57 protein-coding genes (2 of these 57 cut by a window edge) are annotated in these 56,098 nt (G+C 72.1%); 15 read left to right on the forward strand and 42 right to left on the reverse strand.

All coding sequences use genetic code 11. The features are described 5' to 3' along the window. Positions 1–323 carry the end of an HpcH/HpaI aldolase/citrate lyase family protein gene (locus tag ACZ6A9_RS05655; RefSeq protein ID WP_468978944.1) on the forward strand. It extends 508 nt beyond the left edge of the window, so the window shows 323 of its 831 coding nt (coding positions 509–831); its start codon lies beyond the left edge, outside the window; it ends in the stop codon at positions 321–323. A 64-nt stretch (positions 324–387) separates the two neighbouring features. On the opposite strand, the gene lgt is transcribed toward ACZ6A9_RS05655, so the two are convergent. The 11 genes from lgt to hisI all read right to left on the reverse strand — a co-directional run bounded on the left by lgt (position 388) and on the right by hisI (position 9,203). Next, positions 388–1,377, reverse strand: coding sequence for a prolipoprotein diacylglyceryl transferase (lgt, locus tag ACZ6A9_RS05660; protein WP_468978949.1), 990 nt, complete (start codon positions 1,375–1,377; stop codon positions 388–390). A gap of 96 nt (positions 1,378–1,473) precedes the next feature. Beyond that, positions 1,474–2,253, reverse strand: a complete 780-nt coding sequence (locus ACZ6A9_RS05665; protein ID WP_468978952.1) for a DsbA family protein — start codon at positions 2,251–2,253, stop codon at positions 1,474–1,476. Between the two features lie 98 nt (positions 2,254–2,351). Then, on the reverse strand, positions 2,352–3,167 hold the full coding sequence (trpA, locus tag ACZ6A9_RS05670; RefSeq protein WP_468978955.1) for a tryptophan synthase subunit alpha: 816 nt from the start codon (positions 3,165–3,167) through the stop codon (positions 2,352–2,354). Then, a complete protein-coding gene (gene trpB, locus ACZ6A9_RS05675) occupies positions 3,164–4,447 on the reverse strand; it encodes a tryptophan synthase subunit beta (protein ID WP_468978958.1) in 1,284 nt (427 codons plus the stop codon). Before trpB ends, trpA begins: the two co-directional genes overlap by 4 nt. A gap of 66 nt (positions 4,448–4,513) precedes the next feature. Continuing rightward, positions 4,514–4,723, reverse strand: coding sequence for a tryptophan biosynthesis modulator TrpM (trpM, locus tag ACZ6A9_RS05680; RefSeq protein WP_468978964.1), 210 nt, complete (start codon positions 4,721–4,723; stop codon positions 4,514–4,516). A gap of 21 nt (positions 4,724–4,744) precedes the next feature. After that, positions 4,745–5,554, reverse strand: coding sequence for an indole-3-glycerol phosphate synthase TrpC (gene trpC / locus ACZ6A9_RS05685; RefSeq protein ID WP_468978969.1), 810 nt, complete (start codon positions 5,552–5,554; stop codon positions 4,745–4,747). Between the two features lie 119 nt (positions 5,555–5,673). Next, positions 5,674–6,114, reverse strand: a complete 441-nt coding sequence (locus tag ACZ6A9_RS05690) for a DUF2752 domain-containing protein (RefSeq protein WP_468980637.1) — start codon at positions 6,112–6,114, stop codon at positions 5,674–5,676. 82 nt (positions 6,115–6,196) lie between these two features. Further along, a complete protein-coding gene (locus ACZ6A9_RS05695; protein ID WP_468978972.1) occupies positions 6,197–6,448 on the reverse strand; it encodes an HGxxPAAW family protein in 252 nt (83 codons plus the stop codon). Positions 6,449–6,568: 120 nt separating this feature from the next. Then, positions 6,569–7,216, reverse strand: coding sequence for a TIGR02234 family membrane protein (locus ACZ6A9_RS05700; RefSeq protein WP_468978978.1), 648 nt, complete (start codon positions 7,214–7,216; stop codon positions 6,569–6,571). 50 nt (positions 7,217–7,266) lie between these two features. Next, positions 7,267–8,760 (reverse strand): anthranilate synthase component I, encoded by a 1,494-nt coding sequence (locus tag ACZ6A9_RS05705; RefSeq protein WP_468978982.1) that lies wholly within the window; start codon positions 8,758–8,760, stop codon positions 7,267–7,269. A gap of 11 nt (positions 8,761–8,771) precedes the next feature. After that, positions 8,772–9,203, reverse strand: a complete 432-nt coding sequence (gene hisI, locus ACZ6A9_RS05710) for a phosphoribosyl-AMP cyclohydrolase (protein WP_468978985.1) — start codon at positions 9,201–9,203, stop codon at positions 8,772–8,774. A gap of 116 nt (positions 9,204–9,319) precedes the next feature. Here hisI and ACZ6A9_RS05715 point away from each other — a divergent pair, with 116 nt between their 5' ends. After that, positions 9,320–9,955 (forward strand): TIGR03085 family metal-binding protein, encoded by a 636-nt coding sequence (locus ACZ6A9_RS05715; protein WP_468978989.1) that lies wholly within the window; start codon positions 9,320–9,322, stop codon positions 9,953–9,955. Between the two features lie 23 nt (positions 9,956–9,978). After that, positions 9,979–10,377, forward strand: coding sequence for a VOC family protein (locus tag ACZ6A9_RS05720; protein ID WP_468978992.1), 399 nt, complete (start codon positions 9,979–9,981; stop codon positions 10,375–10,377). A gap of 3 nt (positions 10,378–10,380) precedes the next feature. On the opposite strand, the gene hisF is transcribed toward ACZ6A9_RS05720, so the two are convergent. From hisF to hisD, 8 genes are read right to left on the reverse strand one after another with little or no spacing between them, the layout of a single operon-like run. Further along, positions 10,381–11,136, reverse strand: coding sequence for an imidazole glycerol phosphate synthase subunit HisF (gene hisF / locus ACZ6A9_RS05725; protein WP_468978997.1), 756 nt, complete (start codon positions 11,134–11,136; stop codon positions 10,381–10,383). Further along, positions 11,133–11,537: a Rid family hydrolase gene (locus ACZ6A9_RS05730; protein WP_468979002.1), complete on the reverse strand. Its 405-nt coding sequence runs from the start codon at positions 11,535–11,537 to the stop codon at positions 11,133–11,135. The genes hisF and ACZ6A9_RS05730 overlap by 4 nt, the downstream gene beginning before the upstream one ends. A gap of 16 nt (positions 11,538–11,553) precedes the next feature. Next, the gene (priA, locus tag ACZ6A9_RS05735) at positions 11,554–12,276 is read right to left on the reverse strand and encodes a bifunctional 1-(5-phosphoribosyl)-5-((5-phosphoribosylamino)methylideneamino)imidazole-4-carboxamide isomerase/phosphoribosylanthranilate isomerase PriA (protein ID WP_468979005.1); all 723 of its coding nucleotides are present in this window, start codon (positions 12,274–12,276) and stop codon (positions 11,554–11,556) included. Positions 12,277–12,280: 4 nt separating this feature from the next. Beyond that, positions 12,281–12,922, reverse strand: coding sequence for an imidazole glycerol phosphate synthase subunit HisH (gene hisH / locus ACZ6A9_RS05740; RefSeq protein WP_468979010.1), 642 nt, complete (start codon positions 12,920–12,922; stop codon positions 12,281–12,283). Between the two features lie 4 nt (positions 12,923–12,926). Further along, the gene (locus ACZ6A9_RS05745) at positions 12,927–13,085 is read right to left on the reverse strand and encodes a hypothetical protein (RefSeq protein WP_189555338.1); all 159 of its coding nucleotides are present in this window, start codon (positions 13,083–13,085) and stop codon (positions 12,927–12,929) included. A gap of 3 nt (positions 13,086–13,088) precedes the next feature. Next, positions 13,089–13,682 (reverse strand): imidazoleglycerol-phosphate dehydratase HisB, encoded by a 594-nt coding sequence (gene hisB / locus ACZ6A9_RS05750; protein WP_103540374.1) that lies wholly within the window; start codon positions 13,680–13,682, stop codon positions 13,089–13,091. Then, positions 13,679–14,788: a histidinol-phosphate transaminase gene (locus tag ACZ6A9_RS05755; RefSeq protein ID WP_468979016.1), complete on the reverse strand. Its 1,110-nt coding sequence runs from the start codon at positions 14,786–14,788 to the stop codon at positions 13,679–13,681. The genes hisB and ACZ6A9_RS05755 overlap by 4 nt, the downstream gene beginning before the upstream one ends. Then, complete coding sequence (hisD, locus tag ACZ6A9_RS05760) at positions 14,785–16,110, reverse strand: histidinol dehydrogenase (RefSeq protein ID WP_468979019.1); 1,326 nt, start codon at positions 16,108–16,110, stop codon at positions 14,785–14,787. Before hisD ends, ACZ6A9_RS05755 begins: the two co-directional genes overlap by 4 nt. Before the next feature lie 193 nt (positions 16,111–16,303). On the opposite strand from hisD, the gene ACZ6A9_RS05765 reads away from it, so the two are divergent. The 4 genes from ACZ6A9_RS05765 to ybaK all read left to right on the forward strand — a co-directional run bounded on the left by ACZ6A9_RS05765 (position 16,304) and on the right by ybaK (position 20,409). Then, positions 16,304–17,881, forward strand: coding sequence for an oxidoreductase (locus ACZ6A9_RS05765; protein ID WP_468979021.1), 1,578 nt, complete (start codon positions 16,304–16,306; stop codon positions 17,879–17,881). 170 nt (positions 17,882–18,051) lie between these two features. Further along, on the forward strand, positions 18,052–19,128 hold the full coding sequence (locus tag ACZ6A9_RS05770) for a hypothetical protein (protein ID WP_468979024.1): 1,077 nt from the start codon (positions 18,052–18,054) through the stop codon (positions 19,126–19,128). An 11-nt stretch (positions 19,129–19,139) separates the two neighbouring features. Next, on the forward strand, positions 19,140–19,880 hold the full coding sequence (locus tag ACZ6A9_RS05775) for an LON peptidase substrate-binding domain-containing protein (RefSeq protein ID WP_468979026.1): 741 nt from the start codon (positions 19,140–19,142) through the stop codon (positions 19,878–19,880). Positions 19,881–19,908: 28 nt separating this feature from the next. Beyond that, a complete protein-coding gene (ybaK, locus tag ACZ6A9_RS05780) occupies positions 19,909–20,409 on the forward strand; it encodes a Cys-tRNA(Pro) deacylase (RefSeq protein ID WP_468979029.1) in 501 nt (166 codons plus the stop codon). 424 nt (positions 20,410–20,833) lie between these two features. Here ybaK and ACZ6A9_RS05785 read toward each other — a convergent pair whose 3' ends face one another. The 3 genes from ACZ6A9_RS05785 to ACZ6A9_RS05795 form a co-directional block, all read right to left on the reverse strand. Beyond that, positions 20,834–21,532 carry an AAA family ATPase gene (locus tag ACZ6A9_RS05785; protein WP_468979033.1) on the reverse strand — a complete coding sequence of 233 codons (699 nt, stop codon included), beginning with the start codon at positions 21,530–21,532 and terminating at the stop codon, positions 20,834–20,836. A gap of 34 nt (positions 21,533–21,566) precedes the next feature. Further along, positions 21,567–22,388: an ABC transporter permease gene (locus ACZ6A9_RS05790; RefSeq protein ID WP_468979037.1), complete on the reverse strand. Its 822-nt coding sequence runs from the start codon at positions 22,386–22,388 to the stop codon at positions 21,567–21,569. A gap of 86 nt (positions 22,389–22,474) precedes the next feature. After that, positions 22,475–23,449, reverse strand: coding sequence for an ABC transporter ATP-binding protein (locus ACZ6A9_RS05795; protein ID WP_468980639.1), 975 nt, complete (start codon positions 23,447–23,449; stop codon positions 22,475–22,477). A gap of 231 nt (positions 23,450–23,680) precedes the next feature. On the opposite strand from ACZ6A9_RS05795, the gene ACZ6A9_RS05800 reads away from it, so the two are divergent. Continuing rightward, positions 23,681–24,091, forward strand: a complete 411-nt coding sequence (locus ACZ6A9_RS05800) for a VOC family protein (protein ID WP_468979040.1) — start codon at positions 23,681–23,683, stop codon at positions 24,089–24,091. Between the two features lie 14 nt (positions 24,092–24,105). On the opposite strand, the gene ACZ6A9_RS05805 is transcribed toward ACZ6A9_RS05800, so the two are convergent. After that, a complete protein-coding gene (locus ACZ6A9_RS05805) occupies positions 24,106–25,302 on the reverse strand; it encodes an NYN domain-containing protein (RefSeq protein ID WP_468979044.1) in 1,197 nt (398 codons plus the stop codon). Positions 25,303–25,524: 222 nt separating this feature from the next. Here ACZ6A9_RS05805 and ACZ6A9_RS05810 point away from each other — a divergent pair, with 222 nt between their 5' ends. After that, a complete protein-coding gene (locus tag ACZ6A9_RS05810; RefSeq protein ID WP_228968317.1) occupies positions 25,525–25,692 on the forward strand; it encodes a hypothetical protein in 168 nt (55 codons plus the stop codon). Positions 25,693–25,803: 111 nt separating this feature from the next. On the opposite strand, the gene dnaE is transcribed toward ACZ6A9_RS05810, so the two are convergent. Beyond that, on the reverse strand, positions 25,804–29,343 hold the full coding sequence (gene dnaE / locus ACZ6A9_RS05815; RefSeq protein WP_468979053.1) for a DNA polymerase III subunit alpha: 3,540 nt from the start codon (positions 29,341–29,343) through the stop codon (positions 25,804–25,806). 248 nt (positions 29,344–29,591) lie between these two features. Here dnaE and ACZ6A9_RS05820 point away from each other — a divergent pair, with 248 nt between their 5' ends. The 4 genes from ACZ6A9_RS05820 (at position 29,592) to ACZ6A9_RS05835 (ending at position 34,360) form a co-directional block, all read left to right on the forward strand. Then, positions 29,592–30,917, forward strand: coding sequence for a DUF2252 domain-containing protein (locus tag ACZ6A9_RS05820; protein WP_468979058.1), 1,326 nt, complete (start codon positions 29,592–29,594; stop codon positions 30,915–30,917). A gap of 68 nt (positions 30,918–30,985) precedes the next feature. Further along, positions 30,986–31,696, forward strand: a complete 711-nt coding sequence (locus ACZ6A9_RS05825; protein ID WP_468979063.1) for a hypothetical protein — start codon at positions 30,986–30,988, stop codon at positions 31,694–31,696. A gap of 79 nt (positions 31,697–31,775) precedes the next feature. Continuing rightward, positions 31,776–32,588, forward strand: coding sequence for a DsbA family protein (locus ACZ6A9_RS05830; protein ID WP_468979064.1), 813 nt, complete (start codon positions 31,776–31,778; stop codon positions 32,586–32,588). Positions 32,589–32,677: 89 nt separating this feature from the next. After that, entirely contained in the window at positions 32,678–34,360 is a 1,683-nt protein-coding gene (locus ACZ6A9_RS05835) for an alkaline phosphatase D family protein (protein ID WP_468979068.1), read from the forward strand. 17 nt (positions 34,361–34,377) lie between these two features. On the opposite strand, the gene ACZ6A9_RS05840 is transcribed toward ACZ6A9_RS05835, so the two are convergent. Beyond that, entirely contained in the window at positions 34,378–34,953 is a 576-nt protein-coding gene (locus tag ACZ6A9_RS05840; protein WP_228968311.1) for a dienelactone hydrolase family protein, read from the reverse strand. 107 nt (positions 34,954–35,060) lie between these two features. Between ACZ6A9_RS05840 and ACZ6A9_RS05845 the strand changes: the two genes are divergently transcribed. Then, complete coding sequence (locus tag ACZ6A9_RS05845) at positions 35,061–36,170, forward strand: mechanosensitive ion channel family protein (RefSeq protein ID WP_468979072.1); 1,110 nt, start codon at positions 35,061–35,063, stop codon at positions 36,168–36,170. 7 nt (positions 36,171–36,177) lie between these two features. Here ACZ6A9_RS05845 and ACZ6A9_RS05850 read toward each other — a convergent pair whose 3' ends face one another. From ACZ6A9_RS05850 to ACZ6A9_RS05875, 6 genes are all read right to left on the reverse strand, one after another. Continuing rightward, positions 36,178–36,918: an SDR family NAD(P)-dependent oxidoreductase gene (locus tag ACZ6A9_RS05850; RefSeq protein WP_468979075.1), complete on the reverse strand. Its 741-nt coding sequence runs from the start codon at positions 36,916–36,918 to the stop codon at positions 36,178–36,180. A 36-nt stretch (positions 36,919–36,954) separates the two neighbouring features. Continuing rightward, the gene (locus ACZ6A9_RS05855; protein WP_468980644.1) at positions 36,955–38,547 is read right to left on the reverse strand and encodes a Na+/H+ antiporter; all 1,593 of its coding nucleotides are present in this window, start codon (positions 38,545–38,547) and stop codon (positions 36,955–36,957) included. A gap of 82 nt (positions 38,548–38,629) precedes the next feature. Then, on the reverse strand, positions 38,630–39,097 hold the full coding sequence (locus ACZ6A9_RS05860; RefSeq protein ID WP_468979078.1) for a GNAT family N-acetyltransferase: 468 nt from the start codon (positions 39,095–39,097) through the stop codon (positions 38,630–38,632). After that, positions 39,094–40,038 carry an RluA family pseudouridine synthase gene (locus ACZ6A9_RS05865; protein ID WP_468979082.1) on the reverse strand — a complete coding sequence of 315 codons (945 nt, stop codon included), beginning with the start codon at positions 40,036–40,038 and terminating at the stop codon, positions 39,094–39,096. The genes ACZ6A9_RS05860 and ACZ6A9_RS05865 overlap by 4 nt, the downstream gene beginning before the upstream one ends. 99 nt (positions 40,039–40,137) lie before the next feature. After that, entirely contained in the window at positions 40,138–40,800 is a 663-nt protein-coding gene (gene lspA / locus ACZ6A9_RS05870; protein WP_468979085.1) for a signal peptidase II, read from the reverse strand. A gap of 65 nt (positions 40,801–40,865) precedes the next feature. Next, positions 40,866–41,714, reverse strand: a complete 849-nt coding sequence (locus ACZ6A9_RS05875) for a TraR/DksA family transcriptional regulator (RefSeq protein ID WP_468979088.1) — start codon at positions 41,712–41,714, stop codon at positions 40,866–40,868. Between the two features lie 582 nt (positions 41,715–42,296). On the opposite strand from ACZ6A9_RS05875, the gene ileS reads away from it, so the two are divergent. Further along, entirely contained in the window at positions 42,297–45,440 is a 3,144-nt protein-coding gene (gene ileS, locus ACZ6A9_RS05880) for an isoleucine--tRNA ligase (protein WP_468979091.1), read from the forward strand. Positions 45,441–45,661: 221 nt separating this feature from the next. Here ileS and ACZ6A9_RS05885 read toward each other — a convergent pair whose 3' ends face one another. From ACZ6A9_RS05885 to mraY, 11 genes are all read right to left on the reverse strand, one after another. After that, positions 45,662–46,834, reverse strand: a complete 1,173-nt coding sequence (locus tag ACZ6A9_RS05885; RefSeq protein ID WP_468979094.1) for a DivIVA domain-containing protein — start codon at positions 46,832–46,834, stop codon at positions 45,662–45,664. Between the two features lie 52 nt (positions 46,835–46,886). Continuing rightward, the gene (locus ACZ6A9_RS05890; RefSeq protein ID WP_004932337.1) at positions 46,887–47,177 is read right to left on the reverse strand and encodes a YggT family protein; all 291 of its coding nucleotides are present in this window, start codon (positions 47,175–47,177) and stop codon (positions 46,887–46,889) included. A gap of 49 nt (positions 47,178–47,226) precedes the next feature. Further along, on the reverse strand, positions 47,227–47,868 hold the full coding sequence (locus tag ACZ6A9_RS05895) for a cell division protein SepF (RefSeq protein WP_468979097.1): 642 nt from the start codon (positions 47,866–47,868) through the stop codon (positions 47,227–47,229). 128 nt (positions 47,869–47,996) lie between these two features. Continuing rightward, positions 47,997–48,716 (reverse strand): YggS family pyridoxal phosphate-dependent enzyme, encoded by a 720-nt coding sequence (locus ACZ6A9_RS05900; RefSeq protein ID WP_468979099.1) that lies wholly within the window; start codon positions 48,714–48,716, stop codon positions 47,997–47,999. Between the two features lie 6 nt (positions 48,717–48,722). After that, complete coding sequence (gene pgeF / locus ACZ6A9_RS05905) at positions 48,723–49,451, reverse strand: peptidoglycan editing factor PgeF (RefSeq protein WP_468979102.1); 729 nt, start codon at positions 49,449–49,451, stop codon at positions 48,723–48,725. Next, positions 49,448–50,641: a cell division protein FtsZ gene (gene ftsZ, locus ACZ6A9_RS05910; RefSeq protein WP_468979106.1), complete on the reverse strand. Its 1,194-nt coding sequence runs from the start codon at positions 50,639–50,641 to the stop codon at positions 49,448–49,450. Before ftsZ ends, pgeF begins: the two co-directional genes overlap by 4 nt. Positions 50,642–50,920: 279 nt before the next feature. Beyond that, a complete protein-coding gene (locus tag ACZ6A9_RS05915) occupies positions 50,921–51,715 on the reverse strand; it encodes a cell division protein FtsQ/DivIB (RefSeq protein ID WP_468979110.1) in 795 nt (264 codons plus the stop codon). Positions 51,716–51,741: 26 nt separating this feature from the next. After that, complete coding sequence (murG, locus tag ACZ6A9_RS05920; RefSeq protein WP_468979113.1) at positions 51,742–52,836, reverse strand: undecaprenyldiphospho-muramoylpentapeptide beta-N-acetylglucosaminyltransferase; 1,095 nt, start codon at positions 52,834–52,836, stop codon at positions 51,742–51,744. 6 nt (positions 52,837–52,842) lie between these two features. Beyond that, complete coding sequence (ftsW, locus tag ACZ6A9_RS05925) at positions 52,843–54,195, reverse strand: putative lipid II flippase FtsW (RefSeq protein ID WP_468979117.1); 1,353 nt, start codon at positions 54,193–54,195, stop codon at positions 52,843–52,845. An 87-nt stretch (positions 54,196–54,282) separates the two neighbouring features. After that, entirely contained in the window at positions 54,283–55,725 is a 1,443-nt protein-coding gene (gene murD, locus ACZ6A9_RS05930; RefSeq protein ID WP_468979122.1) for a UDP-N-acetylmuramoyl-L-alanine--D-glutamate ligase, read from the reverse strand. Beyond that, positions 55,707–56,098, reverse strand: partial view of a phospho-N-acetylmuramoyl-pentapeptide-transferase gene (gene mraY, locus ACZ6A9_RS05935; RefSeq protein ID WP_190095678.1) — the final stretch only. The gene runs 682 nt beyond the window's last position; 392 of the gene's 1,074 nt are visible here — the last part of the coding sequence; its start codon lies off the right edge, out of view; it ends in the stop codon at positions 55,707–55,709. The genes murD and mraY overlap by 19 nt, the downstream gene beginning before the upstream one ends.

Genomic DNA, 56,098 nt, shown 5'->3' on the forward strand with positions numbered 1-56,098 from the left:
TGGTCGTCGCCGCACGGGCGGCGGGCCTGCCCCCGCCCACCCAGTCCGTCCACCCGGACACCCGCGACCCGGACGGTCTCCTGGCCTCCTGCCTCCGGGGCCGCGCCCTGGGCTTCCTGGGCCGCGCCGCCATCCACCCCCGCCAGCTCCCGACCATCAGACAGGCCTACCTCCCCACGGCCGAGGAGATCGGACAAGCCGAAACCGTGCTCGAGGCGGCAGCCATGACCGGGGGCGCCCAGGCCCTCCCCGACGGCACCTTCATCGACGCCGCCGTGGTAGCGGCAGCCCACCGCACCCTGACCCTGGCCCACACCTCCTGACCTACCACACGCGCCGAGGGCGCCCGGAAAACCCGGGCGCCCTCGGTGCGGTACAACCAGGCGGTCAGCTCTTCTTCACCGGCCCGGCCGCCCCGTCCTTCGACTCCTCGGAGTCCCCCGAGCCCTCAGCATCCTTCGCGGACTCGGACTCGGACTCTGAGCCCTTCGCGGACTCGGAGTCGGCGTCGGCCCCGTCGGAACCCCCGGACTCACCGGCCTTCTCACCGCCGGAGGCACCGGCACCCGGCTCCACGACGTCCTCCCGCCCCGGCCGCTTCCGCGCCGACAGCACGATGTACAGCACCGCCAGCAGGAACACCAGGATCGACGTCCAGTTGTTCAGCCGCAGCCCCAGGATCTCGTGCGCCTCGTCGACCCGCATGTACTCGATCCAGAACCGCCCCGCGCAGTACGCGGCGACGTACAGCGCGAACGCCCGCCCGTGCCCGAGCTTGAAGCGCCGGTCGGCCCAGATCACGAGCAGCGCCACACCGATGCACCACAGCGACTCGTACAGGAACGTCGGGTGGTACGTACCCGGGACGCGTCCGTCGGAGGAGGAGGTGATCTCCACCGCCCAGGGCAGGTCGGTGGCCCGCCCGTACAGCTCCTGGTTGAACCAGTTGCCCCAGCGGCCGATCGCCTGTGCGAAGGCGATGCCCGGCGCCACGGCGTCGGCGTAGGCGGGCAGCGCGATGCCCCGGCGGCGGCAGCCGATCCAGGCGCCCAGCGCACCGAAGGCGATCGCGCCCCAGATGCCGAGGCCGCCCTCCCAGATCTTGAAGGCGTCCACCCAGTCACGGCCCTCGCTGAAGTACAGCTGGTAGTCCGTGATCACGTGGTAGAGCCGGCCGCCGATCAGGCCGAAGGGCACCGCCCAGACAGCGATGTCGGCAACCGTGCCGGCCCGCCCGCCCCGGGCGACCCAGCGCCTGTTGCCGAGCCAGACGGCAACGAAGACGCCGATGATGATGCAGAACGCGTAGCCGCGCAGCGGAACGGGGCCGAGGTACAGCACCCCGCTCGACGGGCTGGGAATGTAGGCAAGTTCCATGGCAAGGTCGACGCTACCGTGCCGGACCGGCCACGCGGCGGGCGGCCCGGCAACGGCTCCATAACAGGAACCCTGTCGTTCCCCGGGGGATCGGCCCTAGCCCTTGTTGGCCTCCTCCACCATCTGCTTCAGCCGCTCCGGGGTCATCGAGTTGTCCTGGTAGATGTTCTTCCCGTCGAGGAGCACGGTGGGGGTGCCGCTGAAGCCGCCCTTCTGGAACGCCTCGTTGGACTTCGCGACCCAGCTGTTGTGCGTGCCGTCTTCGACGCACGCGCGGAAGGCGGGGGTGTCGAGGCCGTCGACCTTGCCGGCCAGGTCGATCAGCTCCTCCTTGTCGGCGAAGGTGTCGTCACGCTCCAGCGGCTGGTTCCGGAACAGCACGTCGTGGTACGCGGTGAACTTCCCGGCGTCCTGGGCGCAGGCCGCGGCATTGGCAGAGTCACGGGAGCCGGTGCCGCCCAGGGCGCCGTCGATCAGCGTGACCAGGTGGTACTCCACCTTCAGCCGGCCGGCGTCGGTCAGCTCGTGGATGGTGGGGCTGTAGACCTCCTCGAAGGACTTGCAGGCCGGGCAGCGGAAGTCCTCCCACACCGTGAGCGTCGCCTTGGCGTCCGGATCGCCGACCGGGATGACGGTGCCGTCCTCGCCGAGGGCGCCCGAGGGGGCCACGACCGGGCCCGACGCTTCGCTCTCGCTGTCGTCCCCCCCGGAGTTGGCGGCGATGACGCCGATCACCGCCGCGAGCCCCAGGACGCAGACCACGCTCGCGCCCACGATCAGGGCACGGCGCCGCTTCTCCGCCGCCTTCTGCTTCTCGCGCTCGACCGCCAGCCGCTCCCGGGCGGTGCGCTTTCCCTCACGGTTCTTCTCGCTCACACCCCGCAGAACGAACCGGGGAGGCGCTCAGCGCCTCCCCGGTCCCAGGTCCACCCGTACGAGGGACCCGTATGACTACCTGCGTGGTCCGAGCCCGGTCACGCCTGTCCGCGTACGCCCCGGGCGAGTTCGCCGGCGAGCGCGCGGACGGCCTCGACGCCGGCCGCGTCGTCGGGGGCGTCCAGCATCCGCTTGACGAAGGCCGAGCCCACGATCACCCCGTCGGCGAAGCGGGCGACCTCGGCCGCCTGGGCGGGGTTGGAGACGCCCAGGCCGACGCAGACCGGGATGTCGGTGGTGGCGCGGGTGCGCCGCACCAGTTCCTCGGCCTGCGCGCCGACCGACGCGCGGGTGCCGGTGACACCCATCAGGGAAGCGGCGTAGACGAAGCCGCTGCCGGCCGCGGTGATCTCGGCGAGCCGCTCGTCCCTGCTGCTGGGCGCGACCACGAAGACCGTGGCGAGCCCGTGCTTCTCCGCGTGCTCCCGCCACAGCCCCGACTCCTGCACGGGCAGGTCGGGCAGGATGCAGCCGGCGCCGCCCGCCTCGGCGAGCTCGGCGGTGAACCGCTCGACGCCGTAGCGGTCGATGGGGTTCCAGTAGGTCATGACGAGGATCGGCTTGCCGGTGGCGGCGTGCGCCTCGCGGACCGTGCGCAGCACGTCCGCGATCCGCACGCCGCCGCGCAGGGCGATGTCGTCGGCGGTCTGGATGACCGGGCCGTCCAGGACGGGGTCGCTGTGCGGCAGGCCCACCTCGACGATGTCGGCACCGCCCTCCAGGGCGGCCTTGACCGCCTCGATGCCGCCGTCCACGGTGGGGAACCCGGCCGGGAGGTAGGCGATGAGGGCGGAGCGGCCCTCGGCCTTCGCCGCGGCGAGGGTGTCGTTCAGCAGTCGCACGGTGCCGCTCACTTGGCGTCCCCCTCGATCTCGGCGGTGCCGGCCTCGTCGGCGGCGACCTCGGCGTCGGTGTCGTACAGCCCGAAGTAGCGGGCGGCGGTGTCCATGTCCTTGTCGCCGCGGCCGGACAGGTTGACGACGATCAGCCCGTCCGGGCCCAGTTCCCTGCCGACCTCCAGGGCGCCGGCGAGGGCGTGGGCGGACTCGATGGCCGGGATGATGCCCTCGGTGCGCGACAGCAGGCGCAGGGCCTGCATGGCGGCGTCGTCGGTCACCGCGCGGTACTCGCCGCGGCCGCTGTCCTTGAGGTAGGAGTGCTCGGGTCCGATGCCCGGGTAGTCGAGGCCGGCGGAGATGGAGTACGGCTCGGTGATCTGGCCCTCGTCGTCCTGGAGGACGTAGGAGCGGGAGCCGTGCAGGATGCCGGGCTCGCCGGCGCTGAGGGTGGCCGCGTGCTCGCCGGTCTCGATGCCGTGCCCGGCCGGCTCGCAGCCGATGAGGCGCACGCCGGCGTCCGGGATGAAGGCGTGGAAGAGACCGATGGCGTTGGAGCCGCCGCCGACGCAGGCGATGGCGGCGTCGGGCAGCCGTGCGGCGCGCTCCAGGATCTGGCGGCGTGCCTCCACGCCGATGACGCGGTGGAAGTCGCGGACCATCGCGGGGAAGGGGTGCGGTCCCGCGACGGTGCCGAACAGGTAGTGGGTGCGGTCGACGTTGGCGACCCAGTCGCGGAACGCCTCGTTGATGGCGTCCTTCAGGGTGCGGCTGCCGGACTTCACGGCGATGACCTCGGCGCCGAGCATGCGCATCCGGGCCACGTTCAGCGCCTGGCGCCGGGTGTCGATCTCGCCCATGTAGATGGTGCAGTCGAGGCCGAAGAGGGCGCAGGCGGTGGCGGTGGCCACGCCGTGCTGGCCGGCGCCGGTCTCGGCGATGACGCGGGTCTTGCCCATGCGCCGGGTGAGCAGGGCCTGGCCGAGCACGTTGTTGATCTTGTGCGAGCCGGTGTGGTTCAGGTCCTCGCGCTTGAGGAAGATCCGGGCGCCGCCCGCCTCCGCGGCGAACCGGGGGACCTCGGTGAGCGCGCTCGGGCGGCCGGTGTAGTGGGCGAGCAGGTCGTCGAGTTCACGGGCGAACTCGGGGTCGGCCTTGGCCTTGTCGTACTCGACGGCCACCTCGTCGACCGCCGCGACGAGGGCCTCGGGGATGAACTTGCCGCCGAAGGCGCCGAAGTAGCCCTCGGCGCTCGGAACCTGGCCTTCCGGGTCAGGGATGAAGAAGGTGCTGGGCATGCGTGGACCTCACGGTGAGTGTGTGTCGGGCACTGTTCGCCGTGGGGGCGGGGTTGTCGGTCGGCCTCAGGCCGTAGGTGGCTGGTCGCGCTCACACGACGGAGCCGGGTGTTCCGGTACAGCCCCGCGCCCCTGTGGGGCGCGCTGCCATCGCCGCCCGTTCACCTGTCCCGGTTCGTCACCGATGACGTAGCGGACCCTGCGGCCGTGCACCCTGCGGGCGGGGGCACGGCAGCCACGGGGCCGGCAGCCACGAGCGAGGCGGGAGAGCGTCATCGGGGTCAGCCTACCGGCGGTTCAGCCGCGGCCGTGGCGGAGGGCCGGGTGCTCGCCCGCCGCCACCAGGTCGGAGACGGCCGTCCGGGGGTCCTTGCCGGTGACCAGGGACTCGCCGACCAGGACGGCGTCGGCGCCCGCGTTGGCGTAGGCGATGAGGTCGTGCGGGCCGCGGACGCCGGACTCGGCGACCCTGACCAGGTGGGCGGGGATCTCGGGGGCGACCCGTTCGAAGGTGCCGCGGTCGACCTCGAGGGTCTTGAGGTTGCGCGCGTTGACACCGATGACCTTGGCGCCGGCGTCGACGGCGCGCTCCACCTCGTCCTCGTCGTGGACCTCGACGAGCGGGGTGAGCCCGATGGACTCGGCGCGCTCGATCAGCGACTCCAGGGCCGCCTGGTCGAGGGCCGCCACGATCAGCAGCGCCAGGTCGGCGCCGTAGGCGCGGGCCTCCCAGAGCTGGTACGAGGTGACGATGAAGTCCTTGCGGAGCACGGGGATGTCCACGCGCGCCCGGACGGCCTCCAGGTCGGCCAGGGAGCCGCCGAAGCGGCGCTCCTCGGTGAGCACGGAGATGACGGCGGCGCCGCCCGCCTCGTAGTCGGCGGCCAGTCCCGCCGGGTCGGCGATCGCGGCCAGCGCGCCCTTGGACGGGCTGGAGCGCTTGACCTCGCAGATCACCTTGACGCCGTCGCCGCGCAGGGCCGCCACGCCGTCCTTGGCCGCCGGGGCCTTCGCCGCGCGCTCCTTGAGCTCGTCGAGGCTGACGCGCGCCTGCCGCTCCGCGAGGTCGGCACGGACTCCGTCGATGATCTCGTCGAGCACACTCACGCGAGCGGCCCCCTTCCTTGCGGTCGGTCTTCGATGGACACTGCGATGGTATCCGGAGCAGGGCGTATGCCTCGCATCCGGCCGCCCCGCGGTCCACTAGCTGGACATTCGCCCGCTGGTCAAGGATGCAGCCAGCCGCCGAAGGGCAGGTTCCGGACAATCGTGAAGACCAGCAGCAACGCTCCCAGGGACCACAGGAGCACCGGGGGCGGGTCGATCCTCAGGGGCGGGCCGCCGCGCACGGCGCGGACCACCCAGACGGTCCACAGCACGGCGAAGCACGCGTAGGCGAGCACCGCGAGGGCGTTGGCCTGCAGCGCGGCCGGCAGGTCGCCGTGGGCGACGGCGTGCGCGCTGCGCAGTCCGCCGCAGCCGGGGCAGTACAGGCCGGTGAGGTGCAGCAGCGGGCAGACGGGATAGTGGCCGGGCTCGTTGGGGTCGACGGCGGCGACGTAGACGAAGGCTCCGGCGACCGCGGCGAGGATCGCGGCGGGGACGGCCGGCCGGGCCGCCCGGCCGCCGCGGGGTGTGCTGGGGCTGGGGGCGTTCACGTGGTGCATTGTGCCCCGCATGCGGGTCAGGGGCGGTTCGGGCTCCGCCGTGCGGGCCGCGCCGCCCCTGCCCCCGGGTGCCGGGCGGTGCTCAGCCGCGGGCGCCGGCCGGGGCCTCTTCGCCGGTGGTCCGGTGCACGGGGTGGACGCTCTTCGGCTGGCCCATGCCCATCGAGCGCATGATGGCGCCGACGACACCGCCGAGGAGGACGACACCCATGCTCGCCCAGAAGCCCACGGGCTGGTCCATCACCATGAACGCGCCCGCGGCGCAGAAACCGATGAAGGCGATGATGACACCGGTCCAGGCGGCCGGGGTGTGACCGTGGTTGCTGCCCGCCATTGCATGCTCCTCGTTGCTGTGTACGTGTCTGAGCAGGGCGCTCAGCATCATTGTCCCGCACCCGGCCGTCCCGGGTGATCGGGGGTACCGGACGGGTGAGGGACCGCCCGCGGGGGCGCGTCAGGCCCCCGTCGGGTCCTCACCGCGGTCGAGCGCCTTCCAGAGGTCCTCCGGACGGTCCGGATCGACCCGCGCCGCCTGCTTCCGGCGCGGCCGCGCCGCCGCCCCGTCCCGCTCGTAGCGCCCGGACATCGCCGGCCACAGCCGTCCGTACCGCAGCGCCAGCAGCCCCGCCACCAGCAGCAGCGCGCCGCCCACCGCGGCGACGTACGGCCACGCCGTGTGGCTGAGGGCCTGAACCGTCGCCGACGTGTCCCCGGACGCCTTGGCCGCCTGCTCGTCCAGCGCCGCGCGGTCGGACGCCCCGAGCAGCGCCGCCGCGATCGTGCCCGCCCCGGAGAGGGCGAGCAGCGCGGCGACCGCGAGGCGGCCGGCCCGGCGGACGGCGAACACGGCGACGAGCGCGGCCAGTCCCACGACGGCCAGGGCGGCCGGGACGCCGGTGACGTCACTGCCCCGGGCGGTCAGGGGAAAGGGGCCGCCGGCCACCGTGACGGTGCCCTCCGACCACTGCTGCCGGGAGGCGAGCAGCGCCACGGCCGCGCCCAGGGCGCCGGACAGCAGGGCGACGGCGAGGGTGAGGCGGCCGGTCCTGGCGGAGCCGGCGGCCTCGGAACGTGGGGTGGGTACGGCAGTCACGCCCTCCACTATCGCCTGAACCCCGGGCGAACCGACAGCCGGGGTTCGTCCCGCGCGCCTCAGGACCGCCCCAGCCGGTTCGCCGTGTGCACCGCGCGCAGCACCGCCGCCGCCTTGTTGCGGCACTCGGTGTCCTCGGCGACCGGATCGGAGTCGGCGACGATTCCGGCCCCGGCCTGGACGTAGGCGGTGCCGTCCCGCAGCAGGGCGGTGCGGATGGCGATGGCCGTGTCGGAGTCCCCGGCGAAGTCGAGGTAGCCGACGCAGCCGCCGTACAGTCCGCGCCGGGACGGTTCGAGTGCGTCGATGATCTGCATGGCGCGGGGCTTGGGCGCGCCGGAGAGCGTGCCGGCCGGGAAGCAGGCGGTGAGCACGTCGAAGGCGGTGCGGTCGCCGGTGACCCGGCCGGTGACCGTGGAGACGATGTGCATGACGTGCGAGTAGCGCTCGATGGACATGAAGTCGACGACCTCGACGGAGCCCGGCTCGCAGACCCGTCCGAGGTCGTTGCGGCCCAGGTCGACGAGCATGAGGTGCTCGGCGCGCTCCTTGGGGTCGGCGAGGAGTTCGTCGGCGAGGGCCTGGTCCTCCTGCGGGGTGGTGCCGCGGTGCCGGGTGCCGGCGATGGGGTGGACCATGGCCTGCCCGTCCTCGACCTTCACCAGGGCCTCGGGGGACGAACCGGCGACGTCGAAGCCGTCGAAGCGGAACAGGTACATGTACGGGGACGGGTTGGTGGCGCGCAGTACCCGGTAGACGTCGAGGGCAGTCGCCGTGCACGGCGTCTCGAACCGCTGGGAGGGGACGACCTGGAAGGCCTCCCCGGCGCGGATGCGTTCCTTGACGTCCTCCACGGCCGCCCGGAAGTCGGGTCCGCCCCACCGCGCGGTGTACTCGGGCAGTTCGGACGGGGGCAGGACGGCCGGGGGCTGCGCCACCGGGCGGGTGAGGTCTGCCTCCATGGCGTCGAGGCGGGCCACGGCGTCGGCGTACGCCTCGTCGACGCCGGTCTCCAGGTCGTTGTGGTTGATCGCGTTGGCGATCAGCCAGACGGAGCCCTCCCAGTGGTCCATGACGGCGAGGTCGCTGGTGAGCAGCATGGTCAGCTCGGGGAGCCGGAGGTCGTCCCGCTCGCCGGGGCCGATCCTCTCCAGGCGGCGCACGATGTCGTAGCCCAGGTAGCCGACCATGCCGCCGGTGAAGGGCGGCAGACCGAGGTCGTGGGTGAGGTCGCGCGGGGTGTGCAGGGCCTGGAGGGTGGCGCGCAGGGCGCCGAGCGGGTCGCCGTCGACGGGCACGCCGACGGGCGGGGTGCCTTCCCAGTGGGCCTGTCCGTCGCGTTCGGTGAGGGTGGCGGCGCTGCGGACGCCGACGAACGAGTAGCGGGACCACGACCTGCCGTTCTCCGCGGACTCCAGCAGGAAGGTGCCGGGGCGTTCACCGGCGAGCTTGCGGTAGAGCGCGACCGGGGTGTCGCCGTCGGCGAGGAGCTTGCGGGTGACCGGGACGACCCGGCGGTCGGTGGCGAGCTTGCGGAACGTCTCGAGGTCCATGCCGGCCGACCCTACTGACCGGCGGCGGGGGCGTCCGCCACCAGCACGTCGGCGTCGAAGCAGGTGCGCGCCCCGGTGTGGCAGGCGGCGCCGACCTGGTCGACCTTGACCAGCACGGTGTCGGCGTCGCAGTCCAGCGCGACCGTTTTCACCCACTGGAAGTGGCCGGAGGTGTCGCCCTTGACCCAGTACTCCTGGCGGCTGCGCGACCAGTAGGTGCAGCGGCCGGTGGTGAGCGTGCGGTGCAGTGCCTCGTCGTCCATCCAGCCCAGCATCAGCACCTCTCCGGTGTCGTACTGCTGGGCGATGGCGGGCAGGAGGCCGTCGGGGCTGCGCTTGAGCCGCGCGGCGATCTCCGGGTCGAGGCGGCTGGAGGGAGCACTGTGGCGCGCGGCGCCTCCGTGAGGGGTGGCGGCCGGGCGACGGGCGGGCGTGCTGGTCATGCGGACCATTGTGCCGCGCGGGCCGGGTGCGCCCGCGCGCTCGTCCACCGGTTGGGCACAGGGGGTGGCCGGGTGACGGGTGGGCGGACTTCGCGGCCGGTCGTAGGCTGGCTTGCATGTCGACCCATGCGAAGCGTGAACGACTCCTGCTGGCCGATCTGCTGGAGACCACGGGGCCCGAGGCCCCCACCCTGTGCGAGGGCTGGACGACCCGGGACCTCGCCGCGCATGTCGTGGTGCGCGAGCGCCGCCCCGACGCGGCGGGCGGCATGCTGGTCAAGCAGCTCGCGTCGCGTCTGGAGCGGGTGACGGCGGAGTTCACCGCCAAGCCCTACGAGGAGCTGATCCAGCTCATCCGGACCGGTCCCCCGCGTTTCTCGCCCTTCTCTCTCAAGCAGGTCGACGAGCTGTCGAACATCGTCGAGTTCTACGTCCATACCGAGGACGTCCGCCGGGCCCAGCCCGAGTGGACGCCGCGCGAACTGGATCCCGTGTTCCAGGACGCCCTGTGGTCGCGGCTCGAACGCTCCGCGCGGCTGATGGGGCGCGGGGTTCCGACGGGTCTGGTGCTGCGCCGTCCGGACGGCCAGACTGCGGTGGCCCGTCGCGGCACGCCCGTGGTCACGGTGACCGGGGAGCCGTCCGAGCTGGTGCTGTTCGCCTACGGCCGGCAAAGCGCGGCCAAGGTCGGACTGGACGGCGACGAGGACGCGATCGTGAGGCTGCGGGAGACCAAACAGCTCGGCATCTGATCCGGACCCGAAAGGCGCAGCTCGTGATCAAAGTGGCCATGACCAGTGTGTACGTCGACGACGTGGCGAAGGCCCACGCCTTCTACACCGATGTCCTCGGCTTCGAGACGCGTACCCGCATGGACCTCGGCGACGGGACGCTGTTCGTCACCGTGGGCGCCCGCGAGGGCGCCCAGCGGGACCTGGAGCTCCTGCTGGAGCCGGGTCGGGGTCCCATCGCCGAGCCGTACCGCAGGGCCGTGCGGGAGGCGGGGCTGCCGGCGATCGTGTTCTCGGTGGACGACCTCCGCGCGGAGTACGAGCGGCTGCGCGGGGAGGGCGTCCACTTCGTCCAGGACCCGCGGGAGCAGGGCCCGGTGGTCGCCGCGGTGCTGGACGACACGGTCGGCAACCTGATCCGGCTCGCGCAGCCGGCGGGCTGAGCCTCAGCGCACCGGGTGACCGGCGTCCCGCAGCGTGTCCTTGACCTGGCCGATGCGCAGGTCGCCGAAGTGGAAGACGGAGGCGGCCAGGACGGCGTCGGCGCCCGCCTCGACGGCGGGCGGGAAGTCGCCGAGCTTCCCGGCGCCGCCGGAGGCGATCACCGGCACGGTGACGTGCCCCCGGACGGCGGCGATCATCTCCAGGTCGTAGCCGTCCTTGGTGCCGTCGGCGTCCATGGAGTTCAGCAGGATCTCGCCCGCGCCGAGTTCGGCGGCGCGGTGCGCCCACTCCACGGCGTCGATGCCGGTGCCCCGGCGGCCGCCGTGCGTGGTGACCTCGAAGGACCCGGACTCCGTGCGCCGGGCGTCGACGGACAGCACCAGGACCTGCCGGCCGAAGCGCTCGGCGATCTCGCGGATGAGGTCGGGCCGGGCGATGGCCGCGGTGTTGACGCCGACCTTGTCGGCGCCCGCGCGCAGCAGCCTGTCCACGTCCTCGGTGGTGCGGACACCACCGCCCACCGTCAGCGGGATGAACACCTGCTCGGCGGTGCGGCGCACCACGTCGTAGGTCGTCTCGCGGTTGCCGGACGATGCGGTGATGTCGAGGAACGTCAACTCGTCGGCGCCCTCGGCGTCGTACACCTTGGCCATCTCGACGGGGTCGCCCGCGTCGCGCAGGTTCTGGAAGTTGACACCCTTGACGACCCGGCCGTTGTCCACGTCCAGGCAGGGGATGACTCGGACCGCCAGGGTCATGAATCCACGGCTCCTCTGCATGCTTCGAGTTCCACTGAGACCAGTACGCGCGAGTCGGCGAAGCCCTCGACCACCAGCAGGGTGGTGACCGGGCGCACCGCGTCGAACAGCTCCTTGTGCGCGCGCCCGGCCGCGTCGACGTCCCGCGCGTGGGCGAGGTGGATGCGGGTGCGGATCACGGACCCGGTGCCGAGCCCGAACTCACCGATCGCCTCCAGCGCGTGGGTGAAGGCGGCCTTGGCCTGCTCGTACGGGTCGCCCTCCCCGTACAGCACCTCGCCCCGGAACGCGGTCGTGCCGCCCACCAGGACGCGGTCGCCCGCCGCCACGGCGCGAGCGGAGCCGAGGGTCTCCTCCCAGGGGTCACCGCTCTGCACGCGCCGTACGGCATCGTTCGTCATCGGGCCGTGTCCTTCTTCACGACGTGGCCTCCAGGGCCTCTTCCAGGGTGAACGCCTTGGCGTACAGGGCCTTGCCGACGATGGAGCCCTCGACGCCCAGCGGGACGAGCTCGGCGATGGCCCGCAGGTCGTCCAGGGAGGAGACGCCGCCGGAGGCGACGACCGGGCGGTCGGTGGCGGCGCAGACGTTCCTCAGCAGCTCCAGGTTGGGGCCCTGGAGGGTGCCGTCCTTGGCGATGTCGGTGACGACGTAGCGGGAGCAGCCCTCCTTGTTGAGGCGGTCCAGCGTCTCGTAGAGGTCACCGCCGTCGCGGGTCCAGCCGCGGCCGCGCAGGGTGGTGCCGCGCACGTCGAGGCCGACGGCGATCTTGTCGCCGTGCTCGGCGATGACCTTGGCGACCCACTCGGGGGTCTCCAGGGCGGCGGTACCGAGGTTGACGCGGGTGCAGCCGGTGGCGAGGGCGGCGGCGAGGGTGTCGTCGTCGCGGATGCCGCCGGACAGCTCCACCTTGATGTCCATGGCCCCGGCGACCTCGGCGATCAGCGCGCGGTTGTCGCCGGTGCCGAAGGCGGCGTCGAGGTCGACCAGGTGCAGCCACTCGGCGCCGGAGCGCTGCCAGGCGAGCGCGGCCTCCAGGGGGGAGCCGTAGGACGTTTCGGTCCCGGACTCGCCGTGCACGAGGCGGACGGCCTGGCCGTCGCGGACGTCGACGGCGGGGAGGAGTTCGAGCTTGGCCATGTCTCTACAGGGTTCCGATCCAGTTGGTGAGGAGCTGGGCACCGGCGTCGCCGGACTTCTCGGGGTGGAACTGCGTCGCCCACAGGGCGCCGTTCTCGACGGCGGCGACGAAGGGCTTGCCGTGGGTGGACCAGGTGACCAGCGGGGCGCGCATCGCCGGGTTCGTCGTCTGAAGGGTCCAGTCGTGGACGGCGTAGGAGTGCACGAAGTAGTAGCGGGCGTCCGCGTCGAGGCCGGCGAACAGCTCGGAGCCGGCCGGGGCGTCCACGGTGTTCCAGCCCATGTGGGGCACGACCTCGGCCTGGAGCGGCTCGACGGAGCCGGGCCACTCGTCGAGGCCCTCGCTCTCCACGCCGTGCTCGATGCCGCGGGCGAAGAGGATCTGCATGCCGACGCAGATGCCCATGACCGGGCGGCCGCCGGAGAGCCGGCGGTCGACGATCCAGTCGCCGCGGGCCTCCTTGAGGCCCTTCATGCAGGCGGCGAAGGCGCCGACGCCGGGCACCAGCAGGCCGTCGGCGTTCATGGCCGTGTCGAAGTCACGGGTGATCTCGACGTCGGCTCCCGCGCGGGCGAGGGCACGCTCGGCGGAACGGATGTTGCCGAAGCCGTAGTCGAAGACCACGACCTTCTTGGCGGTGCTCAAGGGCTCACACCTCCAGGTACAGAAGGCCCGTGCCGATGCACAGCACGGCGCCGATCGAGAGCAGCACGACGAGGCTCGTGGGCATCTTCTGCTTGACGAAGGAGATGATCCCGCCGACGAAGAACAGGCCGACGACGATCAGGACGGTGGACAGACCGTTCATGCTCTACAGGGCGCCCTTCGTGGAGGGCAGGATGCCGGCCGCGCGCGGGTCGCGCTCGGACGCGTAGCGCAGGGCGCGGGCGAGGGCCTTGAACTGGCACTCCACGATGTGGTGCGCGTTGCGGCCGTAGGGCACGTGCACGTGCAGGGCGACCTGGGCCTGGGCGACGAAGGACTCCAGGATGTGCCGGGTCATCGTGGTGTCGTACTCGCCGATCATCGGCGCCATCTTCTCGGGCTCGGTGTGCACGAGGTAGGGGCGGCCGGACAGGTCGACGGTGACCTGGGCGAGGGACTCGTCCAGCGGGACCGTGCAGTTGCCGAAGCGGTAGATGCCCACCTTGTCGCCGAGCGCCTGCTTGAAGGCGGCGCCGAGGGCGAGGGCGGTGTCCTCGATGGTGTGGTGGGAGTCGATGTGCAGGTCGCCCTCGGTCTTCACGGTCAGGTCGAACAGACCGTGCCGGCCGATCTGGTCCAGCATGTGGTCGTAGAAGCCGACCCCGGTGGAGATCTCGGTCTTCCCGGTGCCGTCGAGGTCGATCTCGACGAGGACGGACGTTTCCTTGGTGGTGCGTTCCACGCGTCCAACGCGGCTCATGCGCTCTGCTCCTTCTTGATCTCACGTACCGCGTCGAGGAACGCGTCGTTCTCGGCCGGGGTGCCCGCGGTGACCCGCAGCCATCCCGGTACGCCGTTGTCCCGGACCAACACGCCCCGGTCGAGGATCTCGCGCCACGCGGCGTGGGAGTCCTCGAACCTGCCGAACTGGACGAAGTTGGCGTCGGACTCGGTGACGTCGTAGCCGGTCGCGCGCAGTTCGGCGACCAGCCGGTCGCGCTCGGTCTTCAGCTGCTCGACGTAACCCAGCAGCGTGTCGGTGTGTTCCAGGGCGGCCAGCGCGGTCGCCTGGGTGATCGCCGACAGGTGGTACGGCAGCCGCACCAGCTGGACGGCATCGACGACGGCCGGGTGCGCGGCCAGGTAGCCGAGGCGCAGGCCCGCCGCGCCGAACGCCTTCGACATGGTGCGGGAGATCACCAGGTTCGGGCGCGAGTCGAGCAGCGGGAGCAGCGAGCCGCCGTGGCTGAACTCGACGTATGCCTCGTCCACGACCACCATCGACGGCCCCGCCGCCTGGGCGGCCTCGTACAGCGCGACGACGGCGGACGCGGGGACCGCGTTACCGGTGGGGTTGTTGGGGGTGGTGACGAAGACGACGTCGGGCCGGTGCTCGGCGATCGCCTTCTCGGCGGCGGCGAGGTCGATGGTGAAGTCCTCGTTGCGGGGCCCGGAGATCCAGCCGGTGCCGGTGCCGCGCGAGATGAGGCCGTGCATCGAGTACGACGGCTCGAAACCGATCGCGCTGCGGCCCGGCCCGCCGAAGGTCTGCAGCAGCTGCTGGATGACCTCGTTGGAGCCGTTGGCCGCCCAGACGTTCTCGGCGCCCACCGGGTGGCCGGCGGTCCTCGTCAGGTAGGCGGCCAGCGCGGTGCGCAGTTCGACCGCGTCCCGGTCCGGGTAGCGGTTGAGGTGCCGGGCGGCCTCGCGGACCCGCTCGGTGATCCGCTCGACCAGCGGCTCGGGCAGCGGGTAGGGGTTCTCGTTGGTGTTCAGCCGTACGGGGACGTCCAGCTGGGGCGCGCCGTAGGGGGACTTGCCGCGCAGCTCGTCCCGTACGGGGAGGTCGTCGATTCCGAAACTCACTTGTTCTCAGGCACCTTCCAGCCGAACCTCGCCTTGATCGCCGCGCCGTGCGCGGGCAGGTCCTCCGCCTCCGCCAGCGTCACCACGTGGTGCGCGACCTCGGCCAGCGCGTCCTCGGTGTAGTCGACGATGTGGATGCCGCGCAGGAAGGACTGCACGGACAGCCCCGAGGAGTGGCAGGCGCAACCGCCGGTGGGCAGCACGTGGTTGGAGCCGGCGGCGTAGTCGCCGAGGGAGACCGGGGCCCAGGGGCCGACGAAGATCGCGCCCGCGTTGCGCACCCGGTCGGCGACCGCGGCGGCGTCGGCGGTCTGGATCTCCAGGTGCTCGGCGCCGTAGGCGTCGACGACGCGCAGACCCTCCTCGACGCCGTCGACCAGGACGATCGCGGACTGGCGGCCGGACAGGGCCGGGACGATCCGCTCCTCGGTGTGCTTGCTGGCCTCGACCTGCGGCTTCAGTTCCCTCTCCACCGCGTCCGCGAGCTCCGCGGAGTCGGTGACGAGGACGGCGGCGGCCAGCGGGTCGTGCTCGGCCTGGCTGATCAGGTCGGAGGCCACGTGCACCGGGTCGGCCGTGGAGTCCGCGAGGATCGCGATCTCGGTGGGGCCGGCCTCGGCGTCGATGCCGATCTTCCCGGTGAAGTAGCGCTTGGCGGCGGCGACCCAGATGTTGCCGGGGCCCGTCACCAGGTTCGCGGGCGGGCAGGACTCCGTCCCGTGGGCGAACATGGCGACGGCGGTGGCGCCGCCCGCCGCGTAGACCTCGTCGACGCCGAGCAGGGCGCAGGCGGCGAGGATCGTGGGGTGCGGAAGTCCGCCGAAGTCGGCCTGGGCCGGGGAGGCGAGCGCGAGGGACGGGACGCCGGCCTCCTGGGCGGGCACCACGTTCATGATCACGGAGGAGGGGTAGACGGCCCGGCCGCCCGGCGCGTACAGCCCCACGCGGTCGACCGGCACCCACTTCTCCGTGACCGTGCCGCCTGGCACGACCTGGGTGGTGTGCGTGGTGCGGCGCTGCTCGCGGTGGACGAGCCGGGCGCGCCGGATGGACTCCTCCAGGGCCGCGCGCACGGCCGGGTCGAGCTCCTCCAGGGCGCGGGTGAGCGCCTCGGCCGGGACCCGTACCCGGTCCAGCTTCACGCCGTCGAAGCGCTCGGCGTAGTCGATCAGCGCCGCGTCGCCCCGATGATGCACGTCCTCGCAGATGGGCCGCACCTTGTCCAGGGCGGCCGCGACGTCGAAGTCGGCTCGGGGCAGCAGGTCGCGCAGGGCGGCACCCTCGGGGAGGGCGTCACCGCGCAGATCGATTCGTGAGATCACGTGCTCAATTGTCTCAGACCCCGGCCGTGGGCCGTCCGCCCGTTCCAGTGGCTGATACGGACCCCTCACGGTGACGGTCCGCGCACATTTTCGAGATCCCCTTCACTTTCCGTGTTCAGCGGGTCACCGTACCGGGCATCACCGGTTGTACGAAGGGACGAACCGACGGGTAGGTGAGGAGGAGGGGAGGTCCGTGACCCACGGGACGCGACCGGGCGGCGCGGAGCCGCCGGAGGACCTGACCGCCGCGGAGGCCGGCATGTGGCAGGCCTTCCGCAACGGCAGCGTGTACGACCTGAGCAGCGGCGACACGGTGGCCGACGATCCGCACGGCGGGCATCCGTGGGGTCCGGAGCGCACCGTCCGGGCGCGGGTGGTGTGCTGGCTGCTCCTGGACGGCCCGCCCGCGCTGGCGGGCCGGGTGTCGTCGCTGAAGCTCGTCGGGGTGCGGATCAGCGGCGTGCTCGACCTGGCCGGGGGCACGGTGGCGCCCTACTGGGAGCTGCGCGGCTGCCGCTTCGAGCGGGAGGTGCTGCTGCCGGAGAGCCGCTTCACGACCCTGCGGATGGTCGACTGCGCCGTGCCCCGTCTGGAGGCGGCCCGGCTGCACACCGAGGGCGACCTGCACCTGCCGCGCTGCCGGTTCCTGGGCGGCATCCGGCTGACCGACGCGCGGATCGGTACGGATCTGCTGCTCAACCAGGCGGTCGTGCACCGGGACCGCAACGGCCGCTCGATCGCCGCGGACGGGATGAGCGTCGGGCAGGACTTCCAGGCGGAGATGCTGGAGTCGCACGGCGAGCTGAGCCTGCGCAGCGCGACGATCGGCGTGTCGCTGAGCCTGCGGGGCGCGCGGCTGGGCAACTCGCAGACCCGGCTCGCGCTGAACGCGCCGCAGCTCACCGTCGAGCGCACGCTGTACCTGACCCCGGCGGGCGTCGGTGCCCAGGCGCGCAGCGGGATGACGCCGGCCCGCGGGACGAGGATCCAGCGGTTCGAGTGCCGGGGCGGGGTGCGGCTGGACGACGGGCGGTTCGGGGACGCGGTCGACTGCGAGGGGGCCCGGTTCGTCCTCACCGACGAGCAGGAGCTGTCGCTGCGCCGGGTGCAGACGCCGGAGCTGCGCTTCCTCGGCGAGCGGCCGGCGCGCGGCCGGGTGGTGCTGTCGGGGGCGCGGGTGGTGAACCTGGTGGACCGGGCGGACAGCTGGCCGGGCCCCGGCCGGCTGCACATGGGCGGCTTCACCTACGAGAACCTGGTACCGCGCGGTCCGTTCCCGCTGGGGCTGCGGCTGCGCTGGGTGGACGCGGCGAGCGCCGAGTACAACCCGGAGCCGTACGAGCGGCTGGCCGCCGTGCTGCGGGAGGGCGGGGAGGACGAGGACGCCCGGGAGGTGCTGCTCGCCAAGCAGCGCCGGCGCCGCGAGAGCCTGCCGCTCGCGGCCAAGCTGTGGGGGTACGCGCAGGACTGGACCGTCGCCTACGGGTACCGTCCGGGCCGGGCGGCGGTGTGGATGGCGGTGCTGTGGGCGGCCGGTTCGCTGGCCTTCGCGAACTCCCACCACCCGCCGCTGAAGAGCGGTGAGCATCCGGCCTGGAACCCCGCCCTGTTCGCGCTGGACCTGCTGCTGCCGGTGATCGATCTGGGGCAGGTGGGCTTCTGGCAGCTGCGCGGCGGCTGGCAGTGGCTGTCGGCCGCGTTCATCCTGCTCGGATGGATCCTGGCGACCACGGTGGCGGCGGGTGCGACCCGGACGCTGCGGCGCACATAGTCCGCCCGCGCGCGACCCGCGGGGCGGGTGAAGCAGCCGTGGTCCGGTGTTTCCTGAGGGATGGGCTCCCTGAGGGACCGTCTGCTTTTTACCGGGGCTTGACCGGCCCGCGTACAACTTTCCGTGACTTCCGTGTGCGCTCTGGCGCCGCTGTGACCTGCGGTCTTTCAATGGTCGACACCATGGCTCTGCTGCACGCGTTCACCCGTACGTCCCGGGCGCGAGGAAAGTCGACGGGCGCCGCCTCCCCCGTCCCCCTCGTCCTGCCCGGTGACGACGAGGTGCTGCTCGACGCGCCGGACGACGTCCTCGGCCCGGCGCTGGTCGGCGCGGCGGGCGGCAACCACGGGCCCGCCGCGGAGCTGCTCGCGGCCACCCGGCGCACGGGCGCCTGGGACCACCGCGACCGGTACGTACGGGGCCTGGCCGCGTTCGCCCGCGCGCGCCCCGGATGGCTGGACACCTGGCGCGCGCTCGCCCCGCTCGACCCGGACGCCGCCGTCGTGGACGCCCAGCGGGCGGTGGACCGCGCCTGGGACGCACCGGCGCGCGGTGAGCTGCTGCGCGAGGTGAGCCCGCTGATCACGGCCGCCGCCCGGGCGGACCACCGCGACCCGGTGCCCTGGCGGCTGGCCCTGGACCACGCACGGGGCACGCGGGCCGGCCACACCTACGTCGAGGAGCTGTGGGCCGCGGCCGTGCGGCGCGCCCCGCACCACCACGGGTGCCATGTGGCGGCCCTGCGCTATCTGGCGTCCTCCTGGCACGGCTCGCACCGGGAGTGCCTCGACTTCGCCGACCGGGCCGCCCAGGACGCGCCGGAGGCCTCGCTCACGCAGGCGCTGCCGCTGCGGGCGGCCTTCGGCTACCTGACCGACGGCTGCGGTCCCGAGGTGCCGCGCGCACGGCTGGAGGCCGCGGCCGACCGCGCCGTCGCGTTGTCCGCGCGGCTGCCCGCGGGCCAGTCCTGGCCGGCCGAGCTGCGCAACCTGCTGACGTACGTCCTGGTCCGGCTGGAGCGCTGGCCGGACGCCCTGGAGCAGCTGCGGCTGACCGGCCCGTACGCCACGTCGTTCCCCTGGGACCGGGACGCGGAGGACCCGCTGGGCCGGTTCCTGGAGGTGCGCCGGGCCGTGGGCGCCGCGGTCGCGTCCGGTGTCCGGGGGCCCGGTTCCGGCGGGTCCGTCCCGGTCCCCGGCCGTGCGGACCGCGGGCGGGGCGGACGACTCCGCTCCGGCGCCCATTAGGCTTTTGCCCTGTGACCACCGTCCGGCTTCCGCTCTTCCCCCTGAACACGGTGCTGTTCCCGGGGCTCGTGCTCCCGCTCAACGTCTTCGAGGAGCGCTACCGCGCCATGATGCGCGAGCTGCTGAAGACGCCGGAGGACGAGCCACGCCGGTTCGCCGTCGTGGCGATCCGCGACGGCCACGAGGTGGCGCGGACCGCCCCCGGGATGCCCGATCCGACGGCCGAGCCCGAGCGGGGCCCGGCGGCGGGCTTCGGCAGCGATCCGCTGCGCGCCTTCCACAAGGTGGGCTGTGTGGCCGACGCGGCGACGGTCCGGGAGCGGGCCGACGGCACCTTCGAGGTGCTGGCGACCGGGACGACCCGGGTGCGGCTGCTGTCGGTCGACGCCTCGGGGCCGTTCCTGACGGCCGAACTGGAACCGCTGGAGGAGGAACCCGGCGACGAGCCGGGAGCGCTGGCGGAGGGGGTGCTGCGGTCGTTCCGCCAGTACCAGAAGCGCCTCGCGGGGGCACGGGAGCGGTCGCTGGCGACCGGCGCGGACCTGCCGGACGAGCCGGGCGTGGTCTCCTACCTGGTCGCCGCGGCGATGATGCTGGACACGCCGACGCGGCAGCGCCTGCTCCAGGCGCCGGACACCGCGTCGCGGCTGCGGGACGAACTGAAACTCCTTCGCACCGAGACGGCGATCATCCGTAATCTGCCCTCGTTGCCCGCGTCGGAGCTGACGCGCGGCCCGATGAGTCTCAACTGACGTACGACTGTCCGGGGTGACGGCCGCAATGGCGAAGAAGTCCAGGAAGCAGCAGCCGGGGGGAACGCCCGCGACGGTGGCGCTCACGGCGGCCGGGGTGCCGTTCACGGTGCACTCCTACGACCACGATCCGTCCCATCCCTCCTACGGCGAGGAGGCCGCCGAGGCGATGGGCGTCGCACCGGAGCGGGTGTTCAAGACACTGGTGGCGGACGTCGACGGGACGCTGACGGTGGCGGTGGTGCCGGTGGCGGGCCAACTCGACCTGAAGGCGCTCGCGTCGGCGGTCGGCGGCAAGCGGGCGGCGATGGCCGACCCGGCCCTGGCGGAACGCACCACCGGATACGTGCGGGGCGGGATCTCACCGCTGGGCCAGCGCAGGAGGCTGCCGACGGTCCTGGACGCGTCGGCCACGCGGCACGGGACGATCTGCGTCTCGGCCGGGCGGCGCGGCCTGGAGGTCGAACTCTCCCCGGCCGACCTGACCGACCTGACCTCCGCCGTCCTGGCCCCCATCGGACGCGTCTGACGGCTCGGCGCGCGTGCCTGCCCCCGGCCGGGGACGCCCGCGCCTCCCCGGCCGGGGGCAGGCACACGCCGTGCCGAACCCGTCCTCGCGCGGGGCACACCCGGCTTTGGCCACGACCGGTCGCGCGACTCGCCGCGCGCGGGAACAGCCGGACACCGCCCACGCCGCCGCCCCGCCCGACCCGCGGCACGCGCCCTCCGGCAGCACCCGTGCCGCCGGGGCGTAGGGGGAATTCCCCTGCTCGAACGAAGCCGGGAGCGGAGAGGGCCCGCGGGACACCCCCCGCAGATGCGCAGCCTCCGACGAGGGCCCCTGGCGACGCCCTGGGCGGCACTCCCCCGAGCAGTCGCGATGCCCCGCACACCCGGGCGCCGGGCCGCCACAGGGCGACCGCCGCGGCCACGCCCCCGGGCCGGCCCCGGAACTAGGCCCCGGTTCCCGGCACGTGCGGATCCGGCGGGAGGTCCTCCGGGTCCCGCGGTCCGAACAGGCTCGTCAGCCCCAGGTGCAGCACCAGCCCCGCGAACGGCCACGCCAGCAGCGCGCCCTTCGCGCTCAGCTGCAACGGCGCGTCGAAGGTGACGCCCCGCCCCACGCTCCGGGCCTGCGCCATCACGTCCTCCGCCGGCCCCAGCCACACCCCGAGCCGCCAGGCCAGCACCGACCCCAGCAGCCCGCCCGCGGCGAGCGCCACCACCAGGGGCACACCGCCCCGCCGCCGCACCAGGAACACGACGAGCGCGCTCACCGCGCCGAACCCCAGCGCGAGCAGCGTGAACGTCCCGTCCACCCCGATGCCCTGCTCGCCCTCGGAGTCCTTGAGGTAGACGGCCCAGTTGCCGCCGGCCACCTCGCCCACCAGCGGCACGCGCGGTGCCAGCCACCACCACAGCACTCCGAGCAGCAGCCCGCCGAGCGCCACCGCCACCAGGGTCACCGCGGCCTCCCGCAGTTCCTGCTTCATCCCGGGTCCGTCCTGGTCGTCCCACCAGCCGTGCCGGGGATACCCGGACTTCCCGGCGTGCCCGTCCGAGGTCTCCGCGGCCGGGTCGGACGGCGGCTGCCACGGGTCCCGGGCGGAATGCTCGTGCGGGGGCGGTGGAGGTGTCAGGGGAGCGCTCACCCTGCCATCGTGCCAGGCCCGGCCGTGCGGCGCGTCACCGGACGGCTGCCCTGCGGTACGCCCAGGTCGCCACGGCCAGCGAGAGCATCCCGACGGCCCCGCACACGGCGAGGTCACCGAGCACGAGGGCCCAGTCGGGGTGCGGCGCGAACGTCCGCGCGAACGCCTCGACGCCGTACGTCGACGGCAGCAGGTCGCGGGCCAGGCGCACCGCCTCGGGCATCCGCTCCGGCGGCAGCACGCCCAGCAGCAGCGCGGCGGACATGCCGAGCTGGCCGAGGAGCGTGGCCAGTTCCGGCCGGGGCGCCAGCAGGCCGAGCGCCGCTCCGAGCCCGGCCAGCGCGGCGCCCGCGAGGGGGATCACCGCGATCAGGATCCACAGGTGCGCCAGCGGCAGCCCGAACAGCGCGCAGCCGAAGACGGCGGTCACGACGGTGCCCGGCACGGTGAACGAGGCGTACGCGCCGGCCGCGCCCAGCACCACCGCCGCCGGCGGCACCGGCAGGGTCGCGTAGTGGTCGAGTCCGCCGCCGGCCCGCAGCTGGCCGAAGTACTGGGCGAGGAGGTTCAGCGCGACGAACGCGACGACCAGCACCGCCGAGCCGGCGACCACGGCCCGAGCCTCACCGCCGCCGTCCACGACCCCGCGCATCAGGATCATGATGCCGACCGACTGGAAGGTCGCCACGAACAGCAGCGGGATCCGCGCGACCCGGGCCCGGGACAGCTGCGCCCGGTACACGGCCGCCAGCGACGGCCACAGCCGTGCCCGGGGGCCGAGTTCGGCCGTTTCCGGCGCGGCCGCCTCCGCGGTCAGGGCACCGCCCGGCAGGACATCGGCGGGTACGGCACTCACGTCGTGCTGCTCTCCTTCGCTCGGAGCTTCACCCGGATGCGCGCGGGCACCCGCCCCGTTCCGTACGGATGACACGGCCCGTGTGCTCACGCCTTCACCAGACCCTGTCGTACGGCACCGCCGAGCGCGAGGTAGACGTCCTCCAGGCTGGGCGTGGCCAGCGTGAAGTCGTCCAGGGCCGCGAAGGCGGCACCGCCGGTGACGGTGGCGACGACCGTACGGGCCTCCTCCGGCGCCAGCCGCAGGGTCCAGCGGCGGCCGGACGCGACGACGCGGTCGCGCAGCGCGGCGACCTCGGGCACGTGCAGCGGCGCGGCCTCGCGCCACACCAGGTCGACCCGGACCTCTCCGGCGACCTGCTCCTTGAGCCCGGACGGGGTGTCGCAGGCGATGACCCGGCCGCGGTCGAGCACCGCGACCCGGTCGAGGACGGTCTCGGCCTCGATGACGTTGTGGGTGACCAGCAGGACGGTCGCGCCGTGCTCGGCGCGGCGCCGGTCGACGGCCGACCACACCGCGCGCCGGGCCACCGGGTCCATGCCGGTGGTGGGCTCGTCGAGCACCAGCAGCGGCCGCCACCCCACCAGCGCGGCGGCGAAGCAGGCGAGTCTGCGCTGGCCTCCGGAGAGCTTGCGCAGCGGGCGCCCGGCGAGCGGGGCGAGCCCCAGTTCGTCCAGGACGTCGTCCCGTTCCGCCCGCGCCCGGCGTGCGTCGAGGCCGCGCAGCCGGCCGGTGGTCTCGGCGGCGAGGGACACGGTGAGGTCGTCGAGGGCGGTGGACTCCTGGCCCAGGTAGGCGAGGATGCGCGAGGCCCGCTCGGGGTGGCGCACGATGTCGTGGCCGAGGATCCCGACGCTGCCGCGGTCGGGCCGCATCAGTCCGGTCAGCTGGCGCACGAGGGTGGACTTGCCGGCGCCGTTCGGCCCGAGCAGGCCGAAGATCTCACCGCGCCGGATGTCGAGCGCCACGTCGTCGGTGGCCCGGACCTCGGGCGTCGCGGGAACACCGCGCCGGCCGCGCACCGCCGGGTAGGTCTTGGTCAGTCCGCGCACCACGCACACGACATCACCGCCGTGCCGGGAGCCCTGTGCCGCGCGCGTATTCACAAGGGACGAGCCTACGGGGTCGGGAAGCCCGGCCCGTCCTCGGGGCGCCCTTGCGCGGCGCCCGCCGGGAGGGGACGCACCGGACGCACCGGACACGCCGGCCGCGACCCGTGGACTGCGGGGAATCATCCGGTCGCACACCGTGTTCACCGGTCGTCCCGCCCGAACGGTCTTCGAGGAGCCGACATGACCGACGAACCCGCCGTCCGCGAGCTGCGGCTGGTGGTCACCGCCGACGACTACGACGCCGCGCTGCGCTTCTACCGCGACGTCCTGGGACTGCCCGAGCGCGCGGCGTTCTCCTCACCCGGCGGCAGGGTCACCATCCTCGAGGCGGGCCGGGCCACCCTGGAACTGACCGATCCGCACCACGCCGCCTTCATCGACGAGGTCGAGGTCGGGCGCCGGGTGGCCGGTCATGTCCGGGTCGCCTTCCAGGTCGACGACTCCGCCGCCACCACGGCGAAGCTGGCCGCCGCCGGAGCCGAGGTGGTCGCCGAACCGACCCGCACCCCCTGGAACTCCCTGAACGCGCGCCTGGAGGCACCGGGCGCACTCCAGCTGACCCTCTTCACCGAGCTCGGCGACCAGGGCTGACCGGGGCGCGCCGCTCACTCCCCGGCGGGAGCCCGTTCCGTGCCCGTGCGCAGGTCGAGTTCCCGCCAGAAGCCCGCCCGGATGGCGTAGCGGTCGCGCTCGTCGATCTGGTCGTCCTTGTGGGCGAGGAGGCCGAAGCGGGCCGCGTAGCGCAGCAGCTCCCCGTCGACCCGGTGCGGGATGCGGGGGTACATGCCGGACAGTTTCTGGATGTGGCTCTGGTCGCCGAGCCGCTCCACCCAGCGCCGGGCGAAGACCTGCCCCACCTCGAAGGGGTCACCACCGACGGTGGTGATGTCCTCCTCGCGGTCGGCCCAGCGCTGCTCCGCCGTGGTCAGCTGGGCCAGCGTCGGCATGGAGGCGGCCTCGGGCGGCTCGGCGGCGGGCCGGTCGACCCAGCCCTTGTCGGAGGACCACCGCAGTGTCGCGGAGGACGGCTGCTGGGGCTGCTGGGCGCCCGGGCCGCGCAGGGCCGCCAGGTCCTTCGGGGTGGGGACGCCCTTCGCCGTGGACGTCCGCTCCGCGGTGCCGTTGTGCGCGGAGGCCGGGTGCCGCGGCTCCTGCGCGGTGCGTTCGGCGAGCGCGGAGTCCGGCAGCGGGGCGGAGAGGATCGCGGCGATCTCGGGGCGCGGCACGGGCGGCGGCGCGCACACCCCGGCGAGCTCCTTGGCCCGTACGGCCCGGGTGATCCACGCCCGGTCCAGCACCCGGCGTTCGTCGGCCTCGGCGACCAGGTCCTCGGACTGGTTGTAGTCGCCGTCGGCGGCCTGCACCGCCCACAGGTGGACGGCGACGCCGTGTTCCTTCGCGGCCATCATGCCGGGCAGCAGATCGCCGTCGCCGGTGACCAGCACGATGTCGGAACAGGCGCGATTGCGGGCGAGTTCGGTCAGTTCGGCGTGCATCGCCGCGTCGACGCCCTTCTGCGCCCAGCGCCCGTCGCTGCGGGTGAGCGCGCCGAGCCGGACGGTGACCCGGGGCATCACGCGCAGGCGGCGGTGCTCGGGCTGCGGGACGCGGTCGGGGGCGCCGTCGAACCAGTAGATGCGCAGCAGCGGCTGACGCGTGTCGTTCTCGGCGCGGTCGCGCAGTCCCTGGATGAGGGCCGCGTGGTCCACGGTGATGCGGGACCGCGACGGTTCCCCGGCGAGGAGACTGGCGGCGGCCCCCAGCAGATACCCGGCGTCCACCAGGACGATGCAGCGGTCCACGCGGTCCACCCTCTTTCCGGGAGGTTTGCTTCGGGCTTGCTTCGAGTCTGCCCGACCTCGCCGGGGTTAACGGCCCGAACTCGATCTTCGGCGTGGCGTTTCCCCCCTTCCTTCCCCGACCACCCCGGTCACCCACGGTAATTGTCCGACATGCGCGGGTTATCGGGCTGTGTGAATCTGAATCCGGCCCTGGCCCCTAGTCCCCCACAGGAGGCAACCACCATGGCCAAGAACAAGAACCGTGACCGTAAGCAGTCCCAGGCCGAGCCCGCCCGCCGCGCGGCGCAGCCGTCCGCGATGGAGACGCCCGACGAGCAGCGCACCACGCAGGTCGTGCCGGGCGAGGTCGGCCCGGGCAAGGGCCGGCAGAAGCGCTTCGGCCACAACTGACATCCGTGTGACGGGCCGTTGCGGTCCGGGCAGATGACGAGGGGCGCACCCACCTCAGGGTGCGCCCCTCGATCGTTCGGGGGCGGCGGCCCACGGCCGCCGCGACGGGCCCTAACCCGCGAGGCAGGCCGGTCCGAGCAGGACCTTCAGGTCGCCGAACAGGGCCGGGTCGGGCTTGACGCGGTGCCGGTCCAGGCGCAGCACCGTCGTCTTCGTCGGCCCCTGGAGCTTGATCCGCACCTCGCTGTCGCCCTTGTGGTGCGTGAGGATCTCACCGAGCCGGCTGACCATCGGCGGGGTCACGCGGGTGGCCGGGATGGTGAGCACCACGGGTGCGTTGGCACCCGCGTGGGACAGGTCGGGGATCATCAGCTCCATCGCGACCAGGCGCGGCACGTCCTCCCGCTTGTCGAGGCGCCCCTTGACGAACACCACGGCGTCCTCGACGAGCTGGGTCGAGACGAGCTGGTACGTCGCGGGGAAGAACATGCACTCCAGGGAGCCGGCGAGGTCCTCCACGGTGGCGATCGCCCAGGCGTTGCCCTGCTTGGTCATCTTGCGCTGGAGGCCCGAGATGATGCCGCCGATGGTGACCACCGCGCCGTCGCCGAAGTCTCCGCCGGTGAGCTGGGAGATGCCCGCGTCGGCCTTGTCGGACAGCACGTGCTCCAGACCGAACAGCGGGTGGTCGGAGACGTAGAGACCGAGCATCTCCCGCTCCTGCGCGAGCAGGTAGGTCTTGTCCCACTCGTCGTCGGTGAAGGTGACGTCGAGGCCGAAGCCCGGCTCGCTGGTCTCCTCCTCGCCCATGCCGCCGAAGAGGTCGAACTGCCCCTCGGCCTCCTTGCGCTTGACCGCGACCACGTTGTCGATCATCGGCTCGTACTGGGCGGTGAGGCCCTTGCGGGTGTGGCCCATGGAGTCGAAGGCGCCCGCCTTGATCAGCGACTCGGTGGTGCGCTTGTTGCAGACGACCGCCTCGACCTTGTCGAGGTAGTCCGGGAAGGAGGCGTACTTCCCCTTCGCCTTGCGGGACTTGATGATCGACTCGACGACGTTGGTGCCGACGTTGCGCACCGCCGACAGGCCGAAGAGGATCACGTCGTCGCCCTGGGCGGCGAAGTTCGACTCGGACTCGTTGACGTTGGGCGGGAGCACCTTGATGCCCATGCGGCGGCACTCGTTGAGGTAGACCGCCGACTTGTCCTTGTCGTCCTTGACGGAGGTGAGGAGCGCGGCCATGTACTCGGCCGGGTAGTTGGCCTTGAGGTAGCCGGTCCAGTACGACACCAGCCCGTACGCGGCGGAGTGGGCCTTGTTGAAGGCGTAGCCGGCGAAGGGGACCAGCACGTCCCACAGCGCCTGGATCGCCTCGTCGCTGTAGCCGTTCTTGCGGGCGCCCTCCTGGAAGAGGACGAAGTTCTTCGCCAGCTCGTCGGGCTTCTTCTTGCCCATCACGCGGCGGAGGATGTCGGCCTCGCCGAGCGAGTAGCCCGCGATGATCTGGGCGGCCTTCTGCACCTGCTCCTGGTAGACGATCAGGCCGTAGGTGACCGACAGCACCTCCTGGAGCGGCTCCTCCAGTTCCTTGTGGATCGGGGTGATCTCCTGGCGGCCGTTCTTGCGCTCCGCGTAGTTGATGTGCGAGTTCATGCCCATCGGGCCCGGCCGGTAGAGGGCCGAGACGGCGGAGATGTCCTCGAAGTTGTCGGGCTGCATCTGGCGGAGCAGCGAGCGCATCGGGCCGCCGTCGAACTGGAAGACGCCGAGGGTGTCGCCGCGGCAGAGCAGTTCGAAGGTCTTGGGGTCGTCCAGCGGGAGGGAGAGCATCTCCAGGTCGATGCCCTTGTTGGCCTTCACCATCTTGATGGCGTCGTCCATGATCGTGAGGTTGCGCAGGCCCAGGAAGTCCATCTTCAGCAGGCCCAGCGACTCGCACTGGGGGTAGTCCCACTGCGTGATGGTCACGCCGTCGGTGTGCCGCACCCAGATCGGGGCGTGGTCGACGATGGGTTCGCTGGACATGATCACGCCGGCCGCGTGCACGCCCATCTGCCGCACGAGGCCCTCGACGCCCTTGGCGGTGTCGATGACCTTCTTCACGTCCGGCTCGTTCTCGTACATCGCCCGGATCTCGCCGGCCTCGTTGTACCGCGGGTGCGAGGGGTTGGTGATGCCGTCGAGGTCGATGCCCTTGCCGAGGACGTCGGCGGGCATGGCCTTGGTGAGCCGGTCGCCCATGGCGTACGGGTAGCCCAGCACGCGCGCGGAGTCCTTGATGGCGTTCTTCGCCTTGATCTTGCCGTAGGTGCCGATCATGGCGACCTTGTCGGCGCCGTACTTCTCCGTCACGTACCGGATCACCTCGACGCGCCGGCGCTCGTCGAAGTCGATGTCGACGTCGGGCATGGAGACGCGCTCGGGGTTGAGGAACCGCTCGAAGATCAGGCCGTGCGGGATCGGGTCGAGGTCGGTGATGCCCATCGCGTACGCCACGATCGAACCGGCCGCGGAGCCTCGGCCGGGGCCGACGGCGATGCCCTGGTTCTTGGCCCACATGATGAAGTCGGCCACCACGAGGAAGTAGCCCGGGAACCCCATCTGGATGATGACGTCCATCTCGTACTCGGCCTGCTTCTGGCGGTCCTCGGGGATGCCGCCGGGGAAGCGGCGGGCCATGCCCCGGCGGACCTCCTCCTGGAACCAGGTGACCTCGGTGTAGCCCTCCGGGATGTCGAACTTCGGCATCAGGTCGCGCTTGACGAACATGCCCGTGGTGTCGACCATCTCGGCGATCAGCCGGGTGTTGGCGCAGCCCTGCTGCCAGGCGTCCGAGGAGTCGATGGCGTACATCTCGTCGGTGGACTTGAGGTAGTAGCCGGTGCCGTCGAAGCGGAAGCGGTCGGGGTCGGAGAGGTTCTTGCCGGTCTGGATGCACAGCAGCGCGTCGTGGGCGGTCGCCTCGTGCGCGTAGGTGTAGTGCGAGTCGTTGGTGACCAGCGGGGGGATGCCGAGCTTCCTGCCGATCTCCAGCAGTCCGTCGCGGACCCGGTGCTCGATGTCGATGCCGTGGTCCATCAGCTCCAGGAAGTACCGGTCCTTGCCGAAGATGTCCTGGTAGTCGGCGGCGGCCTTGAGTGCCTCGTCGAAGTGGCCGAGGCGCAGCCGGGTCTGGACCTCGCCGGAGGGGCAGCCGGTGGAGGCCACGATGCCCTCGGACCACTGGGAGATGGTCTCCTTGTCCATCCGGGGCCACTTCTGCAGCCAGCCCTCGGCGTAGGCGTCGGAGGAGAGCCGGAAGAGATTGTGCAGGCCGGTGCTGTTCACCGCCCACATCGTCTTGTGGGTGTAACCGCCGGAGCCGGAGACGTCGTCGCGCTTCTGGTGCGGCTGGCCCCACTGGATCTTGCGCTTGTTGCGCCGGGACTCGGGGGCGACGTACGCCTCGATCCCGATGATCGGGGTGACCCCGGCCTTCTGCGCGGAGTGGAAGAAGTCGTACGCCCCGTGCAGGTTGCCGTGGTCGGACATGGCGATGTGCGACATGCCCATCTCGTTGCAGGCGTCGAACATGTCCTTCAGCCGCGCGGCACCGTCCAGCAGCGAGTACTGGGTGTGGACGTGCAGGTGCGTGAACGGCGGCTTCGACACGGTGCGGCCTCCAAAGGTGAACGCTGTGGCGCGGAGCGCCTCGCTGCGGGGGTGACGGGAGGGCTCACGGCGACGGGTGGGCGGACAGTCCGGGGGACAGCGTCGAAGTCTATGCCCCGGCACCGACACCCGGCGCCCGTGGCGAGGTACCTCCGGGCGGGGCACGGGCACTCCCGTGCCCCGCCACACGTTAGGACGGGGGACGGACCAGCCGTCCCGAGACATCCCGCACCTGGAGGCACACAGCGATGTCGGTCCCGCAGCTCAACGACGAGCACCGCGGCGAGGAGATCCTCGCCGTCCTCGACACCGCGTTCGGCGAGCTCCTGGCCGCCGACCCGGCCGCCTTCCGGGTGAAGTTCCGGAAGATGGCCGCCTCGGCCTTCGCCTTCTACCGCGGGACGGCGAGCCTCTTCTACCACGACCTGGACGCGGAGAAGCGCGGCGGTCCCTATCTGGACGAGCGCACCTCCCGGGTGTGGATCCACGGCGATCTGCACGCGGAGAACTTCGGCACGTACATGGACTCCAACGGCCGCCTGGTCTTCAACGTCAACGACTTCGACGAGGCCTACGTCGGCCCCTTCACCTGGGACCTCAAGCGCTTCGCCGCCTCGGTGGCGCTGATCGGCTACGCCAAGGCGCTCAGCGACGGGCAGATCGGCGAGCTGGTCACGGTCTACGCGGCCGCCTACCGGGAGCGGATCCACGCGCTGGCCACCGGCGCGAAGAGCGACGAGGTGCCGCCGTTCACCCTGGACACCGCCCAGGGGCCGCTGCTGGACGCGCTGCGCGACGCCCGCTCGCTGACCCGCTTCGGGCTGCTGGACTCGATGACCGAGATCCGCGACTTCGAGCGCCGCTTCGCGCCCGGCGGCGGCGCGGTCGAGCTGGACGCCGCCACCCGCTACAAGGTGCTCGCCGCCTTCGACGGCTACCTGGAGACGCTGCCGGACGCCTCGCTGGCCCGTCCCGACTCCTACCGTGTGAAGGACGTCGTGGGCCGTCGCGGCATCGGCATCGGCTCGGCGGGACTGCCGTCGTACAACATCCTGCTGGAGGGGCACAGCGACGCCCTGGAGAACGACGTGGTGATCTACATCAAGCAGGCCCAGACCCCGGCGGTCTCCCGGCACATCACCGACCCGGCGATCCGCGACTACTTCCAGCACGAGGGGCACCGCACGGTGATCTCCCAGCGGGCCCTCCAGGCGCACGCCGACCCGTGGCTGGGCTGGACCGAGCTGGACGGCTCGGGGCAGCTGGTCGCCGAGGTCTCGCCGTACGCCGTGGACCTGGACTGGGGCGACATCGACGACCCGGAGGAGATCGCCCTGGTCGTCGCCGACCTCGGCCGGGCCACCGCGGCCATGCACGCGGCGGCAGACGACACCTCCGGCGAGTCCCTGGTGCCGTTCTCCACCGAGCGCGCCATCGACGCCGCGATCGCCGCCGACGAGGACTCCCTGGCCCCGCTCCTGGTGGACTTCGCCCACACCTACGGCGCCCGCGCCCGGGCCGACCACCAGACCTTCCTGGACCTGTTCCGCAACGGCAGGATTCCAGGGCTGTAACCTTCCGCACATTCACAGGGACCCTTTAGGGACCCCTTACCGGAGCACGTGACACACTCGTTCCCGCCATGGACATATCCGGAACCCAGCTCAGAGCCGTACGCGCGGCGCTGTTCACGGCAGTCGTCGTGACGCTCAGTGCCGCGTCGCACGTGCTGCTGTCCGGGGCTCCGCTGCCGTTGAACACGGTGGTCGCCGTCGCCGCCGCCGTGTTCCTCCTGGCGTACGCCCTGGCGGGCCGGGAGCGTTCCTTCGGGCGGATCGCCGCGCTGCTCATCCCGCTGGAGCTGGCCGCCGACACGGTCTTCACCACCGGCCAGCACGTCTGCTACGGCCGCATGGGCGGCCCCGTGGCGGGCCCGCTGCGCTCCGTCGGCTTCGACGTGCTGTGCGGCGACGGCACCAGCGTGGGGGCGCCGCTCGCCCAGGTCACCGGGCCCGCCGCCGAGGGCGGCGACCCGTTGGCGGCGCTGGTCTCCCAGGCCGACCCGGCCACCGCCTGGCTGCTGCTCGGCGCGCACGTCGGGGTCGGCCTGTTCGCCGCCGCCTGGCTGCGCCGGGGCGAGCGGGCGCTGGCCCAGCTGCTGAGCGCGGTCGCGGCGACCGCCTCGACGGCGGTCCGGCCGCTGCTGCTGGCGGTCGCGGCGGTGTCCGTACGCCGGACCCCGGAGATCCTCCGTCCGGCGGCCCCGGCCCAGCGCACCGCCGTCGCCCGGACCCTGCTCCTCGCGCACTCCCTGGGACGCCGCGGACCGCCGTGCTCCGCCGCCTCCGTCTGAGGCGGACCTCCGAGCACCCGCAGTCCCCCCTGTACACATCCCGCACACCCCCGTGTGCGTCCCCCGTGGAGACATCACCATGAGCAAGCGGAACAGCCAGGCAGCGAAGACGGCGGCCCGGGAGCGCCTGCGCCAGGAGCGCGAGCGCCAGGCGAAGAAGGCGAAGGCCAAACGGCAGGCCGTGGTCGCCCTGTCGGTCGTGGGCGTCCTGGCCGCGGCCGGCGGCATAGGTTACGCGGTCGTCCAGGCGAACAAGCCCGACTACTGGGAGGCCGCGGCGGACGACAAGCTCGTCAAGCCCGCCAACTCCAGTGGCGAGAACGGCACGACCGTGGTCATCGGCAAGCCCGAGGCGAAGAAGACGCTGGAGCTGTACGAGGACCCGCGCTGCCCGATCTGCGCCACGTTCGAGCAGTCGGTCGGCGAGACCATCGAGAAGGACGTCGAGGCCGGCAAGTACAAGGTCCGTTTCATCGGCGCCTCGTTCCTCGACCGCAACCTGACCGGTGAGGGCTCCAAGAACGCGCTGAGCGCCCTCGGCGCCGCCCTGAACGTCAGCCCCGAGGCGTTCCTGGCGTACAAGAGCGCGCTCTACTCGGCCGAGTTCCACCCGGAGGAGTCGGAGGACAAGTTCAAGGACGACGCGTACCTGATCAAGATAGCGAACTCCGTGGACGCCCTGAAGGGCAACAAGGAGTTCCAGGCGGCCGTGAAGGACGGCACCTACGACAAGTGGGCGCTGGAGATGTCCGACACGTTCGACGACAGCGAGGTCGAGGGCACGCCGAGCCTGATGATGGACGGCAAGAAGCTCACCGGCTCGGACGGCCAGAACACCCCGATGACCCCCGCGGACTTCACCACGGCCGTCGACAAGGCCCTCAAGGGCTGACCCTGGCCGGCTGACGGCGCACTGAAGAGCGGGCGAACTTCTTTCGGTTCGCCCGCTCTTGCGTGTACCTGTCAGTAGCCTGGTCGGCTGTGACCAGTCGACTCAGATCATCCGACAGCGCCGTCCCCGCCACCCCGGACGCCAACTCCCTCTCCCCGCGCCGCCGTACGGTCGTCAAGGCGGCCGCCGCCACCGCGGTCCTGGCCGGCCCGCTCGCCGCGGCCCTGCCCGCCCGGGCGGTCCAGCAGAGCCCCGCCTTCCTGCACGGTGTCGCCTCCGGCGATCCGCTGCCGGACGGTGTGCTGCTGTGGACCCGGGTGACGCCCGTGCCGGAGGCGATACCCGGCTCGGGGCTCGGCCCCGACACCGAGGTGAGCTGGACCGTGGCCCGGGACAAGGCGTTCACCGACGTCGTCGCGCGGGGCTCGACCCTCGCCACCGCCGCCTCCGACCACACCGTCAAGGCGGACATCCGCGGCCTGCGCCCGGCCACCGACTACTGGTTCCGCTTCTCCGCCGGCACCACCGACTCCCCCGCGGCCCGCACCCGTACCGCCCCGGCCGCCGACGCCGCGGTGACCGGTCTGCGCTTCGGGGTGGTGTCCTGCTCCAACTGGGAGGCCGGCCACTTCTCGGCGTACCGCCACCTCGCGGCCCGCGGCGACCTGGACGCCTGGCTGCACCTCGGCGACTACCTCTACGAGTACGCCGCCGGCGCGTACGGCACCCGCGGCCAGTCCGTCCGCACGCACGCGCCCGCCCACGAGATCGTCACCCTCGCCGACTACCGGCTCCGGCACGGGACGTACAAGACCGACCCGGATCTGCAGGCCCTGCACGCCACGGCGCCGGTCATCGCCATCTGGGACGACCACGAGATCGCCAACGACACCTGGTCGGGCGGCGCCGAGAACCACACCGAGGGCGCGGAGGGCACCTGGGCCACGCGCCAGGCCGCCGCCAAGCAGGCCTACTTCGAGTGGATGCCGGTGCGTCCCGCGCTGGCCGGCACCACCTACCGCCGGCTGCGCTTCGGCAGGCTCGCCGACCTGTCCCTGCTGGATCTGCGCTCCTTCCGCTCCCAGCAGGTCTCGACCGGCGACGGCGACGTCGACGACCCGGACCGCACCCTCACCGGACGCGCCCAGCTGGACTGGCTGAAGGCCGGCCTGACGGCCTCCGACACCACCTGGCGGCTGGTCGGCACCTCGGTGATGATCTCGCCGTTCGCCGTGGGGTCCCTGCCCGCGAGCGTGCTGAAGCCGCTGGCGAAACTGCTGGGCCTGCCGCAGGAGGGGCTCGCGCTCAACACCGACCAGTGGGACGGCTACACCGCGGACCGCCGTGAACTCCTCACCCACCTGCGGGCGAACGCCATCCGCAACACGGTCTTCCTCACCGGCGACATCCACATGGCGTGGGCCAACGACGTGCCCGTGAACGCCGGCACCTATCCGCTGTCGCCCTCGGCCGCCACGGAGTTCGTCGTGACCTCCGTCACCTCCGACAACCTCGACGACATCGTCAAGGTCCCCGAGGGCACCGTCACGGCGCTCGCCGCCCCGCTGATCCGGGCCGCCAACCGGCACGTCCACTGGGTCGACACCGACCGCCACGGATACGGCGTGCTGGACGTCACCGCCGAGCGGGCGCAGATGGACTACTACGTGCTGTCCAGCCGCACACGGGCGGACGCCACGGCCACCTGGGCCCGCTCCTACCGCACCCGCAGCGGTACGCAGAAGGCCGAGCGCGTGTACGACCCCGTCTGACCGGCCCGCCCGCCCGGTCAGTCCTCCAGCGCGTCGAGGAAGCCGAGAGCCACCCGCCAGGTGGCCTCGGCGGCCTCCTCGTCGTAGTCCGGCAACCCCGAGTCGGTGTAGAGGTGGCCCGCCCCCGCGTACCGGTACACCTCGACGTCGGCTCCCGCCCGGCCCATCCGCAGGTACCAGGCGGTGAGCCAGTCGTCGGTCTCGAACGGGTCCGGCTCGGCGACGTGCAACTGCACCGGCAGCTCGTCCACCGCCGCGTTCTCCGCGATGTCCGAAGTGCCGTGCAGGAGGAGCAGTCCGCGGGCCTTGTCGTCGCCGAGGGCCAGCGTCTGGGCCACCGAGGCTCCGAAGGAGAACCCCGCGTACACCAGCCCGCGCTCCGAGTAGGGCGCCGCCGCCAGCACGGCCCGCTTCAGCAGTTCGTCCTTGCCGGTCGCCTCCTTGTACGCCACGCCCTCCTCGACCGAGTCGAACGTACGGCCCTCGAACAGGTCGGGCGTCCACACCTCGTGACCGGCCGCGCGCAGCCGGCCGGCGGCCTCGGCCACCGCGGGCCTCGGTCCGTAGGCCGAGTGAAAGAGCATGATGTTCATGCCGCCCATGGTGCCAGCAGGTGTGACGGGACCGGATCGCGGCAGTACCCGCGAACGTGCGCAAGTCACATGTTCATGCCCGCTCCGAGCCGGTTAGGTTCGGGGACATGGATGACGTGCTCCGCCCACTGATCGTGGTCGGCGGCTCGGTCGTGCTCACGCTGCTGCTCGGCTGGGCCACCGATCTGCTGCTGCGCAAGGCCGACGAACGCCACCACGAGACGCCGCTGTGGGGGCTGCTGCGCCGTGCCCGCGTCCCGTACCAGCTGGTGATCTGTACGGCACTGCTCAGAGGCTCCTACGACGAGGCCCGGCTGCTGCCCGACCACGAGGTCGGCATCGGCAGGATCCTGTCGCTGGTGCTGATCGGGTCGGCCGCCTGGCTGGCGGTCCGGATCGCGCTCGCCGTCGTGGAGACCTCGTACACGCGCTACGCCAGCACCCACCGCGAGCGGGACCCCGCCCGGGTCCGCCGGGTGCGCACCCAGGTGACGCTGATCCAGCGGGTGGTGACGGCGGTCGTCGGAGTGGTGGCCGTGGCGGCGATGCTGCTGACCTTCCCCGCGATGCGCGCGGCCGGCGCCTCACTGCTGGCCTCCGCCGGAATCCTCGGCATCGTCGCCGGTGTCGCCGCCCAGTCCACCCTGGGCAACATGTTCGCCGGACTGCAGATCGCCTTCGGCGACATGGTCCGCATCGGCGACACCGTCACCGTGGACGGCGAGTGGGGCACGGTCGAGGAGATCACCCTGACCTTCCTGACCGTGCGCACCTGGGACGAGCGCCGGATCACCATGCCGGTGTCGTACTTCACGTCCAAGCCGTTCGAGAACTGGTCGCGCGGCACACCGCAGATGACGGGCGTCGTGCTGTGGCACCTCGACCACTCCGCCCCGCTGGACGCGATGCGCGACAAACTCCGCGACATCCTGCGGGAGTGCCCGGCCTGGGACGGCCGCACCTACAACCTGACCGTGACGGACAGCACCCCGAGCACCATGGAGGTGCGGGCCCTGGCGACGGCCAAGGACGCCGACGACATCTGGACGGTGCGGGTCACGGTCCGCGAGCAGATGATCCGCTGGCTGGCCGCCGAACACCCCTACGCCCTGCCCCGGGTCAACGCGGCCGACGCGGTGCTGCCGCCCCACCTCAACGGCCATCGCCCCGGGATACCGGCGGCCCGCAGGGTGCACCAGCACCAGAGGGAGTCCTGAGCGGCCCTCAGTGGCCGCGCTCGGCACCGCCGTTGACCTGGACGATCTGCGAGGTGATGTGTCCGGCGCCCGGGGAGGCGAGCCAGTGCAGGGTCGCCGCGACGTCCCCGGGCGTCCCCGCCCGCTTGTTCGACGTCTCCGCGACCAGCCGGGCCCGCCGCTCCTCGTCCATGCCGTCGCCGAAGAAGGCGGTGTCCTCGACATAGCCCGGCGCGACCACGTTGACGGTGATGCCGTGCGGGCCGAGCCGGCGGGCCAGGTCGTGCGCGTACGGGTGCAGGGACGCCTTGGCCGCCGCGTACGACACCCGCCCGGATCCCCGGTAGGCGGCGATGGAGCTGAGGAACAGCACCCGCCCGCCCGGCTCGGCGAGACGGTCCCTCAGGGCTTCGGTGAGGAGCACGGCGGTCAGCACGTTGAGCCGGAAGTTGACGGTCCATTCGCGGGCGACGGCCTCCAGCGGGTCGTCGCCGCCGACCGGGGGTTCCAGCAGACCGTTGCCGCCGGCGCTGTGGACCAGTACGTCCACCGCGCCGAGCTCCCGGCCGACGAAGCCGGCGACGCCCCGCACGGACTCCGGGTCGGCCAGGTCGGCCGCGTACGTGAGGGCGCCCGGCACGTCCGCGCGCTCCAGCACGTCACCGCGCCGGCCGAGCAGCAGCACCTGGTCCCCGTCGGCGGCGAACGCCCTCGCGGCCGCCAGTCCGATCCCGGTACCGCCCCCACTGATCACCACGTTGCGCGTCATGTCACGACCCTACGGACAACCGGCCGCCGACGGCACTCACCGCAGACTGCGCACGTCCAGATGGCGCAGTACCCGGTCCACCACCTCGGGATCGGCGCCCGCTTCGCCGCGCGCCGTCAGCACCTCGTGCCGGGCGGCACTGAGCATCTCCCCCTCGATCCGCCGCACCCGCCTCAGCCGCAGCGCCCGCTGCCGGTAGGCCTCGCGCCGCTCGTCCTCGGCGATGTCCGGGCTGATCCGCAGCCCGATGTCGAACGACCGGCGCAGCATCTGCTCGGAGAGTTCCTCCGGCAGCTCCTCGACCTGTTCGATCTCCCGCAGCCTGCGCTTGGCGGCCTTCGCCGCCCGGAGGGCCAGGCGCCGCTCGAACTCCCTCTCGTGTTCGGTGTCGCCCCGTACGCCCAGCCGGTTCACCAGCCACGTCAGGCTCAGTCCCTGCACCAGCAGCGTCGCCAGCACCACGCCGAACGCGATGAAGACGATCTCGCCCCGCGCGGGGAATGCCTGGCCGCCCTCGGTCTCCAGCGGAACGGCCAGGGCCAGCGCGACGGAGGCGACCCCGCGCATCCCCGACCACCACATCACCACGGTCTCGCGCCAGCTCACCGGGATGTCCTCACCGACGTCCCGCGACGTGTGCAGCCGCTTCGTCAGCCAGGTGGCCGGCAGCAGCCACGCCAGCCGCACGAGGACAACCACGCCGACGACCGCTCCCGCCCAGGTGAGCAGCTCGCCCCAGTGGCCGGCCGCGGTGTCGACCGCGTTGTGCAGTTCCAGGCCGACCAGCCCGAACGCGACACCGGTGGCCAGGGTGTCCACGATGTCCCAGAAGGTGTGCCCGGCGAGCCGGGCCATGACGTCGTCGGCGTCGGTGGCGTACTCCGCCAGGAACAGCGCGGTGACGAGCACCCCGAGGACTCCCGAGCCGTGCAGTTCCTCGGCCAGGACGTAGGAGGCGAACGGGACGAGCAGGGTCAGGGCCACCTGGAGGGTCGGGTCGCCGAGGGCGCTCATCGCCTTGTTGGTGCCCCAGCCGAGTACGAGCCCGACCGCGATCGCCACCACGGCCGACAGCACCAGGTCGAGACCGGCCCGCCAGGGCGAGAAGGTGCCGCTCACCGCGGCGGCGATCGCCACGTGGTAGAGGACGATGGCGGTGACGTCGTTGAACAGCCCTTCGCCCTCCAGGATCGACACCAGCCGGCGGGGCAGCCCCAGCTTCCCGGCGACGGCGGTCGCCGCGACCGGGTCGGGCGGCGCGACCAGCGCGCCGAGGGCGACGGCGGCGGCCAGCGGCAGCCCCGGCACGATCGCGTGCGCGACGACGGCCACGCACAGGGTGGTGACGAAGACCAGCGCCACGGCCAGCAGCAGGATCGGCCGGACGTTCGCGGCGAACTGGCGCCAGGAGGTGCGGCGCACCGCGGCGTAGAGCAGGGGCGGCAGCAGCAGCGGGAGGATCAGTTCCGGCGGGACGTCGACGTCGGGAACGAACTCCAGCAGCGCCAAGGCGATCCCGAGGACCGTCATCAGCACCGGCGCCGGCAGCCGCAGCCGCTCCCCGACGGGGACGCTCACCACCGCCCCGACCAGCAGGGCGAACAGCAGGGCCAACTGCTCCACGGTCAGCGCTCCCAGGGGGTCGACGATCGGCCGGCGGACTCCAGACTGCCACGCCGACCGCCCTCACCAGGGCGTTCGTCGTCCCGGGCTACAAGGCGCGCCGCATGGCCCGGTGCGGCATTCCGGCGTCCGGGAACTCCGGTCCGTAGGCCTCGTACCCCAGGCGCTCGTAGAAACCCAGGGCGTGGGTCTGCGCGTGCAGGTCGACGGCGGCGAGGCCCTGCTCGCGGGCCGCCTCCTCGATGGCCCGCACCAGTGCCGCGCCGACGCCCAGGCCCCGCGCCCGGCGCGTCACCGCGAGCCGGCCCAGGGAGCCGACGGCCGGGTCGCCGCCGTTCTTCGCCGCTGCGGCGGCGCCGTGCAGCAGTCGTCCGGTGCCGAGCGGGGTGCCGTCCCCGGCGACCGCCAGCACGTGCACCGCGCCGGCGTCGTGGGCGTCGTACTCGATGTCCTCGGGGACGCCCTGCTCGGCGACGAAGACGTCCTTGCGGACCGCGAAGCACGCCTCGCGGTCGGCGGGCTCCCGTGCGACCCGGACGACGTAGGGGGTGCTCACGCGTAGGTCTCCTCGCGGACCTGGTCCAGGGCCTTTTGCAGGTCCTCGGGGTAGTCGCAGGAGAACTCCGCCCACTGTCCGTCACCGGGGTGCTCGAAGCCGAGCCGCACGGCGTGCAGCCACTGGCGGGTCAGGCGCAGCCGCTTGGCGAGCGTGGGGTCGGCGCCGTAGGTCAGGTCGCCGACGCAGGGGTGCCGGTGGGCGGCCATGTGCACGCGGATCTGGTGGGTGCGCCCTGTCTCCAGCTTGACGTCGAGCAGGGACGCGGCGCGGAAGGCCTCGATGAGGTCGTAGTGGGTGACGGACGCCTTGCCGTCGGCGGTCACCGCCCACTTGTAGTCGTGCTGCGGGTGGCGGCCGATGGGGGCGTCGATGGTGCCGCTGGTGGGGTCGGGATGGCCCTGGACGAGCGTGTGGTAGCGCTTGTCGACCGTGCGCTCCTTGAACTGGCGCTTCAGTGACGTGTAGGCGCGCTCGGACTTGGCGACCACCATCAGGCCGGAGGTGCCGACGTCGAGGCGGTGCACGATGCCCTGGCGCTCGGCGGCGCCGGAGGTCGAGATGCGGTAGCCGGCGGCGGCGAGGCCGCCGATCACGGTCGGGCCGGTCCACCCCGGCGAGGGGTGCGCGGCGACTCCGACCGGCTTGACGATCACCACGACGTCGTCGTCGTCGTGCACGATCTCCATGCCCTCGACGGGCTCGGCGACGACCTGCACCGGCGCGGGGGCTCCCGGCATCTCCACCTCGAGCCACGCGCCGCCGCTGACCCGCTCGGACTTGCCGACCACCGATCCGTCGACCGTGACCTTCCCTGCCGCGGCGAGCTCGGCCGCCTTGGTGCGGGAGAAGCCGAACATGCGGGAGATGGCGGCGTCGACGCGCTCGCCCTCCAGGCCGTCGGGCACGGGCAGGGTACGGATCTCGGGAATCGTGCTCACCCGTCGAGTATGCCGGACGGCCCCGGCACTCCCGCACGGGAGGCCGGGGCCTCAGCACTTCGGGAGGCCGGGGCCTCGGTCCTTCGGAAGGCCGGGGGCTCAGTCCTTGTGGACGGTGCCGTCCGGGTCGAGGCCCCGGAACGACAGCAGCACGATCAGGATGCCGCCGCAGACGATCGCCGAGTCCGCCAGGTTGAACACCGCGAAGTGCTTGGGCGCGATGAAGTCGACGACCGCGCCCTCGAAGACGCCCGGCGAGCGGAAGATCCGGTCGGTGAGGTTGCCGAGGGCGCCGCCGAGCAGCAGGCCGAGGGCGAGCGCCCAGGGCAGGCTGTAGAGCTTGCGGGCGAGGCGGATGATCACGACGATCACGGCCGCCGCGATCACCGTGAAGATCACGGTGAAGGCCTCGCCGAAGCCGAAGGCCGCGCCCGCGTTGCGGATCGCCTCGAACCGCAGCCAGTCGCCGACGATCTCGATCGGCTCGTGGTGCTCCAGCTTGGCGACCACGATCATCTTGCTGATCAGGTCGAGGGCGTAGGCGAAGGCGGCGACGGCGAACAGCACGGCGATCCGCCGCTTGCCGCGGGGCCGCTCGGTGTCCGCCGCCGCTGCGTCGGTGCCGGACTGCTCGGCGTCCGCCGCCGTCCCGTCGGCGCCGGGCCGCCCGGTCCCGTCCCGGTCCTGCTCGTCCCGGTCGTGCCCGTCCCGGTCCGCGTCCGGGATGTCCGGCGTACCGATGATGCGCTCCGCCTCTGCCACGTGAGTCCCTCAGCCTAGGTACCTGACTGAGGACGAGGGTACGGCACGCCCCGCACGCCCGCCGATCAGTACCGGCGCTCCTGCTTCTGCTTGCACTCCACGCACAGGGTGGCCCGCGGAAAGGCCTGCATACGGGCCTTTCCGATGGGGTTGCCGCAGTTCTCGCACAGGCCGTAGGTGCCGGCGTCGAGGCGCTGGAGGGCGCGCTCGAACTGGCTGAGCATCTCGCGCGCGTTCGCGGCGAGCGCGAGTTCGTGCTCGCGGGTGATGTTCTTGGTACCGGTGTCGGCGTCGTCGTCACCCGCGCCGTCGCCGGAGTCACGCATCAGACCGGCCAGCGCCTGTTCGGAGGCGGTGATCTCCTCGCGCAGCCTCAGCACCTCGTTCATCAGCTCGGTCCGTGCCTCCTCGACCTCTTGGGTCGTCCAGGGCTCCTCGCCGGGACGCACCGCGAGCTCGCCCGGCTCCACCGCCGCGAACCGGGCCTTGGGCACGGCGGTCTTCTCCGCCGTGGCCGCCGGACCAGGGGTCTTCTTCGCACCCACTGTCGTCACTCCCGTCTGCGCCGCGGCCTCGGCCGCGCCCGCGTCATCGGCCGCGCTGTGCCCGGCCACATCCTGAGTGGACCCACTGGTCCCGGCAGCGCCCTCGCGCTCCCCCGTCCCCGCGGCGGGCGCCTTCCCGGAGACCCGCTTCCCGGCGGGCGCCGCCTTCTTCGGCACCCGGGCCGCCTTCCCGCCCGCCGTCTTCTTCGCCGGCGGCGTCCGGGGCGGCGGCTGCGCCGTCGCCGTCCGCTCGCCGGACGCCTCCGCGGCGGGCGGACGCTTCCGGGCGGTGGTCCTCCCGGCCGGCGGGGTCTTCTCCGGGGCCGGCTCCGCCTGCGCCGCACCCCGCGCGGTCTTCTTCGCCACCATGGCCGCGACCCCTTCACATAGGGTGATCTTGCGCGCGAATCGTGCTGGGACGATAAATCGACCCGGGTCCCGCGGCAACGGGGCGCACCGCCCGATTCCCCCGCCCCGCGCACGCCGCGCGGGGAGCCTGCATGCGTTGTGCCCAGCTCCCCGCCGGGTATGCCACCCGGGAGCACGTCCCGGGAGGTGAGCGGGCATACCTCGCCATTCGGGGCACACCGCCTTTCAGGCCCGGTGGAAATCCGGTCGGCCGCCGTCCGCGCCGCGCCGTACACTGGGCGGAGCGAAAAGCGTGGATGGGGACGAGTAGCGGCGTACGCAGCCCAGAGCGACCCGGGGACGGTGTGAGCCCGGGGGTGAGCGCGACGCGAAGATCACCCCGGAGCCGCCGGAGGAAAGCCGTGACCGCGGCGAGTAGAACCGGCATCGCGACCCCAATGAGGGGGCTCACCGGAGCGTGCGGCGCGCCGGGGAGCCAAGGAGGGTGGTACCGCGGGAGCGCGCCGACGGCGGCGCAGAGGATCACGACAGCTCTCGTCCCTCCGGACGGAAGGCAGCAAGTCCGCCGGAGGAAGCCCGCTGATGACATCGCCGACGTACCGCCAGGTACCCGCCCAGGTCGACCTGCCCGCCCTCGAGCACGCGGTGCTCGACTTCTGGCGCGAGCAGAAGATCTTCGCCAAGAGCCTGGAGCAGTCCGAGGGACGCCCCGAATGGGTGTTCTACGAGGGTCCGCCCACCGCCAACGGCATGCCCGGCGCCCACCACATCGAGGCCCGCGTCTTCAAGGACGTCTTCCCCCGCTTCCGCACCATGCGCGGTTATCACGTGGCCCGCAAGGCCGGCTGGGACTGCCACGGCCTGCCGGTGGAGCTGGCGGTGGAGAAGGAGCTCGGCTTCTCCGGCAAGCAGGACATCGAGGCGTACGGCATCGCCGAGTTCAACGCCCGGTGCCGCGAGTCGGTGACCCGGCACACCGACGCCTTCAGCGAGCTGACGACCCGCATGGGCTACTGGGTCGACCTCGACGACGCCTACCGGACCATGGACCCGGAGTACGTCGACTCCGTCTGGTGGTCGCTGAAGGAGATCTTCGGCAAGGGCCTGCTGGTCCAGGACCACCGGGTCGCCCCCTGGTGCCCGCGCTGCGGCACCGGCCTGTCCGACCACGAGCTGGCGCAGGGCTACGAGACGGTCGTCGACCCGTCCGTCTTCGTCCGCTTCCCCCTCACCTCCGGCCCGCTGGCCGGCGAGGCCGCCCTCCTGGTGTGGACGACCACGCCGTGGACCCTGGTGTCCAACACGGCCGTCGCCGCGCACCCCGAGGTGACCTACGTCGTCGCGACGAACGGTGAGGAGAAGCTGGTCGTCGCCGAGCCACTGCTCGCCAAGGCCCTCGGTGAGGGCTGGCAGGCCACCGGCGAGTCCTTCACCGGCGCCGAGATGGAGCGCTGGACGTACCGGCGCCCCTTCGAGCTGGTGGAGTTCCCGGAGCCGGCGCACTACGTGGTGAACGCCGAGTACGTCACCACCGAGGACGGCACGGGTCTGGTCCACCAGTCCCCCGCCTTCGGTGAGGACGACCTCAAGGTCTGCCGCTCCTACGGCCTGCCCGTGGTCAACCCCGTCCGCCCCGACGGCGCCTTCGAGGAGGACGTGCCCCTCGTCGGCGGCGTCTTCTTCAAGAAGGCCGACGAGAGGCTCACCGCGGACCTCGACGAGCGCGGCCTGCTCTTCAGGCACGTCCCCTACGAGCACAGCTACCCGCACTGCTGGCGCTGCCACACCGCGCTGCTCTACTACGCGCAGCCGTCCTGGTACATCCGCACCACGGCCGTCAAGGACGAACTGCTGCGGGAGAACGAGAACACCAACTGGTTCCCGGACACGGTCAAGCACGGCCGCTACGGCGACTGGCTGAACAACAACATCGACTGGGCGCTCTCCCGCAACCGCTACTGGGGCACCCCGCTGCCGATCTGGCGATGCGAGCAGGACCACCTCACGGTCGTCGGTTCCCGCGCGGAACTCACCGGGCTGACCGGCACCGACCAGTCGGACCTGGACCCGCACCGCCCGTACATCGACGAGGTCACCTTCGCCTGCCCGCAGGACGGCTGCGGTGCGACGGCCACCCGCGTGCCCGAGGTCATCGACGCCTGGTACGACTCGGGTTCGATGCCGTTCGCGCAGTGGGGCTACCCGTACAGGAACAAGGAGCTGTTCGAGGCCCGCTACCCGGCGCAGTTCATCTGCGAGGCCATCGACCAGACCCGCGGCTGGTTCTACACGCTGATGGCCATCGGCACGCTGGTCTTCGACAAGTCCTCCTACGAGAACGTCGTCTGCCTCGGGCACATCCTCGCCGAGGACGGCCGCAAGATGTCCAAGCACCTGGGCAACATCCTGCAGCCGATCCCGCTGATGGACCAGCACGGCGCCGACGCGGTCCGCTGGTTCATGGCGGCCGGCGGTTCCCCGTGGGCGGCCCGCAGGGTGGGCCACGGCACCATCCAGGAGGTCGTCCGCAAGACACTGCTGACGTACTGGAACACGGTCGCCTTCCAGGCCCTGTACGCCCGTACGTCGAACTGGGCGCCGAGCGCGGCCGACCCGGCCCCCGCCGACCGTCCCGTGCTCGACCGCTGGCTGCTGTCCGAACTGCACGCGCTCACCGGCCAGGTCACCGAGGCGCTGGAAGGCTACGACACCCAGCGCGCCGGCAAGCTGCTGTCCGCTTTCGTCGACGACCTGTCCAACTGGTACGTGCGCCGCTCGCGCCGCCGCTTCTGGCAGGGCGACAAGGCCGCGCTGCGCACCCTGCACGAGGTCGTGGAGACGGTCACCAAGCTGATGGCCCCGCTGACCCCGTTCATCACCGAGCGGGTCTGGCAGGACCTCGTCGTCCCGGTCACGCCGGGCGCGCCGGAGTCGGTGCACCTGTCCTCCTGGCCCGAGGCGGACCCGTCGGCGGTCGACCCGGAGCTGTCGCGGCAGATGACGCTGGTGCGCCGTCTCGTGGAGCTGGGCCGGGCCACCCGCGCGGAGTCCGGGGTGAAGACCCGCCAGCCGCTGAAGCGGGCGCTGATCGCCGCGGGCGGCTTCGACCGCCTCGACGCCGAACTGCGCGCACAGATCACCGAGGAGCTGAACGTCGAGTCGCTGGCGTCGCTGTCCGAGGTGGGCGGCTCGCTGGTGGACACCACGGCCAAGGCCAACTTCCGTGCGCTCGGCAAGCGGTTCGGCAAGCGCGTCCAGGACGTCGCCAAGGCGGTCGCGAACGCGGACGCCGCCGCGCTGTCCCTGGCGCTGCGCGAGGGCACGGCCTCGGTGGAGGTCGACGGCGAGACGGTCACCCTCGCTCCCGACGAGGTGATCGTCACGGAGACGCCCCGCGAGGGCTGGTCGGTGGCGTCCGACGCCGGCGCCACGGTCGCCCTCGACCTGGAGATCACCGAGGAACTGCGCCGCGCGGGCCTGGCCCGTGACGCGATCCGGCTGATCCAGGAGGCCCGCAAGAACAGCGGCCTCGACGTGGCGGACCGGATCGCCCTGCGCTGGACGTCGGCGGATCCGGCGACGGACGCCGCGCTGGCGGAGCACACGGGGCTGATCGCCGACGAGGTGCTGGCGACGGACTTCGCCCGGGGCGAGGCGGACGACACCTACGGCACCCCGTTCACCGACGAGGGCCTGTCCCTGACGTTCCGCCTGCGCAAGGCGTAGGGGCACCCGCCTCACGGACACGAGGCCCGGGCCGGCCAGGAACAGTCCTGGCCGGCCCGGGCCTTCGGCGTTGCGTACGCCGGACACCGCACCCAGGTCCGAACAAACGGCGCATACTCCGTGAACACGCGTAGCGAAAGGGCGGGGCCCCGGGTTGGTGAACCCGGGGCCCCGCCCTGAACGCTGCCGACTGCTACGCCGTACTCATGGCCATGGGGCCGTCAGTTGTCGTCCTCGTCGATCAGGAAGCCGCGCATCGGCGAGGGCGCCTGACCCATCGGACCGGGGCCCTGCGGGCGAACCGGCGCCATGGGCTGCGTCATCGCCGGCTGCATCTGCTGCTGGCCGCCGTACGACGGGCCGGACGGGCCGCCGGGGCCACCACCCATGCCCGGGTTGGAGCCGTAGGACGGCGCACCGGCACCGGCCGGAGCCATCGAGGGCGCCGGGGACGGCGGCAGCGACGGAGCGGCGCCGGCGGGCTGGCGCGGCGGGGCGAGCGAGTCGTCCGCCTGGGTCTCCAGCTGACGCAGCTGCGACTCCAGGTAGGACTTCAGCCGCGTGCGGTACTCGCGCTCGAAGCCGCGCAGGTCCTCGACCTTGCGCTCCAGCGTGGCGCGGGCGGACTCCAGGGAGCCCATCGCGACGCGGTGCTTCTCCTGCGCGTCCCGCTCCAGGGCGTCGGCCTTGGCACGGGCGTCACGCTCGAGGCCCTCGGCACGCGAACGCGCCTCGCCCACGATCTTGTTGGCCTCGGAACGAGCCTCCGCGATCGCCTGGTCGGCGGTCTGCTGGGCCAGCGACAGCACACGCGCGGCGCTGTCGCCGCCGGGGCCGCCCTGCTGGCCGGGAAGACCGGGAGGGCCACCCATGGGGCCGCCCATCGGGCCGCCGTGGCCCATCTGCCCCTGCATCGGGCCGCCCTGGCCCATCGGGCCGCCCTGGCCCATCGGCCCGGGACCCTGGCCCATGGGGCCGGGACCCTGCGGGCCGCCCTGTCCGCCGGGGCCGGCGGGCAGCTGAGGAGCACCGCTCGGCAGCTGGGGCGGACCACCCATGGGGCCACCCATCTGCTGCTGCGGCGGGCCCGATATGCCGGCGGGCACCGGAGCGCCGGGACCTCGCATGCCCTGCTGGGGCATGCCGGGAGGCGGACCCTGCTGTTGCTGCTGGTCCTGCTGCTCGGGAGGCTTGCGCATGTTCTGCTGGTTCTGCGCCGCGGCACGCGTGGCCGCGGCCAGTTTGGCGCGCAGGTCCTCGTTCTCGCGGAGCAGGCGCGTCAGTTCGGCTTCGACCTCGTCGAGGAAGGCATCGACCTCGTCCTCGTCATAGCCTTCTCGGAGGCGGACGGTCGTGAACTGCTTGTTCCGCACGTCCTCGGGGGTCAACGGCATCTCTTCACCTCAACGTAGTCATCGGCAGTCGGCAAGACCGTATCGTCCACAGTCACCTCGCGAGATTGCCCACGATCGAGATCAGGATGTAGACGATGATCATCAGTACGAAGAAGGACAGGTCGAGCGCCACGCCCCCGAGACGCAGCGGCGGGATGAACCGCCGCAGAAGCTTCAGCGGTGGATCGGTGACAGTGTAGGTGGCCTCCAGGACGACCACCATCGCCTTGCCGGGTTGCCACGAGCGGGCGAACTGGAACACGTAGTCCATGACCAACCGGAAGATGAGCACGATGAGGAACACCATCAGCGCGATGTAGATCACCTGCGCGAACACGCTCATGGCCTGCTTTTCCCTCTCCCCTGTGCACTGCTCTGTCCGGTCCTGCGTCTCAGCTCTGGTTGAAGAACCCGCCCTCTGCGATGCGGGCCTTGTCCTCCGCCGTGACATCGACGTTAGCAGGCGACAACAGGAACACCTTCTGCGTCACCCGCTCGATGCTGCCGTGAAGACCAAACACCAAACCGGCCGCAAAGTCGACAAGTCGCTTCGCATCCGTGTCATCCATCTCAGTGAGATTCATGATCACCGGCGTGCCCTCACGGAAGTGTTCCCCGATGGTACGGGCCTCGTTGTAGGTCCGGGGGTGAAGCGTGGTGATCCGGTAAGGCTCTCGTTCCGACACGACCTTGGGCATGATCACCGGTGCGTTCTTCTCCAGGCTTGCGCGCTCTTGTGTGATGGATGCCACGGGCGCGATCCGCGCCGGACGTGGCGATTCCGCGGGGAGCGCGGCGGCACGGGCGACCGGTTCGCGCAGCGCGGGAGGGTGTACGACTCGTACCTCTTCGTCCCTTTGGGGCTGATGTGAGCCGTGAGGCTGGTGCGACGGCTCGTGCCGCCGGTGGTCCCGCTCGGGCTCCGGGTCGAGTTCGGGTTCAAAGTCGTCGTCTGGGTCGAATCCGCGGCCGTCGTACCCATCGTCCTCCACGAGGCCGAGGTAGACCGCCATCTTGCGCATCGCGCCGGCCATGCTCCGAGTCCTCCGCTCTGTGGTGGATCCGCTGACGACCGCCAAGTGCCCGCGATCCACAAGGTCTTACGTCCGCTGTTCGGCGGAACTGACCATATTTTCTGCTGTGGTCCGACTTCTTGGCGACGTTACCCGAGCCTGGGGCGGACTCCGAGTACCGCACTGCCGACGCGCACATGTGTCGCTCCGGCGGCCACGGCCTGTTCGAGGTCCGCACTCATCCCCGCCGAGACCATGTTCGCAGCCGGATGGTCCCGGCGCAGGTCCGTCGACAAATCCATCAACCGCTCGAACGCCGCCTGTTCACGACCGGCGTACTCCCCGGTGAGCGGGGCGACGGTCATCAGCCCGGCCGGCCGCAGCCCTTCGGCCCCGGCGATCAGACCGGCCAACTCCGCGACCCCGGCGGGCGCCACGCCCCCGCGCTCACCGCGGCCGCTCGCCCCGGCGTCGAGCGCCACCTGGACCAGGCAGCCGACCTCGCGCCCGGCCCGCACCGCCTCCTTGGAGAGGGACGTCACCAGCCGGGCCCGGTCGACCGAGTGCACGAAGTCGGCATAACCGACCACCGAGCGCACCTTGTTGGTCTGAAGTTGCCCCACGAAGTGCCAGGTGAGCGGCAGGTCCGCGCACGCGGCCGCCTTGGGGGCGGCGTCCTGGTCACGGTTCTCGGCGACATGCCGCACACCGAGCTCCGCCAGGATGCGCACATCGGTGGCCGGGTAGGTCTTGGTGACCACCACGAGGGTCACCTCCTCGCGCGCGCGTCCGGCTGCGGCGCACGCGGCGGCGATCCGCTCCTCCACTTTCGCCAGGTTCGTGGCGAGTTCGCCCTTGCGCTCCGTCATGTCCCATCAGTCCAGCCACACATAGCCCGCGAGCCGCCCGGTGGTGCGGTCGCGGCGGTACGAGAAGTGATCCGCCGACTCCAGCGTGCACACCGGCGACTGCTCCCGGTCGCGGACCCCCAGCCGTTCGAGCTGGGCGTGCACCCCCGCCGCCACGTCGACCGCCGGGGTGCCCCAGCTCGTCGTGGCGTGCGCCGCCGGTTCGGCGGCGGCCACCTCGTCGCGCATCGCCTCGGGCACCTCGTAGCACCGTCCGCAGACGGCGGGTCCGGTGCGGGCGACGATCCGCGCGGGGTCGGCGCCGAGTCCGGTCATGGCCCGTACGGACGCGGGCACGATTCCGGCGGTCATGCCGGGCCGGCCCGCGTGGGCCGCCGCCACCACCCCGGCGACGGGATCGGCCAGCAGCACCGGCACGCAGTCGGCGGTGAGCACCGCGAGGGCGAGTCCGCGCCGAGCGGTGACGATCGCGTCGGTCTCCGGGACCGGGCGGTCGCCCCATGGCGCGTCGACGACGGCGGCGTCGGCCCCGTGCACCTGGTTCATCCAGACCACGCGGGCCGGGTCCACGCCGAGCGACTTGGCGGCCAGCTCACGGTTGGTGCCCACGGCGCCGGGGTCGTCGCCGACGGCTCCGCCCAGGTTGAGTGCCTCATACGGAGCGGCGCTCACCCCGCCCCACCGGTCGGTGAAGGCGAAGTGCGCGCCGCTCACGCTCTCGCGCCGTCCTATCACTTCAGGAAGTCCGGTACGTCCAGTTCCTCGGCCGCGCTGTCGTAGGTCCGCGACGGCGGGACCGGGGGCTGGACGGGCGGGATGTCGGCCACCGGCTCCGGGACGACCGGCTCCGGGTCCTCCTTCGGCGTGACACTGCCGAGCGAGCCGAAGGACGGCCGGCTCTCCGGCTGGCGGGCCGGGGCCGGCTCCTCGCGCTTGGCCGACGACGCGCCGAGCACGTTGTCCCGCTTGGCGGGCGGCTGGCCGCCGTCGAAGCCGGCGGCGATCACGGTGACCCGGACCTCGTCGCCGAGGGCGTCGTCGATCACGGCGCCGAAGATGATGTTGGCCTCGGGGTGCGCCGCCTCGCTGACCAGCTGGGCGGCCTCGTTGATCTCGAACAGACCGAGGTCGGAGCCGCCGGAGATGGACAGCAGCACGCCGCGGGCGCCGTCGATGGAGGCTTCCAGGAGCGGCGAGGAGATGGCCATCTCGGCCGCCGCCACCGCGCGGTCGTCGCCGCGGGCCGAGCCGATGCCCATGAGCGCGGAACCGGCCTCGGACATGACCGACTTGACGTCGGCGAAGTCGAGGTTGATCAGACCGGGGGTGGTGATGAGGTCGGTGATGCCCTGCACACCGGAGAGCAGCACCTGGTCCGCCGACTTGAAGGCGTCGAGGACCGACACCTGACGGTCGGAGATGGACAGCAGCCGGTCGTTCGGGATCACGATGAGGGTGTCGACCTCTTCGCGGAGCTCCGCGATGCCGTCCTCGGCCTGGTTGGCGCGGCGCCGTCCCTCGAAGGTGAACGGGCGCGTGACCACACCGATGGTGAGGGCGCCGAGCGAGCGGGCGATGTTGGCCACGACGGGTGCGCCGCCGGTGCCGGTGCCGCCGCCCTCGCCCGCCGTCACGAAGACCATGTCGGCCCCCTTGAGGACCTCCTCGATCTCCTCGCGGTGGTCCTCGGCGGCCTTGCGGCCGACGGCCGGGTTGGCTCCGGCGCCGAGTCCGCGGGTGAGTTCGCGTCCGACGTCGAGCTTGACGTCGGCGTCGCTCATCAACAGCGCCTGCGCGTCGGTGTTGATGGCGATGAACTCGACGCCCTTGAGACCGACCTCGATCATCCGGTTGATGGCATTGACACCACCGCCGCCGACACCGATGACTTTGATGACTGCGAGGTAGTTCTGCGGTGCTGCCACGTCGAAGGCCTCTCGCCTCGAGTTACGTGTCGTCATCTCGCGGGCGAGCCACGATCCGACGACTGATGCCGAATGGGACGGTCCGTATCACCGACCCGAACCCTAACGTTGAAGTTTAGGGTTACCAGTGTGTCTGTTCCCTGGAGTCTTCTGAACAGGACACTAAGTCGACAAGTGGCGCGCGTTCAACGAACACGCCGAACCTCCCGTTTTTCTTTTCACCCTATGTGATCAGCCGTAGCGCTGCCCAACCAGGGTGCTGGCCTGCACGGATACCCGTCAACTCCGCGATGACGCCGGGGCTGTGGGAACGCTGACGTCGAAGTGCCGCGCGCGCGGCTCCGCTTTCATCAGCGCACCGAGAGTACGGCCCTTCTCCGCACCCTTCTCGCTGCTTCCCCAGTCGACCGTGCGACCGTCCGCCAGCTCCAGCGAGATGTCGTCGTAGGAACGGACCTTGACGCTCCGGGTGGTCCGCGCCACGGGGCCCGGAAGGGCGCCGGCCACCCGCACCGCCGCCCGCACCAGCCGCTCCTCGCCGAACCGGCGCAGGCTCGCCGAAGCCGGACCGCTTCCCCGGATCTCCATTTTCAGCTCGGGTACACCTTTGACGGCCTTGGGAACCGTGGCGAACCGGACACCTTCGTCATCCACTTCGATGAACTTTCCTGCTTCGTGGACGAGAAGAACCGGGGTGCGTTCCGTCACTTTCAGCGTGATGTCGTGCGGCCAGGAACGGACCACATCAATCGTGTCGATTCGGGGCAACGCCTTCGCGATCCGGGCCTCGATCAACCCGGTGTCGACGGAGATCAGCTGCTCCCCGAGCGGGACGTCGGCGGCCTCGCGCACCTGGGCCGCCGTCAGGACAGCGGTTCCCGACACCGATACGCGCTCCACGCGCACCAGGTCGGACCCGTACAGCAGCCAGAACGCGCCGCTGCCGAGGAACACCAGGGCGACCACCGATGCGATGATCCGACGAAGGCGCCGCCGGGCGAACCGCCGGACGGGCGGCGGGCCGGACGACTCCCGCTTGCGTTCACCGCGCTCCGCGGTGGTCGATCCGGCCACGCTCCCTGCCCTTCCGTCATGCGCCTCTAGCGGTGGGCACGGGCGGCGATCGCCTCGTACACCATGCCGACGAGCAGATCGTCGGCGTCCCGGCGGCCGAACTCGGCGGCGGCGCGGGACATCTCGTACAGCCGGTGCGGATCGGCGAGCACCGGCAGCACGTTCTGCTGGACCCACTCGGGCGTCAGTTCCGCGTCGTCGACCAGCAGTCCGCCGCCTGCCTTGACCACCGGCTGGGCGTTGAGCCGCTGTTCGCCGTTGCCGATGGGCAGCGGGACGTAGGCGGCCGGAAGTCCGACGGCGGAGAGCTCGGCGACGGTCATCGCGCCGGCGCGGCAGAGCATCATGTCCGCGGCGGCGTACGCGAGGTCCATCCGGTCCAGGTAACTTACCGGGATGTAAGGCGGCATTCCCGGCATCTGCTGCACCTGCGGCAGTTCGTTCTTCGGGCCGACCGCGTGCAGGATCTGGATCCCGGCCTGCTGGAGCCACGGAGCGACCTGCTGCACGACCTCGTTGAGCCGGCGGGCGCCCTGCGAGCCGCCGGAGACCAGCAGCGTCGGCAGGTTGGGGTCGAGCCCGAACGCGGCGCGCGCCTGCGGACGCATCGCCGCACGGTCCAGGGTGGCCACGGAGCGGCGCAGCGGGATGCCGATGTAGCGGGAGTTGCGCAGCTTGCTGTCCGGCGTGGAGACGGCGACCTGGGCCGCGTAGCGCGAGCCGATCTTGTTGGCCAGCCCCGGGCGGGCGTTGGCCTCGTGGACCACGATCGGCACACCGAGCCGCTTGGCCGCCAGGTAGCCGGGCAGGGCCACGTAGCCGCCGAAGCCGACCACGGCGTCCGCCTTGGTGCGCTCCAGGATCTGCTCGGTCGCCTTGATGGTGCCGCGCAGCCGTCCCGGGACGGTGATCAGCTCGGGGGTGGGCTTGCGTGGCAGCGGTACGGCGGGAATCAGCGCCAGTTCGTACCCGCGCTCGGGTACGAGACGGGTCTCGAGGCCGCGTTCCGTGCCCAGGGCCGTGATGCCCACGGCCGGATCATGCCTGCGCAGGGCATCCGCGAGGGCGAGCGCGGGCTCGATATGGCCCGCGGTTCCTCCGCCGGCGAGTACGACATGCACCGAAATTCACCGCTCTCCGGACGGACGCGCCACTGGGGCGCGCCGTCGCATCGTGTTCCATCTGCGGGACCCCTGAGAGCCCCTTACCCGCTTTTTACCAAAGCGGGGTTGCCGCATCGCAAGCGCCATCCGCGCAGCGGGGTCCTCACGCGCGAACGCGATCAGCAGCCCGATGGCGAACATGGTCGGCAGCAGGGCGGACCCTCCGTAGGAGAACAGCGGGAGCGGGACACCGGCGATCGGCAGCAGGCCGAGCACCGCACCGATGTTGATCACGGCCTGGGCCGTGATCCAGGTGGTCACGCCTCCCGCGGCGTACCTCACGAAGGGGTCCTCCGTGCGTCCGGCCACGCGGATACCCGCATAGCCTAGAGCCGCGAACAGGGCGAGCACCGACAGCGTCCCCGCCAGGCCCAGTTCCTCACCGGTGATGGCGAAGATGAAGTCGGTGTGCGCTTCGGGAAGTTGGCCCCATTTCTCCACGCTCGCACCGAGTCCGGAGCCGAAGATACCGCCGGAGGCGAGGGCGTAGATGCCGTGCACGGCCTGCCAGCAGTCGACCGGGCCCGCCTGGGGCTCGGTGGCGCCGAGACAGGCCAGCCGGGCCATGCGGTTGGGGCTGGTGCGGATGAGGATCGCGCCGAGCACCGCGGCGACCGACAGCACGCCGACGAACAGCCGGGTCGGCGCCCCCGCCAGCCACAGCAGGCCGAAGAGGATCGCCGTCAGGATGATGGCCGTGCCCATGTCGCCACCGAGCATGATCAGCCCGAGCAGCATGAAAGCGGCCGGGACCAGCGGCACCAGCATGTGCTTCCACTGGGTCAGCAGCCGCTTGTCCTGCTTGCGGGCCAGCAGATCGGCACCCCACAGCACCAGGGCGAGCTTGCCGAACTCGCTGGGCTGGAGCTGGAAGGAGCCGCCGAGGGCGATCCAGTTCTGGTTGCCGTTGACCGCGACCCCTATCCCCGGCACCTGCACCAGGGCCATCAGGACGACGGCGCCCGCGAGGATCGGGTAGGCCAGCGCGCGGTGCAGCCTCACCGGCATCCGGGAGGCCGCGAACAGCAGCACCGCGCCGATGCCCGCGGCCAGCAACTGCTTGCGGAAGAAGTAGGAACCCGGCAGCGACATCTGCAGCGCCGTGATCTGGGAGGCCGAGTAGACCATCACCAGACCGAGCCCGGTGATGAGCAGACTGCCGCCCAGGATCAGGTAGTAGGCGGTCAGCGGCCGGTCCCAGGCCCTGCGGGCCCGGACGACCAGGGTGCGCAGGGGGTTCTCACGCGCCGGTCCGGGCACGACGGGCCGGCGCGCGGCCCGCCGCACCGGCGGCCGGCCGGTACGGCTACTGGGCATCACGGCCTCCCCCGTACGCCGGACAACCGGCTCTGGACGGTCCCACGCGTCCCTCCCAAGGTCGCCCGGCGCCAGGCGGGCCGGGGGTCAGGCGCCGAGCTCGCGCACCGCCTGTGCGAACGCGTCACCGCGCTGGTTGTAGTTGGCGAACATGTCCATCGAGGCGCAGGCGGGGGCCAGCAGTACCGTGTCGCCGGGCCGTGCGAGCCGTTTCGCCTCCTGGACAGCCTCGAGCATCGCCCCAGTGTCGGTCCGGTCGAGGTCGACGACGGGTACCTCCGGGGCGTGTCGCGCGAGGGCTTCGCGGATCAGGGCACGGTCCCTGCCGATCAGCACGGCACCCCGCAGCCGCTTCGCCGAGGCCGCGACCAGCTCGTCGAAGGCGGCCCCCTTGGCGAGGCCGCCGGCGATCCACACGATCGACTCGTAGGCGGCCAACGAGGCCTCGGCGGCGTGGGTGTTGGTGGCCTTGGAGTCGTCGACCCAGGCGACGCCGTCCACGTCCGCGACGTGCGCGATGCGGTGCGCGTCCGGGGTGAAGGCCCGCAGGCCGTCCCGTACGGCGCTCGCGGGCACCCCGTAGGCCCGCGCGAGGGCGGCGGCCGCGAGGGCGTTGGCGATGTTGTGCGGGGCCGGGGGCCTGACGTCGGAGACCTCGGCGAGTTCCTGTGCGTTCCTGTGCCGGTCCTCGACGAAGGCGCGGTCGACCAGGATGCCCTCCACGACGCCGAGTTGGGAGGGGCCAGGGGTGCCGAGGGTGAAACCGACCGCCCGGCAGCCCTCCTCGACGTCGGCGTCACGGACCAGGTCCTCGGTGGCCTTGTCCGCGAGGTTGTAGACGCAGGCGACGCGGTTGCCCTCGTAGACGCGGCCCTTGTCCCTCGCGTACGCCTCCATGGAGCCGTGCCAGTCGAGGTGGTCCGGGGCGAGGTTGAGCACGGCGGCGGAGTGGGCGCGCAGCGAGGGCGCCCAGTGGAGCTGGTAGCTGGACAGCTCCACGGCGAGCACGTCGTACTCCTCCTCGCCGAGCACCGCGTCGAGCAGGGAGACGCCGATGTTGCCGACGGCCGCGGTGCGCAGGCCCGCCGCCTTCAGGATGGAGGCGAGCATCTGGACGGTGGTGGTCTTGCCGTTGGTACCGGTGACCGCGAGCCAGGGGGCCGCGCCGGGCTTCCTGAGCCGCCAGGCGAGTTCGACGTCGCCCCACACCGGCACCCCGGCCGCGTCCGCCGCCGCGAAGAGCGGCTTGTCCGGCCTCCAGCCCGGGGCCGTGACGATCAGCTCGGTGCCGTCGGGCAGGTCCGCGGCGGGGCCGCTGTCGGATGCAGTGCCGTCGCCGAGGCGCACATTGACGCCGAGCGCCTCCAGTGCGGCGGCCTGCTCCCGGGCGCGTGGGTCGTCCCCGTCGTTGACGACGGTGACCTTCGCGCCGAGCCCGTGCAGCACCCTGGCCGCCGGGACTCCGGAGACGCCGAGGCCGGCGACGGTGACGTGCTTCCCCTGCCAGTCGGTCACTTGTCCGCTGCCCATCCCGCGTAGAAGAGGCCGAGTCCGACGATCACACAGATGCCCTGGATGATCCAGAAGCGGACCACCACGAGGACTTCGGACCAGCCTTTGAGTTCGAAGTGGTGCTGGAGTGGCGCCATCCGGAAGACCCGCTTACCGGTGAGCCGGAACGAGCCGACCTGGATGACCACCGACATGGTGATGAGGACGAACAGACCGCCGAGGATGGCCAGCAGCAGCTCGGTGCGGGAGCAGATCGCGAGACCCGCGAGCACGCCGCCGAGCGCCAGCGAACCGGTGTCGCCCATGAAGATCTTGGCCGGTGAGGTGTTCCACCACAGGAAGCCGAGGCAGGAACCCATCAGGGCGGAGGCGACGACCGCGAGGTCCAGCG

This window comes from Streptomyces sp. NPDC041124 (assembly GCF_055592385.1).

What these genes read in the sequence shown, in the direction of transcription:
- ACZ6A9_RS05745 (WP_189555338.1), bottom strand. Translation starts at nt 13,085, where the DNA reads ATGAACGGTCTGTCCACCGTCCTGATCGTCGTCGGCCTGTTCTTCGTC.
- ftsW (WP_468979117.1), bottom strand. Translation starts at nt 54,195, where the DNA reads ATGCCCAGTAGCCGTACCGGCCGGCCGCCGGTGCGGCGGGCCGCGCGC.
- priA (WP_468979005.1), bottom strand. Translation starts at nt 12,276, where the DNA reads ATGGCCAAGCTCGAACTCCTCCCCGCCGTCGACGTCCGCGACGGCCAG.
- ACZ6A9_RS05695 (WP_468978972.1), bottom strand. Translation starts at nt 6,448, where the DNA reads ATGGCGGGCAGCAACCACGGTCACACCCCGGCCGCCTGGACCGGTGTC.
- ACZ6A9_RS05830 (WP_468979064.1), top strand. Translation starts at nt 31,776, where the DNA reads ATGAGCAAGCGGAACAGCCAGGCAGCGAAGACGGCGGCCCGGGAGCGC.
- trpM (WP_468978964.1), bottom strand. Translation starts at nt 4,723, where the DNA reads ATGACGCTCTCCCGCCTCGCTCGTGGCTGCCGGCCCCGTGGCTGCCGT.
- hisB (WP_103540374.1), bottom strand. Translation starts at nt 13,682, where the DNA reads ATGAGCCGCGTTGGACGCGTGGAACGCACCACCAAGGAAACGTCCGTC.
- hisI (WP_468978985.1), bottom strand. Translation starts at nt 9,203, where the DNA reads ATGACCAGCACGCCCGCCCGTCGCCCGGCCGCCACCCCTCACGGAGGC.
- ACZ6A9_RS05875 (WP_468979088.1), bottom strand. Translation starts at nt 41,714, where the DNA reads ATGGTGGCGAAGAAGACCGCGCGGGGTGCGGCGCAGGCGGAGCCGGCC.
- hisF (WP_468978997.1), bottom strand. Translation starts at nt 11,136, where the DNA reads ATGACCCTGGCGGTCCGAGTCATCCCCTGCCTGGACGTGGACAACGGC.
- ACZ6A9_RS05845 (WP_468979072.1), top strand. Translation starts at nt 35,061, where the DNA reads ATGGATGACGTGCTCCGCCCACTGATCGTGGTCGGCGGCTCGGTCGTG.
- ACZ6A9_RS05705 (WP_468978982.1), bottom strand. Translation starts at nt 8,760, where the DNA reads ATGGACCTCGAGACGTTCCGCAAGCTCGCCACCGACCGCCGGGTCGTC.
- ACZ6A9_RS05810 (WP_228968317.1), top strand. Translation starts at nt 25,525, where the DNA reads ATGGCCAAGAACAAGAACCGTGACCGTAAGCAGTCCCAGGCCGAGCCC.
- ACZ6A9_RS05890 (WP_004932337.1), bottom strand. Translation starts at nt 47,177, where the DNA reads ATGAGCGTGTTCGCGCAGGTGATCTACATCGCGCTGATGGTGTTCCTC.
- trpB (WP_468978958.1), bottom strand. Translation starts at nt 4,447, where the DNA reads ATGCCCAGCACCTTCTTCATCCCTGACCCGGAAGGCCAGGTTCCGAGC.
- ACZ6A9_RS05895 (WP_468979097.1), bottom strand. Translation starts at nt 47,868, where the DNA reads ATGGCCGGCGCGATGCGCAAGATGGCGGTCTACCTCGGCCTCGTGGAG.
- ACZ6A9_RS05800 (WP_468979040.1), top strand. Translation starts at nt 23,681, where the DNA reads ATGACCGACGAACCCGCCGTCCGCGAGCTGCGGCTGGTGGTCACCGCC.
- ACZ6A9_RS05820 (WP_468979058.1), top strand. Translation starts at nt 29,592, where the DNA reads ATGTCGGTCCCGCAGCTCAACGACGAGCACCGCGGCGAGGAGATCCTC.
- ACZ6A9_RS05885 (WP_468979094.1), bottom strand. Translation starts at nt 46,834, where the DNA reads ATGCCGTTGACCCCCGAGGACGTGCGGAACAAGCAGTTCACGACCGTC.
- ACZ6A9_RS05850 (WP_468979075.1), bottom strand. Translation starts at nt 36,918, where the DNA reads ATGACGCGCAACGTGGTGATCAGTGGGGGCGGTACCGGGATCGGACTG.
- ACZ6A9_RS05840 (WP_228968311.1), bottom strand. Translation starts at nt 34,953, where the DNA reads ATGAACATCATGCTCTTTCACTCGGCCTACGGACCGAGGCCCGCGGTG.
- ACZ6A9_RS05730 (WP_468979002.1), bottom strand. Translation starts at nt 11,537, where the DNA reads ATGACGAACGATGCCGTACGGCGCGTGCAGAGCGGTGACCCCTGGGAG.
- ybaK (WP_468979029.1), top strand. Translation starts at nt 19,909, where the DNA reads ATGGCGAAGAAGTCCAGGAAGCAGCAGCCGGGGGGAACGCCCGCGACG.
- ACZ6A9_RS05690 (WP_468980637.1), bottom strand. Translation starts at nt 6,114, where the DNA reads ATGCACCACGTGAACGCCCCCAGCCCCAGCACACCCCGCGGCGGCCGG.
- ACZ6A9_RS05770 (WP_468979024.1), top strand. Translation starts at nt 18,052, where the DNA reads ATGGTCGACACCATGGCTCTGCTGCACGCGTTCACCCGTACGTCCCGG.
- murD (WP_468979122.1), bottom strand. Translation starts at nt 55,725, where the DNA reads ATGGGCAGCGGACAAGTGACCGACTGGCAGGGGAAGCACGTCACCGTC.
- ACZ6A9_RS05715 (WP_468978989.1), top strand. Translation starts at nt 9,320, where the DNA reads ATGTCGACCCATGCGAAGCGTGAACGACTCCTGCTGGCCGATCTGCTG.
- ACZ6A9_RS05900 (WP_468979099.1), bottom strand. Translation starts at nt 48,716, where the DNA reads ATGACGGAGCGCAAGGGCGAACTCGCCACGAACCTGGCGAAAGTGGAG.
- ACZ6A9_RS05825 (WP_468979063.1), top strand. Translation starts at nt 30,986, where the DNA reads ATGGACATATCCGGAACCCAGCTCAGAGCCGTACGCGCGGCGCTGTTC.
- lgt (WP_468978949.1), bottom strand. Translation starts at nt 1,377, where the DNA reads ATGGAACTTGCCTACATTCCCAGCCCGTCGAGCGGGGTGCTGTACCTC.
- ileS (WP_468979091.1), top strand. Translation starts at nt 42,297, where the DNA reads ATGACATCGCCGACGTACCGCCAGGTACCCGCCCAGGTCGACCTGCCC.